The organism is Anabaena sp. CCY 0017, from assembly GCF_963920885.1.
Classification (GTDB): domain Bacteria; phylum Cyanobacteriota; class Cyanobacteriia; order Cyanobacteriales; family Nostocaceae; genus Nodularia.
Genome location: NZ_CAWUDG010000014.1, coordinates 1 through 57671, shown reverse-complemented (window position 1 = coordinate 57671; position 57671 = coordinate 1). Strand labels below are relative to the sequence as shown.

The following is a 57671-nucleotide window of genomic DNA, read 5'->3' as shown; positions in this document are numbered from 1 at the left end:
TTTGATCAGATGCATGACCACTAAACTCCCGCAATCGGATATAACCAACGCGACGATTTCCTTCTTGCTTCAAATCATAACGCACTGTTGGGACTTCAATCGTAGCCCGTGTCAGCTTCACTTCAACAGCACTTTGCCCCTTTTTTCCTAATTGCAGCGTTATGGGAGTACCAGGTTTACCACGAATTAACCCAGAGGCCTCTTCTATTGGCATTTTTTGAGTAGATTTACCATCAATTGCCAAAATCTCATCGCCTGCTTTGATTCCAGCCTTCAGCGCCGGAGAATTTTCGATAGCTTCCAAGACAGTTAGGCGCTTGGTTTGCTCATTCACTTCCATGCGAATCCCGATCCCGGAAACTTCGCCGGATGTTTGGCTGGTGAGAGATTGAAATTGTTGGGGGTCTAGAAATCGTGTGTAAGGATCACCCAGTCTTTGCAAAGCTTCGCGAATTGCTACATAAGCCTGTTCATTAGAAGTATATTCTTTACTTAACAAGCTTTGTCTAGTGGCTAGCCAATCTTGTTGATTAAAACTGCCATCAACATACTCACGATTTACCAATTGCCATACTTGGTCAACTAACGCTTTCGGACTATCTTGTAAGGCAGCAAGGACGCAGCGAGTCCAAGCAGAGCCAAATACGGAGACAGTGGCGGTTGTGGCAATCGCTCCACCAATCAAGACTGCTTGGAGAGGCGAGTAACGTTTCGCAGATTGGTTCATGTATATTAGTGGAATATAGTTGGTTGACAGTTTAGCAATCAGGCATTTGGGAAATTTTTCAATTTTTATACTTAATCTTCACTTATTTTCCCCGCATCATTTTCTCCTGATAATTTTCTGATAGTGGATTAAGGATGATTGCTGTGACGGTTAGATTTTTTAGTAGTCTAATATGTCACGATGAAGATACAGTAACGCTACTGTGACTTTATTGTGACAATTTTATAGATATTAGCTTTACACCCTATATTATTTTTATAAGATAGCACTTCGCTGACCTAATTGTAGGCTTTATCGATATTATTTAACCAAGCTTTTATTACATATCTCATGAGACATAAATTTACAAAAAATTCGTCAATTTCTCCCTTGCGAAAATTCCGAAAACAGTGGCAATGGCTACAAAAAATCGTTGGTGGCTTATGCTTGATATTTGGGGGTTGGCTAATTTTGACTACTATAACTCTAGTTTGGGCATCATCTGGGCCAGTCGATGCCTTTTTTGTGCTAGGTGGTAGTATTCGCCGAGAAATTTATGTTACCCAAATAACACAAAAATATCCACAAATTCCAGTTTTAATTTCTAGTGGTTCCCAACCACCCTGCATAAAGCTAATTTTTCAGAGGGAAGCAGCAGAGTTACAAAACGTTTGGTTAGAAAATTGTGCGACTTCGACTTTTGAGAATTTTTACTACGGAATTCCCATTTTGCGGCAGTGGGGAGTACATAAGGTGAAACTGATTACTTCACCCACTCACCTACCCAGAGCTAAATGGATGGCACAAATTCTCTTTGGCGCTCATGGCATTTGGGTTGAGCCGGATATCGTCGAAGAGCAAGGCATTCCAGGGAATTATGAATCTGGGTGGAAAACTGGGCTAGATGTCACACGCAGCTTATTTTGGGCAGTACTTAGTTACATTATGCAGCCACAATGCTCAAATGTCACCAGACTAGCTGAGGTAAATATGCAAGATTGGCAAAGCCGAGGTTTTCAGTGTGAACACCAGGGAGGTATAAGAGGAGAGGGGGCAGGGGGGAAGTAGAGGCAGGGGATTGTCTTAAAATTTAGTATAATTATACAGGTTTATTCGCGATCGCCATAATTGTCCCTAAAGGCACATCGGCAAAATAATTTTGCTGAAATTGTTCTTCGCGGATGGCTGCTAAAAATCTTTCTAAAGCTGCATCGTTAACCCCTTCTGAGTTCATGCTGGGATTCCAACTAATTTGCAAATCACGGTCTTGTCTTGTGACTGTAAACCCCAAAAATTTTAAAGCTTCGATTCCCCAAAATAAAGTTTGGTCACGAATGCCGAGTTTTTCTACAAGTTGGAAGCGGGTAACTGATTGATTTGTGCGACTCAGGTATTTAGCAATACCAACCAAAGTTAGCCAAATTTCCTGGGGTGGTTGATGATTGGGTTTAGACCAAGCGATCGCCAATTGTTGATTATTATAGAGACATCGCTTTAACGATGCACGTAAATCATCCCAGTTCGTTGGACAATTTTCCATCAAAACTGCTGAATGCTGATTTCTCAGTTCTGAGTATTCTTGATTTCGCCAATCTAATATCATCTGACTAGAAATGCCATTTATCGCGTCTGAATTCTCCACAGAACGCACGGCAATTAATCTAATTTCATAGCGTTTTTTAAAGGTATTGTAATCTAGTTCAGCAATGCAATCACACTTACCTAAAGGTAATTCATCTTTATAGTGTCCCCACCAAATCCCAGGAAATCGGCTTTTAGTAGACTCATCCCGAATATCAAAATCGGTTTTAATGTACTGCACCTTTTTGCCTTTCCAATCTTGCTGATTACGATGCCAAGAATTTTCAAACCAGCAGTTTTTAATTAACAATTTTGGTACAGGGTTTCCCATTCCACAAGGTTCCAGAAGTTTGAGTTCTAAAAATAACTCTTTGCCTAAATCGGCAACAGTTACTGTTAAATCTGCTTGTACTGTGGGCGTGAGAGTTGTTCCACCTAAAGATTGCCGTAACTGCTGATTAATAGCCTCTGTAAATAAAGGGATATTTTCTACTAATAAACTCAAACCTGCGGCAAAGGGATGTCCACCAAAACTATTTAACAGATGTTCCTGCTGTTTAACTAATTGGTATAAATCCACCGAATTAACAGAACGAGCAGAACCACGGGCTAAGGAGGGCGTAGGGGTAATATTTTCCCTTCTTTCTTCTGTACTTAATAAAATAGTGGGACGGCCTGTTTCTTGGGCTATTTGTCCAGCGACTAAACCTAATACTCCCGCTGGCCATTGGGTATCTTCTAAGACAATAACACTGGTAGTTGATAAGTCTAGCTGGGCAAGTTTTTGTGTTACTTGTGCTTGAACATCTTTTTGTAAAGACTTGCGGCGAGTGTTAGCGAGTTCTGTAACTTCGGCTAGTTGATGACAATGTTTAAGATTCCGGCTAGTTAATAACTCGACGCAAAAACGAGCATCGCCTTGAATGCGACTCACAGCGTTAATGCGTGGCCCTAAACCGAAGGAAATATCTGTGGGGCGATCGCCATTTCTCTGACATAATTCTAATAATCGCCCTACCCCTGGCCGTCGTCGGGCTGTAGGTGGTTGCTTTGAGTCAGCTTGCAGTCTTTGAATACCTAATTGCGCTAAATACCGACAGTCTCCACTTAACTGCACTAAATCGGCAATTAATCCCACTGCAACTAAATCGAATAAATCTGATAAGGGATTTTGGGGAATATTAGGTAAGGTTAAATAGAGAGCTTCAATTAACTTAAAAGCTACAGCCACGCCAGAAAGATGAAATAACTGATGTTCACTGGGTAAATAGCGGGGGTTGATAATTGCTGCAACTGGTGGGCGTTGTTCTGGTAATGTATGGTGGTCTGTAACTATGACATCTATACCTAACTGTTTAGCGTAAATAATTTCATTAATATTTGTGCTACCTGTGTCGCAAGTTACTATTAATTTACAACCTTGTTTTTTTAAATTATCAATTCCTGGACAATTGAGTCCGTGAGATTCTTTAAGACGATTGGGGATGTAGTAAGTTAACTGGGAATCTTGGTTAAAAAATTGTCCTAAACCATCCCATAAAACAGCAGTGGCGGTAATTCCATCAGCGTCAAAGTCTCCCCAAATGGCAATTTTATCATTGTTATTTCTTGCCTGTTGCAGTCTTTCTATAGCTAGCTGCATTTCTTCGCCAAATTCAAAGGGGCTGGCTGGTTGATACGTTTTATAGTTAGTAAAGGCTGCTAATTGTTGTTCGTCTTTAATTCCTCTTTGCCACAATAATTGTGCTGCATACAATCCGCTTGATGCTGGTGTATACTGTTTGACTATTTGGATGAACCAGTCTGGTGGTTGTTCAGGTGTCGCTATAATCCACTGCATTGAATTTATTAGAAATTAGATATTTAGTAAATTGAATAAAATCAATCAAACTATGTTAACTCGCATAAAATAATTGAAATTAATTCGTGTGATTTAGATAATTACCCTCAAATTTAGAGAGATACTTCTTGAATATCGACAAGATTTGGTAAATAGTTATTTTGATGTTCTGCGCTGGCTGGTGTGCGGTCGCAACGTGTGGCAAAATGACAATAATTACAGTGGTTACTATTTTTCGGTACTTGGGTAAATGGTTGATTTCTTTGGTAGTCTGCTAACCAATTTGTTAATTTCTTCAATAATTGATTAAGTTTTTTTGCTGTTTTTTGATGCTGGATATCATCGTAATTAAATGTAATATTTTGCGGTTGACCTTCAGACTGGACAAACCAGTAAGTCATAGAAATATTTTTGGGCAAATAGTTGCTTGTCTCAGCTAATACATACAAATAAAGACGTGTTTGCCAATTGTTTTCTAACTTGCGTTGATTTGGTGGTTTAGGATAGGTTTTCCAGTCGATAATTTGGGCTTTTTGACTATCTGCTATGAATAAATCATAAACAACCGTCAGCAAATAATTTTGAGTTTGCAGAATGCGGTAATGTTCGCTTTCACGGAAAGTTTGGGAGTCAGTTGGTGCTAAAATTTCTGGTGCTGCATTGGTAAAACCTGACATCCAGCTTTTTAGTTGAGTATCAGCTTCCAGGAAACTATCAATTGGTAAACCCATTTCTCGCTGTTGCATCAGCAAGTGGAACTGACTACCCAAAGTCTGGTGTTCTTCGTGTTCGGGATTTAAGGGCGTGTTGAGTTGTTCTAAGTAAGTGTGTTGGAATTTACGCGGACAAGTTTCTAGTAGGTTGAGATGTCCTTGAGATAGGCGTAATAGTGGAGATGTTTCTGACAGCATTCTTTTATTTTAGATGTAGAGACGTTCCAGGAAACATATCTACAGGGTTTTGACTACTTGGTGTCTTCGTGGTGCAAATTTACATCTGTGGTCAGGGCGCAAGACCTTGCGCCCCTACCGCATGGTCTATTTACCTGAAAATAGCTTTAGCGTCTGCTGTGCGCTGGGCTACCTGAATCAAAAAAATAAAAGGTGGAAGGATGAATTTTGCCTTTTCTTTCATCCCTCTACCTTTTTATGTACCTGATGCTTATTTAATGTTAGCCCGTGCGTCCCTGACTGCGGCAAAGAAAAAGAATCCGGTGAGGGGAATGCTCAATCCGAGGATAATTGCAGTTACCTGAACACCCAAATCTGGTTGTCCAGAGGTAAGTTCAAACACTGAACCGACGGCGGCGATCGCTGTTATGCAAGAACCACCCAGAAATAAACCGCTTTTTGGAGTTAAATACACTATATGTCCCCTATGCTACTGGTTTCACGGCTTGATAAGAGAAGCCATTTTTAGATAACTCCTGAGCCAAAGTCAAGGAATTATCCACACGATCTACAAATACCACGCCTTTGAGGTGATCCATTTCGTGCTGAATGCAGCGTGAGAGTAAGTCCGTAGCTTTGAGGGTTTTGGGACGGCCGTATTCATCTTTATAAGCAATTTCTACGGCTTCGGGACGCTTGACATCTAAATAAACGTTAGGAATGCTTAAACACCCTTCTTGGGCAACGCAGACTTCTTTGCTCATCTGTTTGATTGTGGGGTTAATCAATACCAGTGGCGGATGATCTGGGTTATCTGGTTCACAATCGATGACAATCAGTTGTTTATGAATTCCCACTTGAGGTGCAGCCAAACCAATGCCATCGCTACTGTACATAGTTTGCAGCATTTCGCGCACCAATTGACGAATTTCATCGTCTATTTTAGTAATTCGCTTGGCATCTTGACGCAGCACGCGATCGCCTAGATAGTGAAGTGTCAAGGGCGGATTTTTTAACTTTTTTTTCTCGACAGCAATTTCAGAGGGCATGATGATCAATGACTAAGTTGTGAAAATTCCTACTATCTCAATTCTATCAATCTCCCATAACCCCCTGTTGAGATGCAAAAATTCACCTGAAATAAAGATTATCAACGCAATTTAGATTTTGGGGTGCTGTGTGTTTAAATTTCTGACAAAACTTGACTATTTGCTCAAAGAGACTTTTCTCGGTTTGCTGCGGGGTGGTTGGATGAATTGGGCGGCTATCAGCACCGTCACAGTGTTACTATTTCTATTCGGCTTGAGTCTACAAACTTCTTGGCAAGTTGAAAAACTCCTGAATCAGTTTGGTAGCCAGTTAGAAGTTTCAGTTTATCTCGATCCAGATACACCAGCCCGCAGCATTGAGCCATTTATCGCCCAAATCCCCGATGTAGTCGGGATGCAAACCATTACGAAAGAAGAAGCTTGGACGAAGTTAGTTCAAGAATTAGGCATTTCCAATATTGATGGTGCTACCCAAGAGTTAGGGGATAATCCTCTAGTTGATGAGATTAAGGTAAAAGCTCGTAATTCTGAGGTTGTCCCAGATTTAGCCACTGAACTGGCTAAGTTACGGGGTGTGGAAACTGTGCAGTATATAGATGAAGCCGTCAAACGCGTTGCCCAGTTGCACCGGGGTTTAAATTGGATTACTTTGACTATTACAGTGATTCTGACTTTAACTGCGATCGCAGTCACTACTACCACCATTCGCCTGATTGTCATGGCGCGACGGCGAGAAATTGAAATTATGCAACTGGTAGGGGCGACATCTGCTTGGATTTATCTACCGTTTATTTTACAGGGAATTACATTCGGTTTAGTTGGTGGTGCGATCGCTTGGAGTTTCATTTCTTTAATCCAACAGTTTATCAGTAGGACTTTAGCGAATCAACCAGATTTTATCCAATTTATTACCAACGGTTTGCAACTTAGTCCCGCACAGGTTTTACTATTACCTTTAATTCTGTTAAGTTTCGGTGCAGTGGTAGGATTAATGGGCAGCTTGTTTGCTGTGCGGCGGTTTGCGAAGAATTAAAATTACAGCAATCAGGACTAAATTTATGGCAACTCAGTGGGAATCTTTACTGCAAAATCTCGGTGAATGGCAAGGTTCATTTACCCGATTCTCACCCCAAGGCGAACTTTTAGAAGATATCAAAAGTGTGGTGTCTTTGTCAGGATTAAATAATAACCAGACTATCCGCCAGATTGTCAGCCGCCAAGGACAAGAAGATTTAGTTTTAGAATACAGTTCTGTGGCTAAGAGTACGTTGTTTTTTGCCAATGGTGCTTTTTCCCAAGGTTCAATTCAGTTAGCACCATTTACAGAATTTGGGGCGGAACTTGGTTTAATTCATGAAAATCGCCGCTTACGTCTGGTGCAAATTTTTGATAAAACTGGACAGTTAGATAAAATAACTCTAATTCGCGAACATTTAGCTGGGACTGACGCAGTAGAACGCCCATCGTTACAAATAGATGACTTATTGGGAGAATGGCAAGGTGAAGCTGTCACCATATATCCAGATTGGTCTTCTCCAGATAATTACTCTACCAATTTAAAATTACAATTAGATGATACTGGGCGATTAATTCAAAGTTTAACTTTTGGCGATCGCACTATTACTTCCACTGGTACTATCCAAGGTTCAATTATTAACTTTGATAAAAATCCCCAAAAGCAGGTTCAAGTATTACTCCTCCCTGATGGTGCGTCTGTCACATCTCCGTTACAGGTGCAGTTGCGTCAACCTTTATTTTTAGAAGTTGGTTGGTTAATTCAGCCTAACTTGCGCCAGCGCATGGTTCGCAGCTACAACGATAAAGGCGAATGGGTGAGTTTAACATTAGTTACAGAAAAGAAAGAAGGAATAAATAAATAAATAAATAGCTAAATTAGACCCTTCCCCAATTGCTCCAAAAGCTGACGCACTGACAACACAGGTATTTTAGTATCAATTAAAACTCTCACTCAAGACGCTTCTCTACCCGACGTTCTTCTAGCATTGCTTTTACTTGTTCATCAGTTGGTGCTGGCTGATTTGTCTTCAACAAACCTTTCATTTGCTTGATAATGCGGTTCCGTTCAGGTTGTTGACTGGGGATATCTTGCAAATAATGGCGCAATGCAGTAACTACATTCTCTGCTGACTGGGGTTGAAATCTGTCTGCATGGAAATCAGCCAAACTTTGTTGAGCATCAGCAGCAATTTCTGCCCGACGACTTTCATGGTGGCGGTTTTGCAGAATTTTGATCAGCATTTCTTGCTGTTCGTAGGGTAATTGTAGAGCAATTTCTAGCACTTGGTCGAGGGTATTCATGGGATGCAATTATTGTCTCTATTATCCAAATCCAGCAGTGATTTTCAGTTTTATAGAATATTTAGGTGGAATCACCTCTAAATTACCTACTATTCTTGATTGTCTACCAGAACTTACTAAATCAAGAAAATCTTCGCAAGAACAACCTACACCTTTCATCATTAAATCGAATACAAAAAACCATGATAACGAACTTTGATAGACGTTGATAGCATCAACAAGCGCACCTAAATTAAACTCATACAGACTTTTTTGAGTTCTACTATCCCTTCCTGCTTGTATAGCAAGTACGTGTACATCCTCAATAGAAGCAAAGAGACACCCCAAACTAAGAATAGAAGCTTTATCACTTTCAATAAGTTCTTTGTATCTATGTAGACCCAAAGTGCAGTATAATTGCGATGTTATTGCATCTCTCACCATTTCTTTGTGTAGAATTTTCTGCTGTTCATTTTTCGGGATTATTTCTAAGGGTGGATTGTACATTAAGTATTTTACGCACTCACTACCACACCCCTTTTCTACATAAATTTGATTCAACTTTTCGAGGCGCTCGTGTTGCTCTGAATCAAAAGACTCGTACTTTGAATTAAAGTTGTAGTCACTATTTTGAGAGGGAAATAATTTTTTAGCCTGAATCAAGACACCTCTACTAAAACTATAGTCACGTTCTATGTAGTCTTTATATTCAAGTACAATTCCAAGATCAGATTGTGTGAAGTGCCTCTCTTGATATTTATTATAATCACTTGTTGAAATTGAAACATCAGCTTGTAAAAGTCCACAGTTTTGCTTTAAGTCATTATTCAAATCTGAAAGACTGTAGGTAAGATGATGTAACTGCGATCCATCCTCATCAAGTAGCTCACATAGAATTGAGGTTAGATGCTCTTCATCTGATAAAAAGCCAAGAGATAATCTCTTTGCCAAAAGCATATCCACACATTTAAAATACTTTGAAAAACATTGTGCTTCGTAAGGACGAAGAACTGGAATTTGAGGGAAGTGCATCTGAAGCTAACCTAGAATTTTGCTAGTTTAAATAAACTGATAAATTTTGTTATCTCTCAGTGAAATAGTATCTAATACTGAGTATGTCACATAAAATCTCACAGTTCACAATAAATCACAATTACGTTGCAACGCTTCCTTAAGTAAAGCCTGATACTCATCATCCCTAATACCGTAAGCCCCAAATCTTTCTAAATGGGGATTCATCATTTGGGCATCAAATAGTACAAATTGCTTTTGGCGTAACCGTTCCACCAACTTAACCATAGCCACCTTTGAGCCTTCAGTAATGCGGAAAAACATCGACTCACCAATGAACGCACCGCCAATTACCAGCCCTAAAATACCCCCAGCCAGTTCATCACCTTGCCAAGTTTCAAAACTATAAGCGTAACCATTCTGGTAAAGTAACCAGTAAATCTCTTGTAATTCTCGTGAAATCCAAGTAGTTTCGCGATTAGCACATCCAGCTACCACACCCTGAAAGTCACGGTTAATCGCCACAGTAAAACGTTCTTGATTGAGAACACGCTGTAACGACTTCGGGTAGCGAAACCGCTCATCCAAAGGAATCAAAGTGCGATCGCGACTTCCATACCATCCCAGGCCTGTATGATCATCAGCCATGAGAAAATAACCTTGAGCATAACCCCGAATAATAGCAGCGACATCATATTGCATAATTAAGCAAACAAGCAAAAAACCCCACAAAAAAACCCTCAGCGTACCTTTGCGTTTCCCTCAGCGTTCCTTTGCGTTTAAAAAAAGATGACTGAAGCAATTCCACCCATCACCTTACCACCCTCTAACAACCCCGATCTAGAAGGACAATGGTTGCAAGATTCCTTATTGAGGTGGCTAGACACAGAATTTTTACCAGAAATAGTCAATCAAAAAATCGCCCAACGTGCGGCGCAAATCTTTGTCCGTCAACGCATGGAAGGAGAAAACGACCTGGGATCTCTAGTTATAGCCATTGTCACAGAGATGCAGGCATTTGATTTTTCCAAAAGTTTTTATGGAGAGTTTGCGATCGCCAACGCCGTCAGCGATCTACTCTTAGACAGTCTAGGTATAGACCGTTGTTGTGGAGAATAGCTTGGCTGTGGTCATTAGTTCTTTGTCCAAACTAATGACCAACCACTACCAGCTAGACTTGACCACACCAGGTAAAAGACCTTGATGCGCCCATTCCCGTAGCACGTTCCGAGATAGCCCAAAGTCACTGTAGACACCTCTAGGACGACCAGTTACCCAGCAGCGATTGCGGTGACGAGTCGGCGCACTATTCCGGGGTAGCTGTTGAATTTTCCGGTGAACTTCCAACTTATCCAAAGGAGATACAGCGCTTTTGAACTCTTCTAATAACGCTTCTCGCTTGTCAGCGTACTTTTCTACCAACTTGGCGCGTTTTTTTTCGCGCTCAATCATACTCTTTTTTGCCATAAATTCTCTAACAGATTTAAAGACAGCATTTTCTATCTTACCGTGTCCCCATTAATTATAGGGATATTTTATTTTCCTTGTCCTGCAACTAATGTTTTACCAGCACTGGGGCATAAATCACTTAACTCACAAGCCTCACAGACAGGAGAACGGGCTTTACAAACAGCACGACCGTGATAAATTAACCGAATTGACCAATTTTCCCAATCTGGCTGGGGTAACAACTTCATTAAATCTTTCTCAATCCGGATTGGATCAGGAAATTTAGTTAAACCCAAGCGTTGGCTTAAACGCTTCACGTGAGTATCTACAGTCACCCCAGCATTAATACCATAAGCATGAGCTAGAACGACATTGCCAGTTTTGCGCGCCACACCTGGAAGCTGCAATAATTGCTCCATTTGGTTAGGAACTACAGAGTCAAACTCGCTGACAATTTTCCGACAAGCCCCTTGAATATTCTTCGCCTTATTGCGATAAAAACCCGTAGAACGCACCAAATTTTCTAACTCTTCTAAATCAGCATTAGCTAAACTAGCCGCATCAGGAAAGCGTGCAAATAAAGCTGGTGTAACTTTATTGACTCGCTCATCTGTACACTGGGCGGAGAGAATAGTTGCTACTAGCAGTTGGACAGGCGTGGAATAATTCAAGGAACAAGTTGCATCTGGATAGAGATGCTGCAAGCGGGCGAGAATTTCTAACGCCCGTTGCTTTTGGGATGGGGATTTCCGGCTCACACTCACTGGAATAACTTTTGTACCCAATCTAACTGAGAAGTTAACTGACTGGTTTCTTTGACGATCAGAAAAATACCTAGTCCTAAAAGTAGCACTAAACCAGTTTGCATCACACCTTCTTGAATCCGGTTAGGTAATGGCTTACCACGTACACCTTCAATCAGCAAAAATGCCAGTTGTCCGCCATCTAAAGCGGGTAAAGGCAAAATGTTGATAATTGCCAAGTTAATGCTGATTAAAGCGCCAAAGAAGAACAGACCACCTGTATCATTTTGGGCAATATTGGAACCAATTTGCACAATTTTAATCGGTCCGGCTACCTGACTCGCAGTTTCGCCGAAGTTAGTGATTAATTGCCCAAATCCTTGCACTGTCAGGGTGACAAGGCGCTGAAATTCGCTAGCACCAATGTTTAAAGCTTGTCCCACATTCTTGACAGGACGGCGGACAACTTCACCATTGGGAGCTAGTCCGATGCCTATACTACCTCCGGCTGGCTTATCTTCAGGAACTACATTCACCGACAGTTTTTGGTCGCCACGGGCAATTTCTAGTTGTACAGACTGACCAGGACTATTTTTAATGATGTCTCTGAAAGCTTCAATGTCTTTTAGCTCTGTGCCAAATTCTGTTTGGTCAGCTGCTAAGATGACATCTCCTGGTTGAATTCCGGCTGCTGTGGCTACAGAACTGACTTCTGGTGCTAGTTGTTGAATTAAAACTCCTGGGGCGCTGGCTTGTCCGACACCGATGAGGCTGACTTGAGTTACCAAGAGGAAATAGGCAAAGATTAAATTGGCGATGACTCCGGCGCTGATGACGATCGCCCGGTCGAAAATGGGACGGTTACGCAGCAAATTCGGGTCATTGGGGGGAATATCGCTATCTGGGTCATCGTCGGGAAAGCCGACAAAACCGCCCAAGGGAAACAGACGGATAGCATATTCGGTTTGTGGTCCTTGGTACTTCCAAAGAACGGGGCCGAATCCTAAAGAAAAGCGGTTAACGAGAATACCTTGAGAACGAGCTGCGGTAAAGTGTCCCAACTCGTGTACCAAGATCAGAACAGCCAAGACTGCGATCGCTGCTAAAACTGACATAGAGTAATTTAGTCAAAAAATTCGGATATTATTCTTATTGTAATAGTTAAGGAATGGCTAAAGAGTCTTAACCCATCCGCCGGGATCAGTGAAGGGCTGGGTTTAGTGAAGGGATGTCTACGACTACGCAATTGCAAATGTAATATGGAAAAATAGAGTTATACCTACGTTAAGGTACAATAAGGCACTATTTCATTAAATGAGTTTCAAGTTCAAGATATTTAGAGAACAAGCCATCAACACTGGCTAATTTTGCTTGATATTCCAGTGCTGTAGCGATAATCAAGCGGTCAAATGGATCTTTATGGATTGGAGATAACTCTACAGCACGGCACGCAATTTCCGCACTCAAGGGAAACAATGTAATATCTGTGGGTTTCAATGCCTCCTGAAACCATTCATTCATTAGCCGCACAGGGTAATTCCAGTCTTCCTCGCTGTTGTGCCAATGCAATTTCGTAGCAAGAAACTACCGAAACACCAACCTGTCCAGCCGTTTCGATAGCTTCTCTCCACCGAGTTGGAAATCGTGCAAAATCTTGAGTAACAAACCAGAACCAGATATGGGTATCGAGGACTATTACTTCAGACATTCCCACTCTTCTTCGTTAACAATAGGACTGATAATATCTCCCAAAGTTTTTCCCTTACCAGCAATAGAGGCGGGGGGAGTGCGCCTTTTTGTCGATGGGAAAGTTTCTTCTAGAATAGTGACAATCACACGAGCAGCATTAACTTGGGGCTGTTCCGATACCCATGTTACTTGACCGTTTTCATAAATAGCTTCGTAACTTTTTAGCATGGTAATCCAGGTGTCATTTACCTTTGCGCTCTCTTATTATAGTTTTATAGTTTGGCAGGAGTAACAAGTTACCACTGGTGCGATCGCTACGACGAGCAACACCTAAGCACTAACGCATTACTCGAATTTCTATTCCCACGCTCAGGCTACCCCATAAGCGATCAGTGGTGAGAACAGGTTGGTTAAGAAAAATACCTAATGCCAGACAGGCGCGATCGCCAAATGAAAGTCCGATTGATTTAGTCGCTGGACGCATCATTCCAGCCTTCAATGCGTGTTCTTCATTAAAAGGAATAACTTCAAGATTGAGATTGCCAAGAATTTGCCTAATATCTTCTGCCGGGATTCCTGCTTCTGATAACTTTGCTATAATCTCGGATAAGTTGACAGCACTAATGGCGGCATTGCCAATAAACTGCGAAATTTCTTCGCTACCAGTTTCTTGATTGAGCAAAGCTAAAACGGCTGAGGCATCCACCACAACTTCACTCACTCAAAGCCTCCAATCTTCGCTCCTGAATCAACTCTTCAGAAAGTTTTTTATTAGCAGGAATATATTGCCTGAAAAGATTTTGAGCATTTTTGACAGATGTTTGAACTCGCTCATCGATTGGTTTTTCATCTAGCACAAGCACAGCATTATACTCACCCACTGGCATATCTACGGGATAATTAACTAACAATGTTCCATCGCTGGTTATAGTGACAATTATTTCTAATGTTTTCATATTTAATTTATCTAGTTAGTCAGCCTCATAATTATATAAAAAATATAATGTCGCCTCAAGTTTTGTGCCTTAGCGATCGTACTATACCAGAGCAAATCCTAACTCACCACTCTAACTCCAGTTCACACTCCTCAATCGGCGTTGCTAGTCCTTCTCGAATCAATTCCCTCATCCCTGGTACGGACAGAAGATATAAAGTTTCTTGTACAGATGTCCAGTCAGTTTCAGACAATAACACTGCATTGCTACTTTGTCCTGCAATCACAATGGGTTGATGGGATTGATTTACGGAATCAATTAAATCCTGTAACTGCTGTTGAGCTTCATTGATGGGAATCATAAACCTCCATCTGTCTAAATCTCGTAATTTTTTAACATGGTAATCCATGTGTCATTTACCTTTGCGCTCTCTCATTATAGTTTGGCAGGAGTAACAAGTTAGCACGGGTGCGATCGCGCTGAGAATTTGAAAATTTACTCAGACTTAAATCACTATATCAACCAATATCTTTACGGGGAAAATTATCATGGATTACTTGCAACTGGCAAGGCATTCTCCCCTGGCTTAAAGGAGATACTCTTTAGTTGTTCGTTGAATTCTACATTCAAACCAAGATCATTCCCTAAGTAAAATATAAAAATTTGTAGCGATTTTCCCAAAACAAGTATCTGCTCATAATCTAATTGACTACAATTGGCTTGATGTGCCACTAGATGGCGTTTTCTTATCAATGATTCAATATTATCACAATGTTCTTTTCCTTTTTCTTCTGCGAATTTTTTTACAGATATATTTATCAAATCAAGAAATTTTTCTACTTCATCAAGAGAATTGAAATTCATATCTTGATATAGAAAACATCTTACTTCTTCTTCAATAAGTGACTCGATATTATGTGGGCGTTTATCTACTAGTTCTAACAAAGAAACCTTTATATTCCTGCTATTAAGCCTAGGATATCTTTTGAGGACAATTTTCAGAGATTCATCAGCTAACAAAAACCACTGTTTAAGAGCTATACACCGTAGAAATTCTTCTAAAGTAGCGTGTAAGAAAACAACACCACAGCCTAACAAATCATTACGTATTTCATCAGCTTCAATTTTTTTTGAAAGTTCGATAAGCCGTTTTGCTCTCCACAAATTATCTAATGTGTAAATAAATTCTTCTTTCACTGGGCAAATGCCTTATATTTTATAAATTGAATATGTATTAGGTAAATCTCTGTAGAGACGCAATATAAAACGCCTCTACTTTTGCATCAAAGCAGGAAATTACAAAACCTCCCGTCCTAAAAATGGTTGCAACACCTCCGGTACTTTAATCGTCCCATCTGGCTGCTGATAATTCTCCAAAATCGCTGCCATAGTTCTACCCACAGCTAAACCAGAACCGTTTAAAGTATGAACAAACTGCGTCCCCTTCTTACCAGCTTCTTTAAAGCGAATATCTGCCCTTCTTGCTTGGAAATCTACACAATTAGAACAACTGGAAATTTCTCGATACTTCCCAGAAGAAGGCAACCATACTTCTAAATCATAAGTTTTTGTTGCCCCAAAACCTAAATCAGCAGTACATAAATTAATTACCCGATAAGGTAATTTTAAAGCTTGTAAAATTGCTTCGGCATTTACTACCAGTTTTTCTAATTCATCAAAAGAAGAACTGGGATGAACAACTTTTACTAACTCAACTTTATTGAATTGATGCAGACGAATTAAACCCCGCATATCTCGCCCATAACTTCCCGCTTCTCGACGAAAACAGGGCGTATAAGCACAGTGATAAATTGGTAACTCTTCCGCAGCTAAAATTTCTCCCCGGTAAAGGTTGGTAACGGGAACTTCTGCTGTGGGTATCAACCACAATTCATCATCAGCACATTTAAAACTTTCTTCCGCAAACTTTGGTAACTGACCGGTTCCGGTTAAAGCATCAGTATTGACTAATAACGGCGGACTAACTTCTACATAGCCGGCTTCTGTTTGCGTCTTCAGCATAAACTGAATTAATGCCCGTTCCAAAGCCGCACCCGCACCAACGAGAGTGACAAACCGACTTTGGGCAACTTTTACAGCTCGCTCAAAGTTGAGAATACCCATTTTTTCGCCGATTTCCCAATGGGGAATAATCTTCGGGTTTTCAGGTAGATATTCATCACCCCAGCGCCGCACTTCTTGATTATCATCTTCACTTGTGCCTAGAGGCGTGAACTCACTGGGTAAATTAGGGAGTGCTAACACCAGTTGCTCAATTTCGGCTTTGAGAGCTTTTTCTTGGGGTTCTAGTTCACTTAATTGGGCTTTAAGGTCGTTACCTTCGTCCCGCAAGGCTTGAATTTCTGGAGATTTAGGATCAGTACCAGATTTAATTTTCTGTCCTACAAGCTTACCAATTTCGTTACTGCGGGCTTGAAGTTTACTGCGTGTCCCTTCCAGTTCCCGTTGTTGCTTGTCTAACTGTAAAATCGGTTCGATGTCGTATTTACCACTACGACTGTTCAAACGTTCTTGGATTAATTGGGGATTTTCCCGTATTTGCTTAATATCCAGCACAGATTTTTCTCGGTTTTTTGCCTAGGGTCTTCTTGCCAAAACATCAGCATATCCTGATTTTGGCTTGGTAGGGCAGGAATTGCCAATCTAACAATTTCGCTCTGCTAATCTTGCTCAAGCTAAAAAATTCTATATTAATTCTGATTTTGACTAAAGCTTTCAAGTCCGGGTAATGCGATTAAGCAGCCAAATCGACACTGCAAGCCCTGCAAAGTGGGCTGAGACGGTGTTGATATTTGCCTGGACTACCAGCATATCTAAACCGCTAATAATCCGCGTAGGGTCAAATAATTGAGTCGTTGCGGCTTGGGGAGATATTGACCTGGCTACCAATGTCCCCACGATCGCTTGTGAACCCAATAATGTCACTAGCATTCCGACTAAATTAATCCACAGTCCCAGGCGTAATACTTGCAAGCTTTCACTTTTTCGAGGGCGGTTACTGGGATTTGAGGATTGCAATTTATTACCAATTCTGGTGTAGCGAAAAGCTATATAAATACCGCCACCTAAAATCAGAATTCCGCAAACTGCTAAAAATACACCAAACCCAGTTCCCGGATTATTGCCTGTGGCATTTCGTTGCTGACTAAATATTGCAAATAGCAGCACAATAATTGCAGAAACAACGCCTAGGACTAATTGAATCCAAAAGCTAATCCAACCAGTCAGGCGAAAGGTTTGGGCGATCGCGCGGAGATTAGACGAAGACGATGGAGTGTCGGGGTTTTCTGACATACTGATCACTAATGCGCTAAGGACTTGTTAAATTTAATATCACAATTACCAGATAAAATGTCAGTGTTGAATGCTTATTTGATTGTGTATACCAGTATCTAGGTTTTATCCCGACATTTTACATAGCTGATTTTCTCAGGTTTTGTACTGGGATAATCACTGTAAAACAAAGTGTTTATTAACTTTTGCAGACAAAACGGCATTTTGCTTGTAAAATTTCTTCGATGGCATTTTATGCTTAGGCAGTTCTCACCAGTTTGGCATCACTTGACACCTGGAAGCTGTCTAGGCGATCGCTTTGATTGCTCCTCTCCACAACACCTATAACTTGGGTAGGAACGTAGTATTTTGCGCTCCTAAAACTTGCAAATTCGTCCCGCGACTCTAGGCGCGTGGGGAAGCCTTGTAATGTTTACCCTGGGAAAACCCTGCCAAAGTAGCCAGATATAACTGCTTATTTTGTAGTAGCACTATATACTGTCTACCAGGATTGTAGATACCACTATTACCAGGCATTTATTAGCCATTCACTAAACCATGAAACTTGAGGATATATATCAATTTTTTGAGAATCCTCCGCCAACTTATCTCTGTCAGGAACTAGCTATTTGCTACATTTTGTATAATTTATTACAAGGTGAGTCCTACGGAACTGAGTTGATCCAGCGATTGGAAACTGAATACCCTACCTATCGACTTTCGGATACAGTACTTTATAGTGCGATTAAATTTCTCGAAGACGAAAGGGCGATTAATGGGTATTGGAAGAAGCTCGAAGGGCGAGGTCGCCCCAGACGGATGTACCAAGTTTCTCCAGAATGGCAAGAAAGATCACAACATTTGGCGCAACTTTGGCAAGATTACACAAAGGGGAGAGCAAATTAATGAATAATTGATCATAAATAAGTCTACTCCTATGAAAACAATAACAATTTAGTTATGGATACTGCAATTGTGCCATCTACGTTGCTGCTCACCTTGTTGTTATCAGTTGGTCTGTTTTTCTTTATTCGGGCTTCCACCAAAGACCGGATCACAAAAGCACAACTGGTATCTGAACAAGATGAGGCTGCTTTAATGCCGAAAGTTAAGGAGTATTTTCGCTCCCGTGCTTACCAAGTAGCAGCAATAGACCGAGAAAAAAATCAAGTCACCTTTGAAGGCTTTGTTCAACCTAGCTGGTTTTTAGCTGTGTTTTTAACACTGCTGGCCTTTGGGGGTATGGCCTGTCTAGCGTTGGTTTTAGCGATGCTTTTTCCTGATTTCGGTACTTTGTTTATCGGATTGGTAATACTGTCACCTTTGAGTGGTCTGTTTTATTGGAAAAAATCCGGAAGATTTGAGAAGGTATCTTTCCAAATAGAGTCCCCAAACCAGGGTGAATTAAGCTCTGCAAGTAAAATTACCGTAATTGCCCATAGAGATGAACTCATGGAGTTACAGAAAGCTTTACAGTTGAAATCTGCTGATTGAGATGAGGGAGGAGGACAAAATTGGCGAATACATAAGTTTTCCCTACGACATGGCATCGTAGGGAAAAGATTATATTTGCTTACAGAGCCTCTTGGGCAATCCATTGGAGGAGAGCGCAACTCAACTCTCACTTGCGGATGCATTTTGCTCTATCTGACTCCCCTCTGCATCATTTGACTAGAAATCAATTCATACAAACCAACGTGGTTTGAGAAGAAGCTGACTTTTTCATGAAGTCCAATTAACTGGGCTTGATATATTGGCAAATCATTCACAAACTTAAAAAAAACGAAAACTTTGCATAAACTGAGCAACTTTACCAGTTAAATGATTGTCAGAAGCCATATTCGATCACCATTTAGATTCATCGGCTAGCCACAGCCAATGGTTCTAAACCTGCTGGAGATTCTAATGTCCGCAGGCTGGGAAACAAGAAATGGTTTTCTTCTACGTATTGAGCGCCAAACAAACCCTTCTCTGCCCAGAAATAACGGTCTGTAGTGTGTTCATTTCGCTTTACAAGTAGCAATGCTGGTGGCGCAATCCCTTCAGCTTGAATGAATTTTCTCGCTGCTGTCACAGGTTTTTCTTCGCCACTTTCGATGCTATATTGAGGCACATGCTCTAGAATGCGTCGTCCTTCTTGGCGACGGCGACTTTTCCGCTTACGTCTTCTTGCCAACCTATTTTCCTCCTCTTTCAAGCTATAGATTGTAGTTATAGCTACAAAATCCGTCGCAATTATATAAGTTCTAGTTCAAAATATCAATAGTTCTTAAACTTTTGATACAGAAAAATAATATTGGAAATTTGTAAAGCATATAATCCCCCGGTGCAAACCATTACTGCAAAGATTTAGTTAAGCTTTATTCAAAGAGTGAGCAAAAATAAAGCGACTTTCTTCTATCTTCCCTTAAATTCTGTGATCCTGAGCAAAAGCTAAAAAATGTTAATGTCTGCCAGTTCAGATTTTGTGGCTCTATGCCGAGAGCAAATAGCACTGCTAACCCAAGGACTGGGAGCATCTTTAAGTGTCGTTTACTTAACACAAGAGTTGGTGGATGCTCCTGCTGGTGAGGCCAAACTAATTCCTGTGGTCGTTTATCCCGAAACAGCAGTATTACGACCAGGGGAAGATATCACAGAAGCAACAGTTGGGGATGTTTTGGTTTTACCTCAGCAACAGAGTAAGTTATTGACAGCCGGGACGGAATCACCGATTTCATCACAGGACACCAGAAAAACAGATGCTGAACAACCAGATTTCCCGGAGGAATCTCGGCTCAGTGGCAACCAAATTGTGCTACCTCTGATTCATGAAGGTGTGATGATGGGGCTATTGGTGACAGGTAGAGAGGACAGGGCATGGAATGAAAAAGAGCAAAGCGAAATTCAAAAGATAGCCCAGACTTTGGCGATTGCCTGTATTCTAGATCAACGTCGAGCTTGGTTACAGCATCAGCTACATCAACAACAAATTATCCAAGAACAGCAGCGAGATTTGCTCGATAACCTTCTGCACCAATTTCGTAACCCCCTGACAGCAATTAGAACCTTTGGCAAACTGCTATTAAAACGACTGCGAGCAGGTGATCAGAATCGAGATGTGGGAGCGAATATTGTCCGGGAAAGCGATCGCCTCGAAGAATTGCTGCAACAGTTTGATCAAGTCATTGACTGGACAGAGGCTGATTTAGCGCCTTTGACATTGCCTGAAAATGAAGTATTTGTAGAAGCAACTGTAGAAAAAGCACCCAAACCAGCCCTATTGTTGCCGGGAACGGGCGATAAAGAAACGGATTGCTTTGTCATTGATTTATTAACACCATTATTAGTGTCAGCTCAAGCCATAGCACAGGAACGTCATCTTAAACTCGAAACAGAAATCCCTCGGAATTTGCCTCTTGTACAAGCCAATATCAAAGCTTTGCAAGAAGTATTCAGCAATATTATTGATAATGCCTTAAAGTACACTCCTCCAGGCGGCAAAATTTTTATTCAGGTAGGGCAACAAAAAGCTCATTTTCAAGGAATTGCCATTAGTAATACTGGATCGGGAATTCCCCCAGAAGATTTAGCACATTTGGGAGAACGCCATTATCGAGGAGTACAAGCGCAAACTGAAATTCCTGGTAGTGGTTTGGGGCTAGCGATCGCTAAACAATTAATACAACAAATGCAGGGCGAAATTGAAATTTTCAGCCCTGCAATTAATTCAAATATGTCTTCAGCCGATGCACCGGGAACTACTTTTATAATTTGGTTGCCTATGAAGAGGCAATAGGGATGAAGGATTGGTTCGTAGGGGCGGGTTGAGCAATATCCTCGTTGATATTGAATCATATCTATAAACCCGCCCTAGCCAATACCCAATACCCAATGACCAACGACTATTTCACTGAAACCAGCAAGTTTTGGTTGATTGTCATTTGTAAATCGGTATCAGGTGCGATTGTGATTAAGTCAACGCTGTTTCTACCAAAGAACAGACCAATTAAACTACCGATAGCTGCACCACCGAGGACTTCTTCTGTAGCGATAGCGCGATCGCCTGTGACAGCAGATACCGCAGCCGCCGCACCAGCACCTAATACAGTATTCCGGATAATTGTACTGGTGCTAGTACCCTTTCTAATAGTTTCCGTTTTCGTAATCACTTCGGAAGAAGCGTTAATCTGATACTCTTCACCTGTAGTCAAAAGTAGTTTTTCAGCAACGAATTGAGAACCACCTTGAGCAGGTTGGAGTTTACCAATAACTTGACTACCAGCCGGAATGACTACTCTTCCTTCTTGAGTAACTACATTTTGGTCTACTGTCAGAGTCAAAGGTGCTGTTTCATCTTTCGTTACCAGAATTTTTTCTGCCTGATCATACTTCACAGGAATAGCAGTTCCTTGGGGAATGGTTACAGATACAGGTGTGGGTGTAGTCGGTTGCAGGGCGACGATATAAGGCGAACTAATGGCTGAAGCTTGATTAGAACTCACCAACGCCTGATAGATAAACGCAGCTACCTGTGCGCGTGTAGCTGTTGCTGTGGGATTCAAGAACTGAACGTTAGGATAGTTCACCACAATTCGCCGTTCAGCCGCCGCAGCGATGGGACTACGCGCCCAGTCAGCAATATTAAAGCTATCACTGAAAGCTTGCAGAGTAGTTTGGGTATTAGCCGTGGGAGAATAATTTAAACCGTTGGCTAAAGAAACCAAAACCTGTTGACGGGGAATATTCTGGTTAGGCTCGAAGCGATTACCGGGATATCCTGATAAGAAACCAATGGTATAAGATTGTCGAATCGCATTAGATGCCCAAAAATTACTAGGGACATCTACAAAATTGATTGCTTGCCGTTGCGATGATTTTTGGAAAGCATTATTAATCATCGCCGCAAATTGAGCGCGGGTTACTGCCTCTTCCGGGCGGAACCTACCATCAGGAAAACCAGCAATCACTCCTCGCTGTGACAATTGTTGAATGAACTGTGCTGCCCAATAGTTAGATGGAACATCAGAAAATGTGGTTTGAGCTAAAGATGGTGAAGCATTAACAAAGGGTGCTATAGCACCTATTGTGAAGCTCAAAGTCATAAGTGCAGCAGTTCTAGATTGTCCACGACTTAAATTAAACATTGTTTTTTACTCCAATTAATTTATTTTTTTCTCTTACTTACTCAGACAATTTACACAATTAAAAGTTCCTAAAATGTTTCTTTTTAATTCAGTGATTTTGTCATGTTTAGTAATTTGGACATTTGATATTTATACGGTTAAAAATTCATAATTCCATGATTACTAGCAACAGCAAGCGAAAACGAACCTATATATTTACGGAGACGCTATAGCAATAAAAATAGTTGCAATAGAATGAAATATTTTTTACTCTTTCTTTATGAGTATTCAACTAGCTGAGATATGTGTCCTTGGGTATAGACAGGGATAGAAACTCAAAAACTGTAATTTTCACCTTTAATGCTTGTTTTTTTCTCCCAAAGGGAGACGCTGCGCGAACAGTCCGCAGAGTGTTAAAAATGGCTAGAAAAGATGAAGCGATCGCCTACTATAGTTACAGTGGCGATCGCTCATGGGAGATAATTAAAGTCACGGCGGTAATATAGTGAAGCTTAGAAGCGATCTCGATCTATAACTAAATTAGAATTAAGTGCCAGTCTCAAATCCTGTTCTGGTCTTAAAACGAAGACTTCAACTTCTTTTTTCCGTAGCAGTACACTGGCTAAAGCACCAGCAGCTGCACCACCAAGAGGTTCTAAAATTTCAATTCTGCGATTACCTGTAATTAATGAAATTGCCGTAGCAGCACCAGCAGTAATAGCCGCATCTGTTAAAATTCTGCTGCTATCATTTTTACTAATTTTTTCAGTTCTGGTGACAGTCTGAGAAGAAGCATTAATTGATTGGCGACGGCCAGAGGAAAAAATTAATTCCCGTGCCACGAAGCGTACACCTCTGACATTGTTATTATCTCTGTTTCCGTCGTTGAAATATACAGGTTCTAGCTGTCCTAAAACTTCTGTATTTCTGGGAATTAAAATATTTCTCTGATTATCGGTGATGTCGTTAGATATTTTCAATGTCAAATCTAAGGTTTCCCCACGACTAACAACAACTTTATCTTTGTCGTGTGTCACAGGAAAACTGACATTAGCGTTAGCAGGAATAGTTACTGTGCGCGATCGCGATTGGTTAATATTATACTGAGCGTGAGCAGGAGCAAAGACAATCATCGGAGCCACAGCAGTAGTAGTAATTGCCATTGCCATGAGTGCGGCGGTTCTAGATTTCCATTGGTAAAGAGTAGTCATGATGAAACTTGCACTTTATGTCTGTAGTGTATGATCTGACGGGAATTTACAGTGATTGTTTCTGATTATTAGCAAACGTGACTATAGTCATAGCAACGCAAGGCAAAAGTCAAAAAGCCTATAAAAACCCATTTTAGAAATTTAGGTTAGTTTTTGGGCAAACATTCAAGTCAACGCCTCAAACTGCTGCCAGCAAAGATATAATGCACGAGGTACATGAAAACAGCCTTTCCATTTACCACCTTTGAGATTTAATAACACTTCCCCACGCCGATTTAGGTAGCCGAACCATTCGCCATATTCTGGGTCTACAAAATGCGACCAAGTATAATTGTGCATCTTTTCATACCATTCCCAACACACATCACGCCCCGTCAGACGATAGGCCATCGCTAATGCTACCAAAGACTCTAAATGCACCCACCATAACTTTTGATCCCATTCCAGTTGCTGTGGCGGATGACCATCTGCATCCATAAAGTAATATAACCCGCCGTACTCAGCATCCCAAGCAAAATTGAGGATATTTAGCACCACATCAACCGCTTGATTAATAGTCTTAATATCCTTTGTCCGGTTGGCGATATCCATAATAAACCACATGGCTTCGATACCGTGGCCAGGATTAATTAACCGCCCTTCAAATGAATCAATGTGGGAACCATCAGGGGCAACATTTTCGGACATCAGACCCCGTTTCTGGTCGAGAAAATCCGTCATCACTTCTTGAACAGTCCTAGCCAGAACATTTTCCAGGGTTTCACTGGGTAGCAACCATTCCATTTCTAGAGTCAGATTGGCTAAAATCATTGGTACAGCCAAGGATTTCATCGGGCGTGTACCGGGATAAGTTTTATTATATTTACCTTTAGGATTATCCTGACGACGCAATACATTATTGTAAGCTTGCATTGCCACATCCTTAGCCCAATCTTCTCCAGAAGCCAAGGCATATTTGCTAAATGCCATCGCGGCAAAGCAATCAGAAAATATATTGTAGGGTTCGACCAGTGGCTGACCTTCACGCGTTAAGGCAAAATACCAATTACCGTCACCATCTCTGCCATGTTGGGCGAGAAAATCAGCCCCATTTTTCGCAATTTTTAACCATTTTTCGCGCTTTTCTACCTGGCTATACATCTGAGAGAAAGTCCAGATTTGGCGATTTTGCAACCAGATAAATTTATCGGTGTCGTAGACCTGACCCTCTTGATTAAGACAGGTAAAATAGCCGCCTTGCTGCCAGTCGAGAGAATTTTTTTCCCAAAATGGAAGTACGTCATTGAGGAGCGTGTTTTTATAAAGTTCAGTCAGTGTTTTAAAGTCGTACCCCATAATTTTCTGCCAAAACCAACAACTTAATTATCATTTTATTGTCTATGTAGCGGTTATATCTGGCGAAAATTTAGAGTGGTGCGCTAGTCTGCTGCCTAACACACCCTACTGGCGTGACAAGCCTAAAACAGTGCATGATGTTTCTCTTGTGGAACAGGCATCTTGACTGTTATGGGGGAACCGGTAGCCCACCCCACAATATTTATGCTTATACACAAAATTAGCTGTGTCACACCGTACAAACTATAAACTCTTAAACCTTAGTTGAATTTAAGACTGACCGAAAACTACTGTAAGGAATTCCCCGCTTGACACAGCATTTCTCCTAGTCGCTGCACCTTTGAGGCCACATCACCAGTAGCGTTAGCAGCTGCACTTTGAGTGTCTTCGCCCAAATCAACCAGCATTTCTGCAATGGATTCAGCATCCCCACTGAGAAGTGCTTCTTTCAGTTCTGCCAAGTCTTCAGACAGGTCAGTTCCTGAAAGTTGTTGTTGCCAAGTATTGATAATAGCCATCGCCTGGTCGGTAGGGATGGAACTGAGGTCTCTTTGTAAAGCAGAGATGGTGGTATCTATGTCAACGTTTTGAATTGCATCAGCCATAAGAAACTCCTATGTTGAGTGGATCTCGATAATCCACAATGGATTACTACCTGACCTCATTCTTCTCAAAATGAAGACTTAAGTCCTCAGCCTAGAGTTATGTTCTCAAAGTTAGAGAATCGTCAAAACTTCACTTTATATTAAGTCAACTGAGCGAATTAATTAGTCTGAGAAGACAATTAGTTGATATGCAGACTGCTAAGAAGAATCAATACACGCTTGTGTACACCATAGCTCCTTGCGGGGAGGTTTGAATATGGGTTGCAATCAAGTCCTGACTACGAACTAACTTAGTTTTTGGTAAGCAGCCAAAATACTTTTTTCGGTTTCATCCCAACTGATGCATTTATCGGTGACAGAAACACCATACTTTAATTCTTCTCGCTTACCAGACATCGGTTGATTGCCTTCATACAAATTTGATTCCAGCATGACACCGACTATTGATGTATTACCATCAACTATTTGTTGAATGACATTTTCTAATACAGTTGGTTGTAGCGTATAATCTTTATTGGTATTTCCGTGACTACAGTCAATCACAATTCTCGGTGGTAAATTAGCCTCTTTTAATTTTTCTTCTACAAGTTGGACATTTACTGCTTCAAAGTTAGGCTGACTACCACCCCGGAGGATCACGTGACCATAGGGATTTCCCTTAGTTTCAAACACACTCACTTGTCCCTTATGATTAATACCGAGGAAATTGTGAGAGCTTTTAGCTGATTGTAAAGCATTTAAAGCTACTTGAATATTACCATCAGTCCCATTCTTAAAACCAACCGGCATGGAAAGACCACTAGCCATTTCACGATGGGTTTGTGATTCCGTAGTGCGTGCGCCAATGGCAGACCATGTAATCAATTCACTAAGATATTGAGGTATAATTGGGTCTAGTGCTTCTGTACCAGCAGGTAAACCCAACTCTGCTATTTTGATCAGTAGGTTACGTGCAGTTAATAAACCTTTTTCTACATGGAAAGAATCATCCATATCTGGATCATTAATCAATCCTTTCCATCCTACAGTAGTTCTGGGTTTTTCAAAGTACACCCTCATAATTAGTAGCAGTTTATCCTTTACCCGTTCAGCCAGAACTTTCAACCTCTGGGAATATTCCAGCGCTGCGTGTGTATCATGAATTGAGCATGGACCAACCACAATAAATTTTCTGCTATCTTGAAAATCTAGGATATTTTTGATTTCCTGTCTATGTTGCAAAACAGTATGTTCAGCCTCTTTAGTTAAAGGCAACTTTGATTTTACTTCATTGGGTGTTAATAATACGTGAGAGTTCTTGATGTTAGTATTAAATAATTTATTGTGCATAAAGCCGAATTTGTGATTTTTGCTATTCCACTGAGGAATGAGGTTAATATACTATTTTAAATCATAAGTACAACACAAACTTATAGATTTTTTGAATGCAACCATTTCAATAACGGTGGATATCCAATTGTTGTGTTTTCATAACTTAAAAAGGGGACAATATGCCCCCTTTCCTGTATTATAGCGATTTCCAGTACAATAGGTACTACAAGAATTATTCAACCACTGGTAAATAGAGTTACTGTAATACTTAGTAGCTTACGAAACCCAAACGACAAATTTGATTACTGCCAGACAAACACTTTAGCTTCGTATGGTCCTAAGTCAGTAATCATCCCATCATCATTAGCCTCAACTTGATAATTGCCTGTCCATTCATGCCATGTACCACCACAGGGGAAATTAGGGATGTGATAACTACTCAGGAAGTTTTCTGAAAAATTGGCTACAACAACAACACGAGAACCTTCTTCGTTCCAGCGACTATAAGCTAGTACCTTCGCTTCTAGGTTTTCGTGAATAAAATCAATATTTTCTGTGTAGAGGGCGTGACTATTTTTACGCAGATGAATCAACCCCTTGTAGTATTCAAATAAGTGATGATTTAGATCATTACCTAGCAGCGACCATTCGATTTTGGATGATTCAGGTTGTTTGGGTTTGTATTCACCAAACTCTTCTCCCATCCAAATTAAAGGTACACCAACAGATGTCATGAGAATAGCTGCTGCTAATTTAGCTCTGTTAAAGCCTTCTTCCTCAAAAATCTGCCGATTAGCCAGTTCCAGCATAGTCCGTTCATGGTCGTGGTTAGTCAGATAATTCACCACATTGGTTGTACCCATAAAGCCTTGACGTTTACCATCAATTACATCTTTGAGGCTTTCTAAATCAAAAGTATCGCCACAAATATGCACTGTAATTGTATGACGGAAGCTGTCGTGCCAACAACCATCCATTGGTCCATCTATATTGGTGATACTGGTAGTTTCGGGGATGTGTTCGGCAATGTTATAAAAACTTCTACTACCAGCAGTATTTTTGGCTTCTTCCACAATCCAATGCATGAAATCATAGTTAGCAATCTGTCTGGCTGCATCGTAGCGAATACCATCTATATGATATTCTGTAATCCAAAAACGAATTGTATCACCAATAAACTTTCGGGCTGGGTAAGTGTCTAAAATTTCGTCGTAATGTTCGTAATTAAATTCAGGCCCCCAATTATTTTCAGGGTCACGTGGAGAATGGTGATACCAGTAATCATGATCAATTTGAGTTAATGGACTGGAAGCTTCTGAGTGGTTATATATACCATCCATAATTACCCGAATGCCTCTACCATGACATTCATCAATTAACTGCTTTAACTCAATAGTAGAACCATAACTAGATTCGGTCGCAAAGAAATAACAAGGATTATAACCCCAGCTATAATTTCCCGGATATTCTTTGATTGGCATCAACTCAACGGCGTTGATTCCTAATTCACACAAATAATCTAACTTTTCAATGACGTGTTTATATTTTCCTCTCGCGTGTCGGTCATCTTCACCACCGGAAAAATCACCAACGTGCAGTTCATAAATTACTAATTCATGATCAGCCGGTAGAGGTTTATCATCATGTTTCCAAACGTAAGTATCAACAATTCTTTCTCCATCTTTTATTCTGACAATTCCGTGATTTTCACCACTTTCTCCATTAATATCAGTGGCGTAAGGATCTATCACATCAACCCATTGTTCCGGTTCAAAAAACCATGAATTTGACTGAATTCTGAATTTATATTCATAGATGCCATCTTCTAGTTCAACAGTTGTCCGAAAATAGCCATCCTCGCCCCTTTTCATGGAGATTTCCTGCCCATCAGAAAAGGAGCCAATTAATGCGGCTCCTTTGTTGTAAGGTGCAAATAAATTAAATTCAATGGGTGCTGTCATACAATTGTGTTGATTAAAAAATGTAGATGTGAATATCTTCTAAATTATTAATCAATTTGCAAACCAGTCTTTAGAGATATTTATATAACTGCTTCATCTATCTGAAGTTAGATTCTCTTAGATAAAAATGGGTTGTTTATCGAGTATTAACTGCTAAGATGACTCATGATTAAATTATATAGCAATTCGATTTAATTCTTCTAGGACTTACGCATAATCTACGTTTTCTTGGCGTTCTTGGCGGCTTGGCGGTTCGATAAATCAAGATTTTTGGCAATTGTTGCGTAAGTCCTGTCTTCAAATAAGTTGTATAGGTAGAAAATAGGTGCCAGCCAAGCAGTAATCCAGGACTACTGAGTTTTGTTGAAATAAACTAGGAGTCCTATGCTATACTGTTAACTGTCATTGGGAATAAAGATTTAAAATCAGTTTTTCTTTTACCTGCCAAATTTACTCAATTTTGCCAGTAGTTTCCTGCAAATAACTTAATAACCAATTTGCGGCTGTGGCTCTACGAGTTTGTCGCGGTCCAAACTCACCAATTTTATAACCTTTAAAACCTAATTTTTCTTTCGCTATTTGTTTATTTTCTTTAGGAATAGAACGAGTTAATTTGACTGTTGCTGGGCGACTATCAATAAAATCAGGTGGTTCTGGATACTCATCTCGCCATTCTGATGAAACTTCGCTATTATCCCATTTGCCCGTTGAAGAGTCATAGCAATAGCCTAAATAGTGCCATACTAATTGATTGACTGTGGCATCATCAATTTGCTCATTAAAAATTGCCCAGATTGTTTCTGTATTCAGTGGTGGTAAGTTAGACATAAGCAATTAAACTTTTACAAGTTACAAAAAAATAAATTGGATATTGGTAAGCTGTTGATCTGACTGTGGTCAACTTTTACAGATAAGGATGATTTTATCTCTTTCTACAACTACTGAAAAATTTATCCGCCAAAACTAAAAGTGTTTGAGTAAAAAATTCGGTTGTGCGTCCACAAAACAGGTAGACTGGAAATTGTAAAGCATTGACAATCTATGCAGAATCCTACATCACTGCCCAAGATAGTCCGCGCCCATGTATTGATTTCCGGTCGAGTACAAGGGGTAGGCTATCGCTATGCGACTGTCGATACAGCTAGCCAGTTGGGATTAACTGGTTGGGTGCGGAATCTCCCTGATAACAGTGTGGAGGCAGTTTTTGAAGGGGCGCGGGTGGTTGTCGAAGAGATGGTTCGCTGGTGTCATAGTGGCCCACCTGCTGCGGTGGTGAAAGATGTTGTGGTTGAGTATGAAAAGCCTGAAGGTTTGCGGGGGTTTGAAGTTAAACGCTTTGAATAGCCATTTTCTGTTTCGCTTTGCTTCTAGATAAGGGTGCAAAATGACTACCCCACAAGATTTCTGATATTTACAGCTATTTTCAGGTAAATAGACTACGTGGTAAGGTCTTGCGCCCTTACACCCTGACTACAGATGTGGTTTAAATACATGAAAGATGTTATTGCAAGGTGCTGTATATTCAGGCACGTTTGCAAAACTGGCAATCAATCAATATTTACCAAATTTAAATATGCGTCGTCGTAAACCCTTGTAGAGATGTTACATACAACATTTCTGCATTTTTTGTTGCTAGATGTAACATATCATGTCCGTTTAATTAGTTACGATTACCACAATCATGTCACCTCAACCCGCAAGCGAGGAGGGGAGATAAAGCAAAGATTTGGCAGGTTTTCGCGTTTCGTAAGTATTCAACCGGACTTGATATCATGCTACTAATTAAAATCCTTGCCGTAAAACTATAGCAAGATGCCCACCCCGCAAGGTTTACGCATCACGAATCGTAATAGGGAAATTACTAATTACTCCTCAATATTCACCTATTCACAGGGATACATAGATAAATATACTTAGAAGTTAAGTTTTTAATATTACGTTGATTGAGCTAAAAAAAAGGATCAGCACAGCCTTTTAACTTTTTTTGTAAATAATGTTGACAGTTTGTAACAAAGTTGTTAGAATTGTTTACATAAGTTAGCAAATACCTCAAACACCTAAGTAAATCACTATTAAAAAAGTTGCCCTGGACTTGAGATAAAATTTTCGCTTCTTTGTATTGTTGTATCTAAATCGTCATTTTTACTTCTCCTAATCAGAGACCTCAGTTGCCAAGCTGAGGTTTTTTTGTTTTTTTAGTTCTTTGGTTTTTGAAATATTTCGGCGAAAAACTGCTTGAGAGCTTGCCAAGAGCGTTTTTCTACAACTGGATTATAAAGCGATCGCGGCGCACTATTAGCTTCTGGATTTGTGAAGCTATGGACTGCACCACCGTAGGAGATTAATTGCCAATCGACATTTGCTTCGCGCATTTCGGTGGCGAATGCTTCCACTTGTTCGTCTGGCACAATGGGGTCATCAGCACCATGTAACACTAATACTTTGGCTTGGATGTTTTTGGCATCATTGGGGTTGGGAGTATCGAGGTTGCCATGAAAACTTGCTACTCCGGCAATATTTGCCCCACTCCGCGCTAGTTCTAGGACTGTTCCGCCGCCGAAGCAGTAACCAATGGCGGCGATGCGTTGAATATCAGTGAGGGGATTTTGTCGTAAAACTTTTAATCCGGCGGTGGTGCGATCGCGCAATAATTGTCTATCCTGACGATAAATTGAGGCTTGTTTTCCTGACTCTTCAGGGTTGTTTGGTCTAATGCCTTTACCGTAAATATCAGCAGCAAATGCAACATAACCAAGTTTAGCTAATTCCTCGGTGCGTTCTTTGACAAACGACTGTAAACCGTTCCACTCATGCACTACTAAAACACCAGGACGCTTACCTGGGATAGAATCGTCGAAAGCTAGATAACCTTCTAAAACAGTATTACCGTGTTTATACTCAATTGTTCTGGTTTGAATGGCTGCTAACACTGGTGTAGAAGATAACGACATCAGCACAGGTGCAACGAAAGCAGGAATCAGTAATTTCATGGGGTGATTAATTTGGACTTTATAAACATTTTGCCATTTTGGCACTGCTAAATCACGCAGCGATCGCTACATTAGAAGATACAGCAAGATATTATTTATAGGCGACTCACACAAAAACATGAGTGCAAATGTCACTATTTCTCAAAATCCTTTACTTAAAGGTTCTGGCTTACCTCCCTTCGGTGAAATTCAACCAGAGCAAATAGTCCCAGCTTTTACCGAACTATTGGCAGAACTTGACCAAAAGCTGACCACCTTAGAAGCTAATATCCAGCCTACTTGGAGCGGCTTAGTAGAACCACTCGAAAAGCTCACAGAACGGTTGAACTGGAGTTGGGGCATAGTGAGCCATTTAATGGGTGTGAAAAATAGCCCTGAATTGCGCGCAGCTTATGAAACTGTACAACCACAAGTAGTACAATTCATCAACAAGCTTGGTCAAAGCCAACCAGTTTATCATGCTTTCAAGGAACTCCGCGCCAGTGATAACTGGGCAACTTTAGAATCAGCCCAGCAGCGAATTGTTGAAGCTGCCATCAGAGATGCTGAACTTTCCGGTGTAGGCTTAGAAGGAGATGCACGGGAACGTTTCAACGCCATCCAAATGGAGTTAGCAGAACTTTCTACCAAGTTCTCAAACCATGTCCTCGATGCCACAACAGCCTTTAGCTTAACCCTGACTACCAAAGCCGAAATTGACGGCTTACCCGATAGCTTAGTTAGTCTATCTGCACAGCTGGCGCGTGATGCGGGAGATGAAAACGCCACCCCAGAAAATGGCCCTTGGCGGATTACTTTAGACTTTCCCAGCTATGGCCCATTCATGCAGCACAGCACCCGCAGGGATTTGCGGGAAAAACTTTATAAAGCTTATATAACTCGTGCTTCATCAGGTGAATTTGATAATCAGCCCCTAATTGAGCGCATTTTAGAATTGCGGCAAGAATTAGCAAGTTTACTCGGCTTTGAAAATTATGCCGAATTGAGTCTAGCCAGTAAAATGGCTCCTAATGTGGCAGCAGTGGAAGCATTATTAGAAGAACTACGTCAAGCCAGTTATGATGCTGCTGTCAAAGACTTAGAAGCACTCAAAGCCTTTGCAGCTACCAAAAAAGCACCAGAAGCCGAAAACTTACAACACTGGGATACCAGCTTTTGGGCAGAACGCCAACGGGAAGAAAAATTTGCCTTCACCGCCGAAGAATTACGTCCTTACTTTCCCCTACCTCAAGTTTTAGATGGCTTATTTGGACTGGTGAAGCGGCTGTTTGGTGTTACCGTCACCCCTGCCGATGGTCAAGCCCCAGTCTGGCATGAAAATGTGCGTTATTTTCAAATTGCTGATGAAACTGGTAGTCCTCTAGCTTACTTCTACTTAGACCCTTACAGCCGTCCATCGGAAAAGCGCGGTGGTGCTTGGATGGATATATGTATTAATCGCAGCAAAATTACTGAAAATGATGTAACGGCGATTCGTTTACCTGTGGCATATTTGGTATGCAACCAAAGTCCCCCAGTCGATGGTAAGCCAAGTTTGATGACTTTCTATGAAGTAGAAACTTTATTTCATGAATTTGGTCATGGTTTGCATCACATGATGACCAAAGTAGACTACACAGGAGCCGCAGGGATTAACAATGTCGAATGGGATGCCGTAGAACTACCCAGTCAATTCATGGAAAACTGGTGCTATGAGCGACCTACTTTGTTTGGTATGGCGAAGCATTATCAAACTGGTGAACCCTTACCGGAGCATTATTACCAAAAGCTCTTAGCAGCACGTAACTATATGAGTGGTAGTGTGATGTTGCGGCAAGTTCACTTTAGTAGTGTGGATTTAGAACTACACTATCGTTATCGTCCTGGTAGTGGTGAAACTGCCGCAGATATGCGTCAAAAGATTGCCAAAACTACTACAGTTTTACCACCTCTACCAGAAGACGCTTTTTTATGCGCTTTTGGACACATTTTTGCTGGGGGTTATGCCGCAGGTTATTACAGCTACAAGTGGGCTGAAGTTCTGAGTGCTGATGCGTTTGCTGCTTTTGAAGAAGCTGGTTTAGAAGATGAACAGGCGATAAAAGCTACAGGTAAGCGTTACCGGGAAACAGTCCTAGCTCTCGGTGGTAGTCAACATCCCATGAATGTGTTTGCATCTTTCCGAGGTCGTGAACCTAGTACGACTTCGTTACTCAAGCATACTGGTTTATTAGCGACTGTAAATTAACGATTGTCCAGTAGGGTGTGTTATGCCGTAGGCTAACGCACCTTAACTTGTTGATGCTGCTGTCTGATCAGAATTCAGCATTTTCCTCAATTAAAATGGTGCGTAGCGCTACTCAACCCTGCCCGTGTTATCGCACTGAAATATTATCTATGGAATACCGCAGAGCTAAGGTAGAAGCAGGAACTTTCTTTTTTACTCAAGTTACTTACAACCGTCGTCAATTTCTGTGTGAGCAAGAAAATATTTTCCTGCTACGAAAAGTGTTTAGAGAAGTTATCCAGAGGCATTCATTTACTGTAGATGCAATTGTTATTTTACCCAACCATTTACATTGTATTTGGACTTTGCCACCAGGAGATGATGATTTTTCTCGGCGGTGGCGGTTAATTAAGAGCAATTTTACTCGTCTTTGTCATCCACGATATAAGGGGAAAATATCTGCATCTCGTCAACTCAAGAAAGAGCAAGCTGTTTGGCAACGCCGTTTTTGGGAACACCAAATTCGTGATGAGTTTGATTTTAAGCAACACGTTGATTATATTCATTATAATCCGGTGCGACATGGTTATGTAACGACACCCAAGGATTGGCAATATTCAAGTTTTCATCGTTATGTCACGCAGGGTCTATATACAATTGATTGGGGTGCTGGTGTGAAGTTAGAATTTCCAGACGATGTGGGAAGTGAGTAATATTAAAATATTGTGTTAGTTTAAAGCGAATATCTATAATGTAGAAATATTTGTATGGCTAATTTATAGTGGTCAATTATTTTAGATATCGTTAATGTTGGGTTTCGTTCCTCAACCCAACCTACGAGGAATTGCGATCGCACTATTTAATGTCAAGTATATTGAAAATATAATGGATATGATTTCTTTGCTAATATTCCTACGGAAGTTCAGGAAAAAATTGAAGGACGATCTATTGAGGGGATTATAGAAAAACTCAATGCTATCAAGCCTATTATTGAACCTGTTCCCTTACTTGCTGATGGATTTCCACTCTCCGAAATAGGGTCCGCTTTGGACAGTGCCATCGGGCATGATAGTATCCCAGATTACATTCATGGCTCGACATATAGCGTCGTGGGCAATGGAAGCATCTCGGAAATCAGCACGAATGAAAACGTTATGCTCACCACCATACAAAAATCTAGCTTTACGGAAAATAGCACCGATGGCACTAGCCTGATATAAGTGACTTCCAACCAAATCAGCACCAGTCAAACTACACCTAAACAAATTAACACATTCCAAATTAGCATCCCTGATAATCGCACCATCCAACCGAGCTTCTATCAAGGAAGCACCAAAGAGATCGGCTCCAGTCAGATCGGCTTCACTCAAACAAGCGAAACTCAGATCGGCTCCACGCAAGTTAATATCCCGCAAGACAGCACCTTCGAGGTCAATATAGTTGCGCCCACATTCGCTTTTTCTAACTACCACAGCCCCAGCGAAGTTTCGCTTACCGGAAGCATATTTTTTCAACAACTCTTCAGTGGTAATTTCCCAAACCATGATTTAACCCACATTCCGCACCCTCAGTTTATAAACATAAATATAAAAGTCTCATTTTTATATAAAATTCTTTGCAATACTTAACTTGTATCTAATTAAAAAAAATTAATATAGATTAAAAATAATAACTAACATCATAATTTATGAAGTTTATTACGCTAAATTGAGAGTATGCTTAATCCTTGAAGCCTAGTTCCAAGTTTATGTAACTTAGTACAATAAAACTCAACATTAATTAACTATTTGTCACAACTTTTAGTGCTAATAGCTAATGATTAAAAGTTTGTTTGTGCTGACTTACTTACTAGGTTGTTGGGCAAGGCGTTGAAACTTTCAACTGAGCCAAGTAAATAAGAGCAAACACCAAAGCAATTTTAAGGGCGAGAAGTAACAATGATTGATAAAATTTTGCTAGCGGTTTCTGGCTTGGGCCATGCAGAAGAAATGCTCAAAACCTTAAAGGAGATGCCATCAATCGAATCTGCAAAGGTTACAGTTCTGCACGTTGTACCGCCCCAAAGTACATCTGAGGCGATGACAGATAAATGGGAAGAGGGTGGCAAAATCTTAGCTAATGCTATTCAGTTTCTGAATTTAGATCCTAGTCAGGTGTCTTCAATTTTACGTCAAGGTGATCCCAAGGATGTAGTTTGCCAAGTAGCAGATGAAATGGATGCTGACTTAATTATTATGGGTTCCAGGGGACTCAAGCGATTGCAATCAATTTTATCTAACTCCGTGAGTCAGTATGTTTTCCAGCTATCTTCTCGCCCCATGTTGCTGGTAAAGGATGACATTTACGTGAAGCGAATTAAGCGTGTTATGGTGGCGATGGATAACTCCGATTCTGCCAAAAACTGCTTAGGTTTGGCGCTGTTTCTGTTGCAAGGTATTCAGGGTAGTCAATTAATTTTAACTAATGTGACTACAGATTTGCGTGGTAAAACATCTGAAGTTAAGGAAATTAACCCAGAAAAGAATTCAGTTTTAGCACAAGCAATTGCCGAAGCGCAAAAATACGGTGTGCAAACTCGTTGTGTTACTAGTAGCGGCAAACCTGGGGAAGAAATTTGTCGTCTCGCAGAAGAGTTAAATACAGACTTATTATTGATCGGATCTCCAGATCGACGGCCATCGGTGGCTAAGAGTTTTGTGGATATAGACAGACTGATTGGTGCTTCTTTGTCTGACTATGTTCGAGTTAATGCTACTTGTCCTGTGTTGTTGGCGCGGACTATGGCTTAATGTAGCAAAGTGCTGAGTGGGTAGGGGTGGGTTTACAGATATGCTCAATTACTAATAATAACTTTAATAAACCCGCCCCTACATCAAGGCTTTCAGTCATCAATAACGTCCTAACCTCCTTGGCGGTTGCTATATCACAATACGGTTCAGTTAAGAAAATTGTAGGTTGGGTAGAACGAAGTGAAACCCAACAAAGTCATGCAAGCGTTGGGTTTCGTTCCTCAACCCAACCTACGTAGTCGTAGACTTTTAGGCTTAACTGAACTGTATTGTGCTATATCAGGCTCAATTTAGCGGTTGGTCAACAAAAAACCCCTGCACCAATGGTGTTGGGGTTCTTTATCTTATGCACAAATGTCAAGAATCTTTTCCACCTTCACGGCTAGCAGTTTGGATGTAAAGAACTATTAAAAACACTGCGGGAACTAGAACGAACAGAATGCTCGCTACAAACCCTAGTTCATTCACTTGCATAGCAAGAAAGCCTCTCTTTAATTTCAGTTTCTATTCAACAACTTTAGAATAGCATTATCGATGCCAGTGTTAGCTGAAATTTTTGATAAGTTAGATATTAGGGTTTTGTGACTACACTAACTGGACCATTTACCAGAGTTTGACAGGCGAGGCGATAATTATCCGGCTTTTTCTTAAACTTTTGGTTCTCTACATTGGTGCGTGGGGAGAGGTTTTCCATTCCTTCGACTATCTCGACAATGCAAGTACCGCATTGACCAGCGCCACCGCAATTCGTCATTTTGCCAATGAATTTATAGATGTCAATGCCATTTTCCATAGCTTTGAGTCGAAGATTAGCCCCATCTGCTGCTATTACTTCCTTATTTTCTTTGACAAATTTGATGTTACCCATAACTGATTGATACCTTTTTGACTGTAGGCGTGGCTGGAAAAGCTGATTTTTACACAGTTTCTATAAACTATCCTACTTAATTTATGGTAGCTTATTACAAATTATTAAGAAATATCAAGTTTGAAAAAGTAAAAATTGCCAAATAAATAGGACAGGTATATTACCTGTCCCAATCATCGGTCATAGGTTAGCTTACCTGAATCCAACAGCTGCTTGCCATACAAAAGCCAGCAACAAGAAAAATACGGGAATAATTGGCAGAACATCTACCAAAGGATCGAAAATTTGGTAAGCTTCAGGCAATTTTGCTAATAACAATGCTGCTTCCATGTTTGTTTAAATCCACCTATCTAACACAGGTTCATAATTGAGATGTATCTTAACATGATTTAGTCGGTCATGAATCCTGAGTTAAGTTAGATTATTAATCTCAACACTCAACACTATCTTCTTTCAGCCAGTGGGCAAATTCGGTGGCAAAGCGATCGCTTAATATTGCTTCACGAATCTTTTGCGTAAACCGAATTAATTCGGTAATGTTGTGAATACTCAATAATGTGTATCCTAAAATTTCCTGCGATCGCACTAAATGAGAGATGTAAGCTCGGCTAAAATTTTGACAAGCATAACAAGGGCAAGTTTCATCTAATGGCGTATAATCTTCACGAAACTTAGCATTCTTTAAATTCCAGCGTTCGCCTTGGACAATTGCCGTACCATGTCTAGCCCAACGGGTGGGAATCACACAATCAAATAAATCTACACCAGAAGCGATCGCAATTGCCATTTCCCGATAAGTCCCCACCCCCATCAAATACCGAGGCTTCTCTCGTGGTAACAAAGGCGCTGTAGTTCGCACAATATCAGCCATGAGTTCGGGAGGTTCGCCCACACTCACACCACCAATAGCATATCCAGGCAAATCCAACTTAGCTAACTCCTGAGCTGCTTGGGCGCGTAAATCCAGGTACACCCCTCCTTGAACAATACCAAACAAAGCTTGATCACTACGTTGATGAAAAGTCATACAACGTTCAAGCCAGCGATAAGTCCTCCCAGTTGCAGCTTCTACATCTTCGCGACTAGCTGGGTAGGGGGGACATTCATCAAAGGCCATGATCACATCAGCCCCTAAAGTATTTTGGATCTCTATGGAGCGTTCTGGCGTTAAGTGGATAATTTGCCCATCGTGGGGTGAGCGAAAAGTTACACCATCTTCAGTAATCTTCCGCATTTCGCTCAAGCTGAACACCTGAAAACCACCGGAATCGGTGAGCATTGGTCCATCCCAGCCCATAAATTTGTGTAATCCACCACCACCCGCCACAATCCTCTCCCCTGGTTGCAGGTGCAAATGATAGGTATTGGATAAGACCATTTGCGCCCCAGTGCTTTTCAGTTGGTCTGGGGTGACGGTTTTGACATTTGCCAGGGTTCCCACAGGCATAAATCTTGGGGTTTCCACAGGGCCATGAGGAGTGTGAAATACCCCAGCCCTAGCTTTAGTCTGGCTACATTCAGCCAAGGATTGAAAAGAAAAATTGGCACTCAAGGTAAAATTAATGCGATCGCGCTAAATATGGACAAAAAATATAAAAACTGGCAATTGATTTGTTGTGAACACTTCAGTACTAACGACTAACCTATTACCAACTTTTTGAGTATATGCTTTATCTGGTAATTAATTAAAATGAGTCAGAACAGTCATCGTCAATTTCTGCATCCCATTTGGCGGAGAATACTTGCTCCATCATCGCTTCTATAGCATTGACATTCAAGTTACGCTCTTTTCGTTCTTGGGAGGGAGTCGAAAGCGGAATCAGCCGTAAACACATCCCTTCTTGCAATAAATCAAAGTAGGTTTCTTGTTGCGGTGATTGTTTTAGTTCTAGATAGTCGAAACTATAAACATTCAAGTATAGCGCAGAGTTAGCAACTAGGGTAGACCTTTGAGGATTTACAAAGACTTCCATCACATCTCCTTCACCCTCACTGTGTAATTTGCCTTCTTGGGTGTAGATGTAGTGGACTCGACCTAAATCAGACAGCAATCGCCGAATGTCGAGCTTATTCACAATTATTCCCGTGTTAACAATACACGGAGCTGGTATCCTGGTGTCGGGTAGATGGTGACTCATAGGAAAATAGGAGATAAGCAAAGGTGAGGTACAACACAGCTAAAAGGTGAATTTCACAGCCTGTTGGCCTCCTACATTAAAAAAAATCAACTTTGGAGGGCTATCGTCTCATTAAGTCTAAGGTAAGTTATTAATTGAAGAATGCAAAATCCACTTATTTCTTGTACTATTATTCTGCCAACTTTACTGAGATTCAGTTGCAATCAGCACTTGAAAAATATATTACTGAGAACAGCATAACAAAATTTTTCCCAACAGTCTCTAATTAAAGGCGATCTTATTTAAACCTTTAAAATCTCTGATTGCTGCTACTGCTGGATTTGTGGACAACATCTGTCAACCATGTCAAGTATATTAAATAACATAATGAATTAGCCCCAGTGGTGAAAAAATTAGGTTTAGATTTATTCGCTAGCATCATATTTTATACATCCATTCCTCTGCCCTATATAAACGGACTAGACTTCCAACGAGTGGCGTATTTTGCCCCCCTAGTCGGGCTAATGATTGGCGGAATTTTAGGGCTATGTGATGCAGTCATGAATCATCTGGGCATACCAGTGTTAACTCGTAGTGCGTTGGTAGTGAGTATTTGGATTGCGATTACGGGAGGATTGCATTTAGATGGCGTAATGGATACTGCTGATGGTTTGGCGGTGGGTAATCCCGAAAAACGCTTAGAGGTGATGACGGATAGTGCTACAGGTGCATTTGGCGCAATGGCAGCGATCGCCTTAATATTACTCAAAACTACAGCTTTAATCGAGATTGCTGATCACCGTTGGTTAGTGCTGATAGCGGCTTGTGGATGGGGACGTTGGGGACAACAACTAGCGATCGCCTGCTATCCTTATTTAAAACCCACTGGTAAAGGTGCATTTCACAAAGCAGCCATTCGTTCATACAAAGATTTATTACCGGGACTATTTTTGCTATTCAGTCTCAGTACTTTTCCGGTTCTCATACATAGAGAACATCTATTTTTAGCACTCAATATGATATGGGTGGGAAGTGCGATCGCCACCCTGACCGGGTTATGGTTTCATCACAAATTAGGCGGACATACAGGAGACACCTACGGCGCAGTAGTTGAATGGACAGAAGCCCTATTCCTCTGTATCCTCACCATTTTTTAATTACGAATTACGAATTACGAATTACTTAACTGCTTGCAATTTTGTCACCTTCAGTTTAAACGGCCCCACCCCAGTTTCCCCAAAAGACCGGACACGGATAATATAGTTTCCTGTTTCCTGAATGCGGGTAAATAGTAAGGAATTGCTAGTACCATCAGGGCCATCATCATTTTCAGCCACTGTCGCGCCATTGGGTGCTAACAGTGTAACGATGGTGTCAAAACTTTCAGAAGTCAAATCAATTACTAACTTATCACCCTTGTTCAGCTTGACGATATAATCACGGCCAAAGCCACCCTGTCCCGTGGGAATGTCTTTTACTGAAAGTGTATCAGAAAGTTCTGTACTGGGAGTTAAAGGAATTGGACTATACAATTTATTTTGGGCAAATCCTACCCTGGGATTTATGCCAATTACCAACAAAGTGACAGGAATAATTATTAATTGTTTTAAACCCATCACAAAAGCTTTACTCATAAATAAATAGTGTTCCCACGAAAACAGGTTAATCGGATAACTAGTCTAGATACTTTTAGCGTATTTGTCTTTAACTGAAGTAGTAACAGCTACTAAACCTAAGACGGTAATACCATGCTGATTAAGTATTTTTACAGCAGACCTAGTTGTAGCACCAGTGGTATAAATATCGTCAACTAACAACACTGGGACGTTGAGACGGCGACGGCGTAATTCTTCCCCAACAGCAAATGCTTCAGCTAAGTTAGCTTCTCGTTCAGATGCTGATAAGCCAAATTGTGCTTCAGTTTCTTGAACTCTTTTCAAACCATTCACCTGCAATTTTAATCCAGTTGTTTGACAGAAACTTTCAGCTATTAGTGCAGCCTGGTTATAACCGCGTGTTTTTTGTTTCTGGGGATGGAGTGGTATGGGGACTACTAAGGGAGGCGTTTGTGGGGATTTTGACACCTTTGATAACAACCATGCTTCTCCTAGCCATTGACCCAACGGGCGGGCAATTTGAGGTTGATTTTCATATTTCATCACAGCGATCGCGCGTTTGACAATCCCGCCATACATTCCCCAGCCAAATACAGGTATTGGTTGTCCCCACAAAGCCGCAGGATTTTTGTGCTGACAGTTTTGCAGTTGCTTAATACAGTAAGGACAAAATTCACCAGGTGTCGGTCTTTGGCATAAAGGACAATCAGATTGGAGAAACAGGTTAAGAAAGTTGTTAAAACTGTGCTTCCAGGTTGGCATTTACAGACAGGGAATGGCTATAGGGTAAGCTTTTAATATTGTGCAGCAATTTCATATATAGCAACCACCAGGCCCCTACCCACTCAGCACTCTTGTACGGGCGGGTTTACTAAGGATTTCAATGAACCACGGACTGACTCTTGAACCCGCCCCTACCCACTCAGCCCTCAGCCCTCAGCACTTTCATATATACGCGATCGCAGCGTGGTGTTTCTACTCCCGTAGCTGGTTGATAACCATTACTTTCATACAACTTGACTGCTTCTACTAAAACACCGGCGGTTTCAATCCAAATTTCCTGAAAACCACGAGAGGCGATCGCTGCTTCTAGCTGTTGTAACAAATATTTTCCCAGTCCTAAACCCCTGACACTGGATAAAAGATACATTTTGCGGATTTCTACAGCTTTTTGACCACGTTTGATCGGGTAGTATGCCCCCGTACCAACTAGCTGATTTTGGTGTTCGATTACCCAAAATTCACCGCCAGCTTCTAAGTAAAATTCTTCTACTTGCAGCACATCTTTGTCTGCACCCTTGGGTTCCCAACCCAAACCATATTCTGATAACACATAACTTACAACAGAAGCGGCTCTGGTGCGATCGCCTATCTCCCAGTTACGAATCAAAAAATCTTGATAATAGTTTTTCATTACTATTTAGGGGGTCAGGTTTGCACAGAAAATTTTTCTGAATCTATATTCCAATGTACTCAGTCAATAGCTTCTGTGGGAAACTTGCTCTTGGTGAGTGGGGAGACTGCTTAGTATAAAGCCTTGAGGGGCGGGTTTATTCAAATTATTATTAGTAATTGAGCATATCTGTGAAAGACTTGGAGAGTGCCATACCCGCCCCTACCCACTCAGGACTTTGCTATAACTGGCTGGATAGGGACAAGCTATCCTACACTAAAGAAAGACTTCGGAGTATTTGTACTCAATTAAAGTTTAACAAGATGTAATAAATTTTTAATCCAATGACACAAAGGTAAATTACGTAGGCTTAATTCTTATATATAAACCGCAAAAATACTCCTTATCCTCAAAGAACCCTTTGAAATTGGGATATTAACCAGATAGCATTCAAATACATCTCCACAGACTCATCAGGATTAAAAGGTTAGTAAGCATCAATGTCGCAGTTTTATTTTGATACAAACAATAACGGTCATAAATCTTTTGAATTACCAGGCGCTAAACCGCACTACAACCCCGACCGTCCTGGACAAGTAGAGCATATTTTCCTCGATCTGTGCTTGGATATTCCTCGCCAAAGTTACCACGGGACTTGCAGCATCCGCCTGTTACCGATCCGAAATGGCATTGACCGTTTGACTTTGGATGCTGTCAACTTAAATATCCAGTCTGTAAAAGTAGACGATATAGCCCAGGATTTTGACTACAACGGCGAACAGCTAACTATTCAACTTTCGCAACCAACACAAATTGGTAAACATCTGTTGATTGCGATCGCCTACTCAGTGGAAAAGCCCCAACGCGGTATATACTTTATTCAACCAGACCAACACTACCCCAACAAACCCACCCAAGTTTGGACTCAAGGCGAAGACGAAGACTCTCGTTTCTGGTTTCCCTGCTTCGACTATCCCGGACAACTTTCTACTTCCGAAATTCGGGTACGGGTTCCTAAAGATTTAATTGCTATTTCCAACGGCGAACTCATCGACACCCAAAAAGATGGAGATGAAAAAATCTACCATTGGTCACAACAGCAGATTCATCCTACCTACTTAATGACCTTAGCAGTAGGCGACTTTGCCGAAATTCGGGACGAATGGCAAGGTAAACCCGTTACCTACTACGTAGAAAAGGGTAGAAAAGACGATGCTAAACGCAGCATGGGCAAAACTCCCCGCATGATGGAGTTTTTAAGCGAAAAGTATGGTTATGCTTATGCTTTTCCTAAATATGCCCAAGTTTGTGTAGATGATTTCATCTTTGGCGGGATGGAAAATACTTCCACAACCCTATTAACAGATAGATGTTTAATCGATGAACGCGCCGCTTTAGATAATCGTGGCACAGAAAGTTTAGTTGTTCACGAATTAGCACACCAGTGGTTTGGGGATTTACTGGTAATTAAACATTGGTCTCATGCTTGGATTAAGGAAGGGATGGCTTCCTACTCGGAAGTGATGTGGACAGAACATGAATATGGCGACCAAGAAGCCGCATACTATCGATTATTAGAAGCCAGAAGTTACTTAAGCGAAGATAGTCACCGCTACCGCCGCCCAATGGTAACTCATGTTTACCGGGAAGCCATCGAACTTTATGACCGCCATATCTACGAAAAAGGATCTTGTGTTTATCACATGATTCGGGCGGAATTAGGAGAAGAATTATTTTGGCCAGCAATTCACACCTTTGTCCAAGATCATGCCCATAAAACTGTCGAAACAGTAGACTTACTCCGCGCCATTGAAAAGGCGACTGGGCGGAATTTGGCATACCTCTTCGATCAATACGTTTATCGTGGTGGTCATCCTGATTTTAAAGTAGCTTACTCTTGGGATGGAGATGCTAATTTAGCCAAAGTCACAGTCACTCAAACCCAAGCCGACAAAAATGATAGTAAAGATTTGTTTGACCTAAAAATACCCATTGGCTTTGGTTACACTCAACCAAGTAAAACTGCACAACTTAACACTTTCACTGTGCGGGTCAATGAACGGGAACAAAGCTTTTACTTCCCTTTAGCAGAAAAACCCCAATTTGTCAGCTTTGATGTGGGCAATAATTTCCTCAAAACTGTGACTTTAGAATATGCAGTTCCAGAGTTGAAAGCCCAGCTAGAATTTGACCCTAACCCCATTTCTCGGATCTATGCAGCCGAGGCTTTAGCTAAAAAAGGTGGATTAGAAGCTACCAATGCTTTGTCAGATGCACTCAAACATGATTCATTTTGGGGTGTGCAGGTCGAAATAGCTAAACAACTAGCCGAAATTAAGTTAGATCAAGCCTTTGATGGGTTAGTTCCCGGATTGCAAGACCAAAATGCTTTTGTCCGGCGTGCGGTGGTGGAAGCACTGGCGACCATCAAAACCCATGACAGTTACAAAGCTGTGAAAAAGTTGGTTAAAAATGGTGATCCTAGTTACTACGTCGAAGCAGCAGCTAGTCGGGCTGTGGGGTCAATCGCAGCTGTGAATTTGGCAGATAAACCCAAAGAAGAAAAGGTAATTAAGCTGCTGCAATCCGTTTTAGAATCAAGGGCGGGCTGGAATGAAGTTGTGCGGAGTGGTGCAATTGGCGGTTTAGCTGAACTCAAAACTTCAGAAGCTGCTTTAAATGTGCTGCTAGAATACACAAAACTTGGTACACCACAACCATTGCGTTTAGCCACAATTCGAGCTTTAGGCAAGATTTCTGTGGGTCAAAGTCCGATGAATTTAGAACGGATTTTAGAAAAGTTAGCAGAACTAGCCAAAGAAACCTTCTTTTTAACCCAAGTGGCTGTAGTCACGGCCTTGGGACAAATGGAAACTCGCAAAGCTATGGGGATTTTGCGATCGCTAGCCGACCAAACAGCCGACGGGCGTGTGCGTCGCTATGCTGAAGAGGAAATTTCCAAGGTGCAAAAAAATGTGGGAACAGATAAAGCATTGCGCCAAATGCGGGAGGAACTAGACCAACTCAAGCAACAAAACCAAGAACTCAAAAGTCGCTTAGAAGGTTTGGAAGCAAAATCTAAATAGTCATTGGTCATTGGTCATTGGTCATGAGGATAACTCTTTCTTAGTCACCAATCTCCGTAGGGGCGGGTTTAGTAATATCGTCATTCATATTGAAGAATATCTGTAAACCCGCCCCTACAAGCCTCCCAAGTCCCCACTCCCCAACGCAATATTTGTACTTTTATAAAGTATAATTAAGGAAAAGATAAAAACATCTGGAGAGTCATCTAGGCTAAAACGGTCAAGATTATTACCCGGAAACAATTTAAATTCCTAGTTTTTGATACAAAACTACACAAAACCCCGACTTACAATTAATTTGTACGTGGGGACATAAAAAACGAAAGTATATAATTCCCAGTTGAAGAGGTATGTAAAGGCGTGGGTCACAATCAGCCCGGTCAGCTAAGACGCTACAATTCAGACGCGATCGCTCGTCACTATCGTTACCGTCCCTGGCTTGCTTGGGGACGAATGTTACAAGTTATCGGGTCATTTGCTGTATTTATTTTGAGTCTCAAGTGGGACGAATGGCAAAATAAAGTTGAGCAAAACAAAGGTAAACGCGCTACACAGTTACGAGAACTACTCACTAGACTTGGCCCGACATTTATTAAAGTAGGTCAGGCCCTATCCACTCGTCCAGATTTGGTACGTAAAGATTTCCTAGAGGAACTGATTAAACTACAAGATCAGTTACCACCTTTTGATAATGCGATCGCTTATCAAATAATCGAAACCGAGTTAGACAGACCCATTTCTGACGTTTACAGCGAATTGTCAGCTAGTCCAGTGGCTGCCGCTAGTTTAGGGCAAGTTTATCGTGGTCGTCTACTAACTGGCGAAGAAGTAGCTGTAAAAGTGCAGCGCCCCAACTTACGCCCAGTCATCACCCTCGACCTTTATCTGATGCGCTGGATAGCTGGTTGGTTAGCGCCTTGGCTACCCCTAAATCTCGGTCACGATCTGACTTTAATTGTGGACGAATTCGGCATCAAGTTATTTGAAGAAATTGATTACATCAATGAAGGTCGTAACGCCGAAAAATTTGCCAGCAATTTTCGCAGCGATCCGCGAGTTAAAATCCCGGATATTTACTGGAGTTATACCAACACTCACGTTTTAACTCTGGAATGGATTAATGGCTTCAAACTCACCGATACTACCAGAATTAAAGCAGCAGGTTTAGACCCAGAGGAAATTATTCAAATTGGGGTAACTTCCGGACTGCAACAGCTATTGGAACACGGTTTTTTCCATGCTGACCCCCACCCAGGAAATTTGTTTGCTATGCCTGATGGACGCATGGCTTACATTGATTTCGGCATGATGGATCAGCTAGAGGAACCCACCAAAGAAACTTTAGTAGATGCGCTAGTACATCTGGTAAACAAAGACTACGCCGATTTAGCCGCAGATTTTGTTGCATTAGGTTTTCTGACACCAGACACGAATATTTGCCCCATTATCCCGGCATTAGAATCAGTATTGGGAAATGCCATTGGCAAAAATGTCAAGGAATTTAACTTCAGAACCATAACTGACGAGTTCTCGGAACTGATGTATGAATATCCGTTTCGAGTTCCGGCCAAGTTCGCCTTGATTATTCGTTCTCTGGTGACTCAAGAAGGTATTGCCCTCAGTCTTAACCCAAACTTCAAAATTGTAGAAGTGGGTTATCCCTACATAGCACGACGCTTACTAACTGGGGAATCCCCTGAATTAAGGCGACGACTACTGAACGTGTTATTTAAAGATGGTAAATTCCAGTGGGAACGCTTAGAGAATTTAATCGAAATTGCGCGGACTGATGGCAGCTTTGATGTCTTACCGACAGCGCGAATGGGATTACAATATCTCATGTCTGAGGAAGGTAAATTTCTCCGTCGAGAGTTTGTCTTAGCACTCACCGAAGATGACCGTCTACATACAGAAGAAGTTCAACGCCTGTGGGATTTGGTGAAAGATGACATTAAACCGAATCGTTTATTAGACGTAGCCATCGGTATGTTGACAGAGTTATCAAGAGAAAGCGTAGCTGCGGTGATTCCTAAATCTGGTTTCTTCGCTGCTTTTAGTGCTGTGCAACCAAACAGTAAAAAATAAACAGACTAAAATTTTTACTGCATAACTTTTTAATATCAATTTGGAGTTTTCATGTACTATTTCCCGGAACAACCACCTTATTTTCTGTTAATTATTGGTTTTTTAATTGCATTGACTTCTGGTCTAGCCTTATCTGGCACACTCAAAGTAATAGTGCAGCAATGGCCAGAAGATAATGCCAAAAGTTCTAAATCTGCTTCCTCATTAAAACAGTTATTTGTGCCATTTCTGGGAATTACTGTCGGTGTTTCTGTATTCCTCTCATCCGGTTTAGAGATATTTGGTTTTCCGTCCCCCTTGGCTTTAGGAATTGGTTTACCAGTAAGTCTTCTGACTTGTTTACTGGTTTGGCTGCAATTGGGAAGTCTGCTCACTTTTGCCAAACGTGAAGGAATGCAAGCTCTAGATTTAGATTCTTGATCTGATAAATATTAATAATTAATAATCAGTGCTGAATAACTGATAATTTTGTGATTCAGCACTTTTTTGTCAGTAATTGACTTTAATTATAGTAGAATTTAGCATTCTTCAAAGCCATAAGTCTAGCTAAATTTAAGCGGTAGTGATAGCCAATTTTTCGTTGCCATTTTTCCCATAAAGTCTTCGGCTTGTTACTATAGGAAGCATCTATATGATGAATGACATTTTTAATTTCTTGCCAGTTATCTTGGGAAATCGTCCAGCCTACCTTAGTCGCAGCTATTCCCATTGCATTACCTTCACCAGAATGAATCCCTCTTAATTCCAAATACCTGCCAATCATTGCCCAGGATTTTAAGTAATCTACTTCTCTGCCATTGTCTCTAGCAATCATAAATAAAGATTCTCCCACATAAGTTACAGTTTCTAAATCTATGTTGAAATGCGAAGCAACCTTCTGGAGAGGTTGCAATCTTTCAGGAGTATACCGGTTGACGTGTTCTACCAAGTTTTCATAGTGTCCTACTGTAATTCCTGGTTTCCACTGTAAATTATCTGGTATGGGAGCTAATATTCTTGTATCTGCATCAATGTGAATTGCAGCCGGAAATTTTGATAAAGCTGTTTCCATGAGGATGCTTTTGTCATTATAACAATGCAAAATCCCCTGTTGGCGATGTTTAAAAGCTAAAACGTTATAATTTTCTTTAAAACAACTTGGCTCGTCTGTTAATACTAATAATGTAGTGCCAGGAGCATATTTTTCTAAATCACTCGCCAATTGTTGAGCTAGCAGGCGATATTTATTTCTTAAGGCTAAGGTACAAAAGCAGAAATCTTTTTGTTCGTGATTCATAAACTGCTTACTAGTTGTATTTTATCTTAATTTTCAGTGGAGGTAAAAGAAGAAACCAAAAATTTCTATAATTAATTATACATGAAACAAATAATTAGGGTAATTTTTTTTACCCATTTAGAATTTAGATCAGTATTTTTTGTCAGTTTTATTATGTAAGTAAAATAAATAGCCATAAATATGAGATTATTTTTGGATTAGATTATTTTTGTTATAAATAGATTAATTTAGCTATCTTCTCTCTGTCTGCCGCCTGAGTTGTGAGATACTAGATTTTTTATACAAAGTAGGTTGTTAGCTCAATAATTTTAGCGTTGGGAACTTGGGAGGGGTCAGAGAGTGGCGGATGATAAAAGTGCAGTAATCCCAGAACAGATTGACCAGCAGGATTTTTCCTGGCCTTTCTGGTTTACATTGCCACTCTACCCTTATGGCAAGCGGCGGACAATCCGTAAAGAAGTAGTTAAAGACACCATCTGGACTTTTGACCAAATGCAGGGAATTTTCTACGTTGTTGTGCCAATTCGCATGACCGTAGTTAAGCTTGAACAAGGTGGTCTTCTTGTATACGCTCCCGTTGCGCCTACCCCTGAATGTATCCGTCTTGTGAAAGAGTTGGTAGCAGAACACGGGGATGTTAAGTATATTATTTTGCCAACTATCTCAGGGCTAGAACACAAAGTTTTCGTTGGTCCCTTTGCCAGATGCTTTCCTAGTTCAGAGGTTTTTGTGGCTCCTCATCAATGGAGTTTTCCGTTAAATCTTCCCCTGAGTTGGCTGGGTTTACCTGCTAAACGGATTCATATATTACCTGAAGATAGTAGCAAAACCCCATTTGCTGATCAGTTTGACTATGCGATTCTTGGCCCGATAGAGTTGGGGCCAGGGAAGTTCTCTGAGGTTGTATTTTTCCACAAGCGATCGCATACTTTATTAGTCACAGATTCAGTGGTATCTGTATCAGCAGATCCGCCAGCGATTGTACAATTAGATTCATATCCCTTGCTATTCCACGCTAAAGACAAGGCATTTGATTTGATTGCAGATACTCCAGCCAATCGCCGTAAAGGATGGCAACGGGTTTCGTTATTTGCTTTGTATTTTCGTCCCAGTATGCTAGAAGTGGTCGGCTTGGGTAAAGTATTGCGCGAGGCAATTCAAGCCCCCAATCGTTCACAAAAAGCCTATTTTGGCTTATATCCCTTTAAATGGCATTCAGATTGGCAGCACTCATTCGATAGACTCAGAGGTGACGGTCGTTTGTTTGTCGCACCAATTTTGCAAACACTCATTTTGAATCGCGCACCAAAAGAAACCATTGACTGGGCGCAGAAGGTCGCGAGTTGGGACTTTCAGTGGATTATTCCTTGTCACTTCGATGCACCGATTCCAGCAAAGCCGTCTCAATTTCGTCAAGCATTCTCCTTTCTAGAAAAGCATCCGACTACCAGTGCAGGTTTGTTAAGTAGTAATAGTTATCCCTTACCAGAGGAGGATTTTCAACTACTGAGAGATATTGATCAAGGTTTAAAAAAAACTGGTATTGTGCCACCACCAAAGGATAAAGTCTAGGCTAGAATTTGAAAAATAGGCGACACGAGGCTGTGAATCAAAGCTCTTAAAAGTAGTGATTGCTGCTGAAAATTTGAGCAGCATTAAGCTAGAAATTCAATATATAGCAAAGTGCTGAGTAGAAACCAAGTTAAGTTAAGGCTTCCGCACTCAGCTATACATTTGAGAATTTCGCCTCTACATAAAGTATCGCTTGTTGAAAATATGCAAAATATCCAAAACATTATATTGTTACAAAGAATTTATGGAGAAATAGTTATATAAATAAAAAACAGACAATTAAAAAATTAAAATAACAAATAAAATTAGAATAATATAAGACCTCAGCAGATGAGGAAACGCTATCACCAGATTAACTTTTAAGCAAAACGTAGTTTTATTATGCCCAGTTCTAAAATATTCACTACATCTTTTGACTTTCAAGAAGTTTACCCCTGTCCTGTTTGTCGCGTAGGTAAAATTTCTCGAATGCCAATGATGGAAACGATGGCTTGTGATTTCTGTTACGAGATTTTTACTGTTAACCTAGAACAACAAGAAATCAAAATGCCTTCTCGTCAACCTCCCCTGATTTGGCGATGGAATGGCTTTAACTGGACAGAAGCCCAGTTAGAGGGTATTGAATTGGGTTGGGGTTATGGGCTAGTAGCTATTGCTTTTGTCGTGCTACCCACAAGTTTAATTGGTATAGTTGCTTACTACTTTCCGCCAATATCTCATGATCCCATTACTTGGCTCCCATATATCTGGACAATACTAACTTTTTTGTTACATTTATCAATTATTTTGTGGATTGTAGTCGAGATTTATCAAATTCCTGTTGTCGCTTATTTGAGAGCCATAAATCGGTGGCGAAATGGGATGATGGGTAGAGAATAAATGGAACGTTAATGATCAATGATATCTGTGATAGCTGACTTGGACTAGCCATACCCTCCCATACCTATTCGGTATCTTCGTGATAAAAATGTTTTATGGTCAATATCTAGATGAAGTGGGAAAATAGGTATAAGGCTAATTACAAATAACTACATCGATACAAAACTACACGTTTAACTAGGCGATCGCAGTAGAGTTTCGTTGTATACAAAGAAGATAGAGTATTTTCAACTTTGCCTCCCAAAAAGGTTATTTATGAACTGAGTTATCTAATACACTCCTGTATAATATTTAAATCTCAGTATTCAATTTAGAGCAAATAAGGAGAAGCTCTTCTTTAATTTATACCTGTGAACAAGAAACCGCCAACGGGCTTGGTCAAAACAGGAATTAAAACCGATTCGCGTCTTATGAGTAGATTTGAGTAGGTTTTATCTGGCGGCTGCATCACTCATACGTAATTTGATTGTTGACAAAAATATCATAATGAGCGAGATGGAGCAGTATTATAGAGTTTTAGAAATAGAACCTGGAGCAACACTTGAGGAAGTTAACCAAGCTTATAAAGACTTGGTTTTCATTTGGCATCCTGATCGGATTCCTCAAGATAATCACCGCTTACAGAAGAAAGCCCAAGACAAACTGAAAGCTATTAATGAAGCTCGTGATCAATTGCGCTCTTTACATAATAAGCATAAAAATGTTGATTATTCTTCAGCATCTCAAGTCAAGAAACCACCTGAAAGTACCTACAAACCACCTAAAACAAACCCTGATTTAAGTGGTAAAGACTTCAGTGGCTCTAACTTAAGCAACAAAGATTTATCTGGCAGAAACTTGAGTTACGCTGATTTGAGTGGGGCTGATCTCAGCGATACTTTTATGCACAAAGTTATTCTCAGAGGAGCAAATTTATCTTCAGCAAATTTGTTTAGGGCTAACTTACTTTTAGCCGACATGAGAGAAGCCAACTTGCGCTCCACTAACTTGATTGGTGCGGACTTGAGTGGAGCTGACTTGCGCGGAGCCGACTTGACAGGAGCGCGGATTCGTTCAGGCGATCGCCTACTGGTAAAATTGATTGGTGCTAACTTAGCTGGGGCAATTATGCCTGATGGTGTCATCCATAGTTAACATCAGCACACAAAAAAGGTATTGTTAACATAAAGAAGCATACTATTGATTCAAAACATTAGCTTTATTTATGAACATTGCCATTATTGGTTGTGGTTACGTTGGCTATGCAGTTGCTCAATTGTGGCAGCAGAAGATGACTTTTATGGTTACAGCTACCACAACTACCCCTGAGCGTGTCTCGACTCTACAAAGAGTAGCCCAAAAAGTTGTAGTCACCCAAGGCAATGACCGAGAACAACTAAAATCTGTATTGAAAAATCAAGATATTGTGTTGTTGAGTATTGGCGCAAAGGGAGCAAATTTATATGAACATACTTATCTCAATACTGCCAAAACTCTAGTTGAAGTTTTACAGGATACTCCTAGTGTTAAGCAATTAATATATACTGGAAGTTATTCAGTTTATGGCGACCATAATGGTGCTGGGGTAGATGAAGAAACCCTAGCTCAACCAATCCATGATAATGGAAAAATTCTCAAAGCAACTGAAGATGTATTACTCGGAGCATCTAGTGAAAAGCTCCATGTTTGTATCTTAAGATTAGGAGGTATCTATGGACCAAATAGGGAACTGATCAAAATATTTAGTAGAGTTCCTGGTACAACCCGTCCCGGTAATGGTGAAGATGCCGCTAATTGGATTCACTTGGATGATATTGTTGGGGCAATAGAATTTGTGCGTTTAAATCATTTGCAAGGTATTTACAATCTGGTAGATGATGCCGATTTAACCAGCCGAGAGTTGCTGGACAGCTTAATGGAAAAACACAATTTAACCAAAGTAGAATGGGATAATAGTAGCAAAACTAACCGTCCATATAATGCTAAAGTATCCAATCAAAAAATCAAAGCTGCTGGCTATAAATTAATTCATCCCTATATAATCTTTTAATCCTATGGTCAATACATTGAATATTACAATATCTCCTACCCAGTTTTACACCTGGAAAAATTATCGTTGTGCCTACGACCTACATCAACCAGCTAATTCCAGCAGTGAGGGTTTACCTTTACTTCTAATTCATCCCATTGGTGTGGGATTATCACGAAAATTTTGGCAAAGATTTCGCACTCAATGGTATAGAAAAGGTCAGAAAAATCTGATTTACAATCCTGACTTACTAGGATGTGGTCAGAGTGATATGCCTCGTGTGGCTTATACTCCTAAAGATTGGGCAGAACAATTAGATTACTTTTTGCAAACAGTAGTAAAAAAACCTGTTGTAATTGTAGTACAAGGTGCTTTATTACCAGTTGCTATAGAATTAGTTCAAAAACAATCAAAATTAATTGCTGGTATGATTTTAGCTGGACCGCCTGCTTGGCCAGTAATTACAAAAAATTCATCAGCATTCCAGCATAAAATAGCGTGGAATATTTTTGATTCGCCTGTTGGTAATGGTTTTTATCGCTATGCGCGGACAGAAAAGTTTTTACGTTCTTTCTCAATTCGGAAACTTTTTGGTTCCGAAAATGCTGTAGATAAAGAATGGTTAGATATGTTAGTTGCGGGGGCGGAAAATCCTGAAAGTCGCCATGCGGTATTTTCGTTTTTAGCTGGATTTTGGCGACAGGATTACAGTGGTTATCTTGCTTGTATCAATCAGCCGACATTGGTAGTTTTGGGAGAAGCCGCATTGAGTATTAGTAAAGAAGGTAAACAAGAAACACCAGATGAACGTATGGCTGATTATCTCGGCTGTTTACCTCAAGCTAGTGGAATTAAATTACCGGGATGCAACGTTTTACCTTATGAATCAACAGTAAAATTTGTAGAAGCGATCGCACCATTCATTGCCAGATTATCTAATTCTACTGGAAAACCCACACCTTAACACTTTTTATACAGTTGGGATGCTCCCTAATGATTTTTGTGAAATATGTACTTTTAATAATCTGCAAAAGTAATTTAAATATTTGATTTTCCAGTACAAATTGAGCTTATAACTTGATAAGTCGATGGCAAAAATTAATTTTTAATCTCGAAAGTATTAAGACAACTTCGTAAGCAATGCTAAAATTCTTTTTGATGTTGGTGTTAACAAAGTACGGCGATAAGCATCTGCGGCTTTTTTAATCGCTTCTGCTTGAGTTGGGTAAGGATGAATCACGCCAGATAACCCATTTAAACCAATTTTATTGACAATTGCTGTAGTTATTTCACTAATGGTTTCTCCAGCATGACGGGAGACAATTGTTGCTCCTAAAATTTGGTCGGAACCTTTTTTGTGGATAATTTTCACAAATCCATCTTCTTCGCCATCTGTAATTGCTCGGTCTACACTACTAAAATGAATTTTGATTGTATTAATGTCAAAGCCCTTTTCTTGAGCCTCCTGCTCATACATTCCCACATGAGCAATCTCTGGGTCAGTATATGTTACCCAAGGCATCACTAAACTACTAAGTTTAGACTTGCCAAAGCCAAAGGGAGAAAACAGAGTATTCTTAATTACAATTCGCGCTGCTGCATCCGCCGCATGAGTAAACTTCCAGTTCATGCAGATATCGCCGGCTGCATAAATTTTGGGGTTCGTTGTCTGGAGATAATCATTAACTTTTACTCCTTGACGTTGGTCAAATTCCACCCCAACATCTGCTAAATTTAAACCTTCAACATTTGGTACGCGTCCCGCACCAACTAAAATTTCATCAACAACAATTGACCTTTGAGAACCATTGCTGAGAAAGTTAATCAGCTTTCCTTCTGGGGTTTGTTCTACACTTTGGATTTGGCTATTCAAAACCAAATGTATATTTTCCTGGATAAAACGATTTTGAATAATCTCTGCGGCTTCGCTATCTTCTTTATTTAAAATATGAGAATCCTTATGAAACAAGGTAACTTGAGAACCCAAGCGTTGGAAAGCTTGAGCCAATTCACAACCGATAGATCCACCACCAATTACAGCTAGACGTGGGGGGAGTTCGGTGAGGGAAAAGACTGTTTCATTAGTGAGAAATCCAGTTGCTTCCAGTCCCGAAATTGATGGTCGCACGGCTCTAGCACCAGTAGCAATCACAGCTTTTTTAAAGCGAAGTTTTTGTTCACCAACTTCAATGATATTATCACCTGCAAAACGACCACTCCCCAAGAAAATATCCACTCCCAAGTTTTGAAACCGATGAGCAGAATCATGATGGCTAATACCCGACCTTAAACGGCGCATCCGTTCCATTACTGCTGGGAAATCAACGTCTATTTTTTCTGGAGGATTAATTCCTAAAGCTTTCGCTTCCAACATTTCGCCGACAACGCGAGATGAACGAATAATACATTTTGAGGGAACACAACCGACATTTAAACAATCCCCACCCATCAAATGCTTTTCAATTAAAGCAACTTTTAATCCTACATCTAAACCTGCTGCACCTGCGGCTACAACTAATCCCGCCGTACCAGCACCAATGACTACTAAATCATAACAATCAACGGGTTGAGGATTAACCCAATCCTGTGGATGAACATGGGAAATTAATTTTTGGTTATACTCATCCATTGGTGGAAGAGTAACTTTTTGAGATGGAGAATTTGACATTACTAAACTCCTTCAACAATTAATAATTGATTTAGCAATCTACCTTGTACATATTTTTATCGCATTGTAATTTGAGATATAGTAATACGAATTACGAACTACGAATTAAAAACACAGCTTTAATTCAAATTAATTTGTTGATTTTCATCATTATCTGTAGATTCTAAAACTTCATTTTCTAAAGCCTTCCTAGCTACTTTAGTGACATAAACCGTCACCGCAACTGTAGCAATAAAACCAATGATACGAATTGCCCACTGTACACCGGGGTTATCGGGTTGAGCCTCAGTCCCGATTGTGGCAATGTTACCAGCTAAGGAGCCGATATAAACATACATAATTGTGCCGGGAATCATGCCAACGGAACCCAAAAAATAATCTTTGAGTGAAACGCCTGTCACACCATAAGCATAGTTCAATAAATTGAAGGGGAAAATAGGAGAGAGTCGCGTTAGCAGGACAATTTTCAATCCTTCCCTACCTACAGCTTCATCAATCGCCCGAAATTTATTATTTCCTGCAATTTTCTGAGCAACCCAACCCCTAGCCAAATAACGCCCGACGAGAAAAGCGGCGGTTGCTCCGATGGTTGCACCAATGAAGACATAAAGCGAACCCATAACCACGCCAAAAACAACACCTGCACCGAGTGTGAGGATTGACCCTGGTAAAAAGGCGACAGTAGCAACGATATACAGTAGGATAAATGCCAATGCTCCTACAGCACCAAGACCATCAATCCACTGCAAAGCATTTCGCAACCAGAGTTGGGGATTAAATCCTGAAACATTTTGAGCAGATTCTTGTCCCCAAGCTGGTTGGGCGGTAAATATTAAGGTAACACCAAATGCCATGAGCATCAGGAAAGTAAATTTTCCCAACTTTTGCGAATTCCTGGTTGAAATATCTGCAATAGTTGGCTTTTGACGTTGGGGAAAGAACAAATTAGTTAGCGTAAGTTTTAACATAAGTAATTACTCTCTATAGATTAGTTGTGTTTCAAGCTTTCTTGACTAAGTGTGCTAACTTGTCAATTGTTTGTAAGTTAGTATTGGGAGCAACGCGATTTTGTGAGTTTGGACAAAAAACAAGCGATCGCTAATAA

Annotated in this window: 61 protein-coding genes (1 of these 61 running past the window's edge); 20 read left to right on the top strand and 41 right to left on the bottom strand. The window is 40.6% G+C overall.

From position 1 onward, the window contains the following. On the bottom strand, window positions 1-727 hold the 5' portion of the coding sequence (gene ctpB / locus ACM0OW_RS16775) for a carboxyl-terminal processing protease CtpB (protein ID WP_414551299.1). 611 nt of this gene lie to the left of the window's left edge; 727 of the gene's 1338 nt are visible here — the first part of the coding sequence; it begins with the start codon at window positions 725-727; its stop codon lies beyond the left edge, outside the window. A 330-nt stretch (window positions 728-1057) separates the two neighbouring features. Between ctpB and ACM0OW_RS16770 the strand changes: the two genes are divergently transcribed. Further along, window positions 1058-1774: a YdcF family protein gene (locus tag ACM0OW_RS16770; protein ID WP_414551298.1), complete on the top strand. Its 717-nt coding sequence runs from the start codon at window positions 1058-1060 to the stop codon at window positions 1772-1774. 31 nt (window positions 1775-1805) lie between these two features. Here ACM0OW_RS16770 and recJ read toward each other — a convergent pair whose 3' ends face one another. The 4 genes from recJ to def form a co-directional block, all read right to left on the bottom strand. Continuing rightward, complete coding sequence (recJ, locus tag ACM0OW_RS16765; protein ID WP_414551297.1) at window positions 1806-4127, bottom strand: single-stranded-DNA-specific exonuclease RecJ; 2322 nt, start codon at window positions 4125-4127, stop codon at window positions 1806-1808. Between the two features lie 113 nt (window positions 4128-4240). Then, window positions 4241-5038, bottom strand: coding sequence for a PD-(D/E)XK nuclease family protein (locus ACM0OW_RS16760; protein WP_414551296.1), 798 nt, complete (start codon window positions 5036-5038; stop codon window positions 4241-4243). 250 nt (window positions 5039-5288) lie between these two features. Beyond that, complete coding sequence (locus tag ACM0OW_RS16755) at window positions 5289-5492, bottom strand: hypothetical protein (protein ID WP_323211666.1); 204 nt, start codon at window positions 5490-5492, stop codon at window positions 5289-5291. Window positions 5493-5502: 10 nt separating this feature from the next. Then, complete coding sequence (gene def / locus ACM0OW_RS16750; protein ID WP_414551295.1) at window positions 5503-6066, bottom strand: peptide deformylase; 564 nt, start codon at window positions 6064-6066, stop codon at window positions 5503-5505. Window positions 6067-6196: 130 nt separating this feature from the next. Here def and ACM0OW_RS16745 point away from each other — a divergent pair, with 130 nt between their 5' ends. Beyond that, a complete protein-coding gene (locus ACM0OW_RS16745; protein WP_414551294.1) occupies window positions 6197-7099 on the top strand; it encodes a cell division protein FtsX in 903 nt (300 codons plus the stop codon). A gap of 25 nt (window positions 7100-7124) precedes the next feature. After that, window positions 7125-7946, top strand: a complete 822-nt coding sequence (locus ACM0OW_RS16740; RefSeq protein ID WP_414551293.1) for a DUF3598 family protein — start codon at window positions 7125-7127, stop codon at window positions 7944-7946. Window positions 7947-8031: 85 nt separating this feature from the next. Here the strand turns inward: ACM0OW_RS16740 and ACM0OW_RS16735 are convergent, their stop codons facing one another. The 3 genes from ACM0OW_RS16735 to aat all read right to left on the bottom strand — a co-directional run bounded on the left by ACM0OW_RS16735 (window position 8032) and on the right by aat (window position 10077). Next, entirely contained in the window at window positions 8032-8385 is a 354-nt protein-coding gene (locus ACM0OW_RS16735; RefSeq protein WP_414551292.1) for a hypothetical protein, read from the bottom strand. 21 nt (window positions 8386-8406) lie between these two features. Continuing rightward, a complete protein-coding gene (locus tag ACM0OW_RS16730) occupies window positions 8407-9396 on the bottom strand; it encodes a hypothetical protein (protein WP_414551291.1) in 990 nt (329 codons plus the stop codon). A gap of 105 nt (window positions 9397-9501) precedes the next feature. Further along, complete coding sequence (aat, locus tag ACM0OW_RS16725; protein WP_414551290.1) at window positions 9502-10077, bottom strand: leucyl/phenylalanyl-tRNA--protein transferase; 576 nt, start codon at window positions 10075-10077, stop codon at window positions 9502-9504. An 87-nt stretch (window positions 10078-10164) separates the two neighbouring features. On the opposite strand from aat, the gene ACM0OW_RS16720 reads away from it, so the two are divergent. Next, window positions 10165-10494 carry a hypothetical protein gene (locus ACM0OW_RS16720; protein ID WP_414551289.1) on the top strand — a complete coding sequence of 110 codons (330 nt, stop codon included), beginning with the start codon at window positions 10165-10167 and terminating at the stop codon, window positions 10492-10494. A gap of 45 nt (window positions 10495-10539) precedes the next feature. Here the strand turns inward: ACM0OW_RS16720 and rpsN are convergent, their stop codons facing one another. The 12 genes from rpsN to ACM0OW_RS16660 form a co-directional block, all read right to left on the bottom strand. Further along, window positions 10540-10842 (bottom strand): 30S ribosomal protein S14, encoded by a 303-nt coding sequence (gene rpsN, locus ACM0OW_RS16715; protein WP_006195501.1) that lies wholly within the window; start codon window positions 10840-10842, stop codon window positions 10540-10542. A 68-nt stretch (window positions 10843-10910) separates the two neighbouring features. Continuing rightward, window positions 10911-11609: an endonuclease III gene (gene nth, locus ACM0OW_RS16710; protein WP_414551288.1), complete on the bottom strand. Its 699-nt coding sequence runs from the start codon at window positions 11607-11609 to the stop codon at window positions 10911-10913. Then, on the bottom strand, window positions 11585-12682 hold the full coding sequence (gene rseP / locus ACM0OW_RS16705; RefSeq protein ID WP_414551287.1) for an RIP metalloprotease RseP: 1098 nt from the start codon (window positions 12680-12682) through the stop codon (window positions 11585-11587). The genes nth and rseP overlap by 25 nt, the downstream gene beginning before the upstream one ends. 187 nt (window positions 12683-12869) lie before the next feature. Then, window positions 12870-13088, bottom strand: a complete 219-nt coding sequence (locus ACM0OW_RS16700) for a type II toxin-antitoxin system VapC family toxin (protein ID WP_414551286.1) — start codon at window positions 13086-13088, stop codon at window positions 12870-12872. Next, complete coding sequence (locus ACM0OW_RS16695) at window positions 13081-13275, bottom strand: type II toxin-antitoxin system VapC family toxin (RefSeq protein ID WP_414551285.1); 195 nt, start codon at window positions 13273-13275, stop codon at window positions 13081-13083. Before ACM0OW_RS16695 ends, ACM0OW_RS16700 begins: the two co-directional genes overlap by 8 nt. Then, window positions 13263-13484, bottom strand: coding sequence for a hypothetical protein (locus ACM0OW_RS16690; RefSeq protein ID WP_089091194.1), 222 nt, complete (start codon window positions 13482-13484; stop codon window positions 13263-13265). Before ACM0OW_RS16690 ends, ACM0OW_RS16695 begins: the two co-directional genes overlap by 13 nt. 109 nt (window positions 13485-13593) lie before the next feature. After that, window positions 13594-13977 carry a PIN domain-containing protein gene (locus ACM0OW_RS16685; protein WP_414551284.1) on the bottom strand — a complete coding sequence of 128 codons (384 nt, stop codon included), beginning with the start codon at window positions 13975-13977 and terminating at the stop codon, window positions 13594-13596. Continuing rightward, a complete protein-coding gene (locus tag ACM0OW_RS16680) occupies window positions 13970-14212 on the bottom strand; it encodes a hypothetical protein (protein WP_414551283.1) in 243 nt (80 codons plus the stop codon). Before ACM0OW_RS16680 ends, ACM0OW_RS16685 begins: the two co-directional genes overlap by 8 nt. A gap of 103 nt (window positions 14213-14315) precedes the next feature. Beyond that, entirely contained in the window at window positions 14316-14552 is a 237-nt protein-coding gene (locus ACM0OW_RS16675) for a type II toxin-antitoxin system Phd/YefM family antitoxin (RefSeq protein ID WP_414551367.1), read from the bottom strand. 185 nt (window positions 14553-14737) lie between these two features. Then, a complete protein-coding gene (locus tag ACM0OW_RS16670; protein WP_414551282.1) occupies window positions 14738-15388 on the bottom strand; it encodes a HEPN domain-containing protein in 651 nt (216 codons plus the stop codon). Between the two features lie 99 nt (window positions 15389-15487). Further along, complete coding sequence (gene serS, locus ACM0OW_RS16665; RefSeq protein ID WP_414551281.1) at window positions 15488-16768, bottom strand: serine--tRNA ligase; 1281 nt, start codon at window positions 16766-16768, stop codon at window positions 15488-15490. A gap of 159 nt (window positions 16769-16927) precedes the next feature. Further along, window positions 16928-17506 carry a DUF3611 family protein gene (locus ACM0OW_RS16660; protein WP_414551280.1) on the bottom strand — a complete coding sequence of 193 codons (579 nt, stop codon included), beginning with the start codon at window positions 17504-17506 and terminating at the stop codon, window positions 16928-16930. Between the two features lie 537 nt (window positions 17507-18043). Between ACM0OW_RS16660 and ACM0OW_RS16655 the strand changes: the two genes are divergently transcribed. Both ACM0OW_RS16655 and ACM0OW_RS16650 read left to right on the top strand, forming a co-directional pair. Beyond that, entirely contained in the window at window positions 18044-18391 is a 348-nt protein-coding gene (locus ACM0OW_RS16655) for a PadR family transcriptional regulator (RefSeq protein ID WP_414551279.1), read from the top strand. 54 nt (window positions 18392-18445) lie between these two features. Beyond that, a complete protein-coding gene (locus tag ACM0OW_RS16650; RefSeq protein ID WP_414551278.1) occupies window positions 18446-18979 on the top strand; it encodes a cofactor assembly of complex C subunit B in 534 nt (177 codons plus the stop codon). Between the two features lie 364 nt (window positions 18980-19343). Here ACM0OW_RS16650 and ACM0OW_RS16645 read toward each other — a convergent pair whose 3' ends face one another. Continuing rightward, entirely contained in the window at window positions 19344-19661 is a 318-nt protein-coding gene (locus tag ACM0OW_RS16645) for a DUF3155 domain-containing protein (protein WP_414551277.1), read from the bottom strand. Between the two features lie 264 nt (window positions 19662-19925). Here ACM0OW_RS16645 and ACM0OW_RS16640 point away from each other — a divergent pair, with 264 nt between their 5' ends. Next, window positions 19926-21263, top strand: coding sequence for an ATP-binding protein (locus tag ACM0OW_RS16640; RefSeq protein ID WP_414551276.1), 1338 nt, complete (start codon window positions 19926-19928; stop codon window positions 21261-21263). 106 nt (window positions 21264-21369) lie between these two features. On the opposite strand, the gene ACM0OW_RS16635 is transcribed toward ACM0OW_RS16640, so the two are convergent. From ACM0OW_RS16635 to ACM0OW_RS16605, 7 genes are all read right to left on the bottom strand, one after another. Further along, window positions 21370-22611, bottom strand: a complete 1242-nt coding sequence (locus ACM0OW_RS16635) for an S-layer homology domain-containing protein (protein WP_414551275.1) — start codon at window positions 22609-22611, stop codon at window positions 21370-21372. A gap of 491 nt (window positions 22612-23102) precedes the next feature. After that, complete coding sequence (locus ACM0OW_RS16630) at window positions 23103-23801, bottom strand: conjugal transfer protein TrbI (protein ID WP_414551274.1); 699 nt, start codon at window positions 23799-23801, stop codon at window positions 23103-23105. 165 nt (window positions 23802-23966) lie between these two features. Then, on the bottom strand, window positions 23967-25136 hold the full coding sequence (locus ACM0OW_RS16625) for an AGE family epimerase/isomerase (protein ID WP_414551273.1): 1170 nt from the start codon (window positions 25134-25136) through the stop codon (window positions 23967-23969). A 287-nt stretch (window positions 25137-25423) separates the two neighbouring features. Further along, window positions 25424-25741 carry a hypothetical protein gene (locus tag ACM0OW_RS16620; protein ID WP_414551272.1) on the bottom strand — a complete coding sequence of 106 codons (318 nt, stop codon included), beginning with the start codon at window positions 25739-25741 and terminating at the stop codon, window positions 25424-25426. A gap of 285 nt (window positions 25742-26026) precedes the next feature. After that, window positions 26027-27070: a 3-deoxy-7-phosphoheptulonate synthase gene (locus ACM0OW_RS16615; protein ID WP_414551271.1), complete on the bottom strand. Its 1044-nt coding sequence runs from the start codon at window positions 27068-27070 to the stop codon at window positions 26027-26029. 284 nt (window positions 27071-27354) lie between these two features. Continuing rightward, entirely contained in the window at window positions 27355-29013 is a 1659-nt protein-coding gene (locus tag ACM0OW_RS16610) for an alpha-amylase family glycosyl hydrolase (RefSeq protein ID WP_414551270.1), read from the bottom strand. Between the two features lie 450 nt (window positions 29014-29463). Next, on the bottom strand, window positions 29464-29841 hold the full coding sequence (locus ACM0OW_RS16605; protein ID WP_414551269.1) for a DUF1823 family protein: 378 nt from the start codon (window positions 29839-29841) through the stop codon (window positions 29464-29466). A 213-nt stretch (window positions 29842-30054) separates the two neighbouring features. Between ACM0OW_RS16605 and ACM0OW_RS16600 the strand changes: the two genes are divergently transcribed. After that, window positions 30055-30357 carry an acylphosphatase gene (locus ACM0OW_RS16600; protein WP_414551268.1) on the top strand — a complete coding sequence of 101 codons (303 nt, stop codon included), beginning with the start codon at window positions 30055-30057 and terminating at the stop codon, window positions 30355-30357. Window positions 30358-31208: 851 nt separating this feature from the next. Here ACM0OW_RS16600 and ACM0OW_RS16595 read toward each other — a convergent pair. After that, entirely contained in the window at window positions 31209-32003 is a 795-nt protein-coding gene (locus ACM0OW_RS16595) for a dienelactone hydrolase family protein (protein ID WP_414551366.1), read from the bottom strand. Between the two features lie 118 nt (window positions 32004-32121). Between ACM0OW_RS16595 and ACM0OW_RS16590 the strand changes: the two genes are divergently transcribed. Both ACM0OW_RS16590 and ACM0OW_RS16585 read left to right on the top strand, forming a co-directional pair. Continuing rightward, complete coding sequence (locus ACM0OW_RS16590) at window positions 32122-34230, top strand: M3 family metallopeptidase (protein WP_414551267.1); 2109 nt, start codon at window positions 32122-32124, stop codon at window positions 34228-34230. 149 nt (window positions 34231-34379) lie between these two features. After that, complete coding sequence (locus ACM0OW_RS16585; RefSeq protein WP_414551266.1) at window positions 34380-34922, top strand: REP-associated tyrosine transposase; 543 nt, start codon at window positions 34380-34382, stop codon at window positions 34920-34922. A gap of 291 nt (window positions 34923-35213) precedes the next feature. Here ACM0OW_RS16585 and ACM0OW_RS16580 read toward each other — a convergent pair whose 3' ends face one another. Beyond that, on the bottom strand, window positions 35214-35753 hold the full coding sequence (locus ACM0OW_RS16580) for a pentapeptide repeat-containing protein (protein ID WP_414551265.1): 540 nt from the start codon (window positions 35751-35753) through the stop codon (window positions 35214-35216). A gap of 393 nt (window positions 35754-36146) precedes the next feature. Between ACM0OW_RS16580 and ACM0OW_RS16575 the strand changes: the two genes are divergently transcribed. Next, window positions 36147-36998 carry a universal stress protein gene (locus tag ACM0OW_RS16575; RefSeq protein ID WP_414551264.1) on the top strand — a complete coding sequence of 284 codons (852 nt, stop codon included), beginning with the start codon at window positions 36147-36149 and terminating at the stop codon, window positions 36996-36998. Window positions 36999-37355: 357 nt separating this feature from the next. On the opposite strand, the gene psbM is transcribed toward ACM0OW_RS16575, so the two are convergent. The 5 genes from psbM to ACM0OW_RS16550 all read right to left on the bottom strand — a co-directional run bounded on the left by psbM (window position 37356) and on the right by ACM0OW_RS16550 (window position 40004). Beyond that, the gene (gene psbM / locus ACM0OW_RS16570) at window positions 37356-37472 is read right to left on the bottom strand and encodes a photosystem II reaction center protein PsbM (protein WP_006195024.1); all 117 of its coding nucleotides are present in this window, start codon (window positions 37470-37472) and stop codon (window positions 37356-37358) included. Window positions 37473-37569: 97 nt separating this feature from the next. After that, on the bottom strand, window positions 37570-37866 hold the full coding sequence (locus tag ACM0OW_RS16565) for a 2Fe-2S iron-sulfur cluster-binding protein (RefSeq protein ID WP_006195023.1): 297 nt from the start codon (window positions 37864-37866) through the stop codon (window positions 37570-37572). Between the two features lie 192 nt (window positions 37867-38058). Further along, window positions 38059-38196: a photosystem II reaction center protein K gene (locus tag ACM0OW_RS16560; protein WP_010995059.1), complete on the bottom strand. Its 138-nt coding sequence runs from the start codon at window positions 38194-38196 to the stop codon at window positions 38059-38061. 100 nt (window positions 38197-38296) lie between these two features. Continuing rightward, window positions 38297-39418: a tRNA guanosine(34) transglycosylase Tgt gene (tgt, locus tag ACM0OW_RS16555; RefSeq protein ID WP_414551263.1), complete on the bottom strand. Its 1122-nt coding sequence runs from the start codon at window positions 39416-39418 to the stop codon at window positions 38297-38299. Between the two features lie 133 nt (window positions 39419-39551). Beyond that, a complete protein-coding gene (locus ACM0OW_RS16550) occupies window positions 39552-40004 on the bottom strand; it encodes a hypothetical protein (protein ID WP_414551262.1) in 453 nt (150 codons plus the stop codon). 380 nt (window positions 40005-40384) lie between these two features. On the opposite strand from ACM0OW_RS16550, the gene cobS reads away from it, so the two are divergent. Further along, entirely contained in the window at window positions 40385-41140 is a 756-nt protein-coding gene (cobS, locus tag ACM0OW_RS16545) for an adenosylcobinamide-GDP ribazoletransferase (protein WP_414551261.1), read from the top strand. Between the two features lie 21 nt (window positions 41141-41161). On the opposite strand, the gene ACM0OW_RS16540 is transcribed toward cobS, so the two are convergent. The 3 genes from ACM0OW_RS16540 to ACM0OW_RS16530 all read right to left on the bottom strand — a co-directional run bounded on the left by ACM0OW_RS16540 (window position 41162) and on the right by ACM0OW_RS16530 (window position 43013). Then, entirely contained in the window at window positions 41162-41617 is a 456-nt protein-coding gene (locus tag ACM0OW_RS16540; protein WP_414551260.1) for a PPC domain-containing protein, read from the bottom strand. A gap of 45 nt (window positions 41618-41662) precedes the next feature. Then, entirely contained in the window at window positions 41663-42361 is a 699-nt protein-coding gene (locus ACM0OW_RS16535; RefSeq protein WP_414551259.1) for a ComF family protein, read from the bottom strand. 160 nt (window positions 42362-42521) lie between these two features. Next, on the bottom strand, window positions 42522-43013 hold the full coding sequence (locus ACM0OW_RS16530) for a GNAT family N-acetyltransferase (protein ID WP_414551258.1): 492 nt from the start codon (window positions 43011-43013) through the stop codon (window positions 42522-42524). A gap of 479 nt (window positions 43014-43492) precedes the next feature. Here ACM0OW_RS16530 and ACM0OW_RS16525 point away from each other — a divergent pair, with 479 nt between their 5' ends. From ACM0OW_RS16525 to ACM0OW_RS16515, 3 genes are all read left to right on the top strand, one after another. Further along, window positions 43493-46078: a M1 family aminopeptidase gene (locus ACM0OW_RS16525; protein ID WP_414551257.1), complete on the top strand. Its 2586-nt coding sequence runs from the start codon at window positions 43493-43495 to the stop codon at window positions 46076-46078. Between the two features lie 360 nt (window positions 46079-46438). Continuing rightward, complete coding sequence (locus tag ACM0OW_RS16520) at window positions 46439-48163, top strand: ABC1 kinase family protein (RefSeq protein ID WP_414551256.1); 1725 nt, start codon at window positions 46439-46441, stop codon at window positions 48161-48163. A 51-nt stretch (window positions 48164-48214) separates the two neighbouring features. Then, window positions 48215-48583, top strand: coding sequence for a hypothetical protein (locus tag ACM0OW_RS16515; protein WP_414551255.1), 369 nt, complete (start codon window positions 48215-48217; stop codon window positions 48581-48583). Window positions 48584-48665: 82 nt separating this feature from the next. Here the strand turns inward: ACM0OW_RS16515 and ACM0OW_RS16510 are convergent, their stop codons facing one another. Continuing rightward, complete coding sequence (locus ACM0OW_RS16510; protein WP_414551254.1) at window positions 48666-49439, bottom strand: hypothetical protein; 774 nt, start codon at window positions 49437-49439, stop codon at window positions 48666-48668. Between the two features lie 339 nt (window positions 49440-49778). Between ACM0OW_RS16510 and ACM0OW_RS16505 the strand changes: the two genes are divergently transcribed. The 5 genes from ACM0OW_RS16505 to ACM0OW_RS16485 all read left to right on the top strand — a co-directional run bounded on the left by ACM0OW_RS16505 (window position 49779) and on the right by ACM0OW_RS16485 (window position 54862). Continuing rightward, the gene (locus ACM0OW_RS16505) at window positions 49779-51011 is read left to right on the top strand and encodes a DUF4336 domain-containing protein (RefSeq protein WP_414551253.1); all 1233 of its coding nucleotides are present in this window, start codon (window positions 49779-49781) and stop codon (window positions 51009-51011) included. 381 nt (window positions 51012-51392) lie between these two features. Then, complete coding sequence (locus ACM0OW_RS16500; protein ID WP_414551252.1) at window positions 51393-51890, top strand: hypothetical protein; 498 nt, start codon at window positions 51393-51395, stop codon at window positions 51888-51890. 486 nt (window positions 51891-52376) lie between these two features. Continuing rightward, entirely contained in the window at window positions 52377-53024 is a 648-nt protein-coding gene (locus ACM0OW_RS16495) for a pentapeptide repeat-containing protein (protein ID WP_414551251.1), read from the top strand. Between the two features lie 70 nt (window positions 53025-53094). Next, window positions 53095-53919 (top strand): NAD-dependent epimerase/dehydratase family protein, encoded by an 825-nt coding sequence (locus ACM0OW_RS16490; RefSeq protein ID WP_414551250.1) that lies wholly within the window; start codon window positions 53095-53097, stop codon window positions 53917-53919. A gap of 4 nt (window positions 53920-53923) precedes the next feature. Then, the gene (locus ACM0OW_RS16485; protein ID WP_414551249.1) at window positions 53924-54862 is read left to right on the top strand and encodes an alpha/beta fold hydrolase; all 939 of its coding nucleotides are present in this window, start codon (window positions 53924-53926) and stop codon (window positions 54860-54862) included. Between the two features lie 156 nt (window positions 54863-55018). Here ACM0OW_RS16485 and ACM0OW_RS16480 read toward each other — a convergent pair whose 3' ends face one another. Both ACM0OW_RS16480 and ACM0OW_RS16475 read right to left on the bottom strand, forming a co-directional pair. After that, window positions 55019-56566 (bottom strand): mercuric reductase, encoded by a 1548-nt coding sequence (locus tag ACM0OW_RS16480; RefSeq protein WP_414551248.1) that lies wholly within the window; start codon window positions 56564-56566, stop codon window positions 55019-55021. Between the two features lie 119 nt (window positions 56567-56685). Continuing rightward, window positions 56686-57534 (bottom strand): TVP38/TMEM64 family protein, encoded by an 849-nt coding sequence (locus ACM0OW_RS16475; protein WP_414551247.1) that lies wholly within the window; start codon window positions 57532-57534, stop codon window positions 56686-56688. Between the last annotated feature and the right edge of the window lie 137 nt (window positions 57535-57671).

Coding starts and splice junctions, on each gene's coding strand:
- ACM0OW_RS16770 (WP_414551298.1), top strand. CDS start 1,058: ATGAGACATAAATTTACAAAAAATTCGTCAATTTCTCCCTTGCGAAAA.
- recJ (WP_414551297.1), bottom strand. CDS start 4,127: ATGCAGTGGATTATAGCGACACCTGAACAACCACCAGACTGGTTCATC.
- ACM0OW_RS16760 (WP_414551296.1), bottom strand. CDS start 5,038: ATGCTGTCAGAAACATCTCCACTATTACGCCTATCTCAAGGACATCTC.
- def (WP_414551295.1), bottom strand. CDS start 6,066: ATGCCCTCTGAAATTGCTGTCGAGAAAAAAAAGTTAAAAAATCCGCCC.
- ACM0OW_RS16740 (WP_414551293.1), top strand. CDS start 7,125: ATGGCAACTCAGTGGGAATCTTTACTGCAAAATCTCGGTGAATGGCAA.
- ACM0OW_RS16735 (WP_414551292.1), bottom strand. CDS start 8,385: ATGAATACCCTCGACCAAGTGCTAGAAATTGCTCTACAATTACCCTAC.
- ACM0OW_RS16730 (WP_414551291.1), bottom strand. CDS start 9,396: ATGCACTTCCCTCAAATTCCAGTTCTTCGTCCTTACGAAGCACAATGT.
- aat (WP_414551290.1), bottom strand. CDS start 10,077: ATGCAATATGATGTCGCTGCTATTATTCGGGGTTATGCTCAAGGTTAT.
- ACM0OW_RS16720 (WP_414551289.1), top strand. CDS start 10,165: ATGACTGAAGCAATTCCACCCATCACCTTACCACCCTCTAACAACCCC.
- rpsN (WP_006195501.1), bottom strand. CDS start 10,842: ATGGCAAAAAAGAGTATGATTGAGCGCGAAAAAAAACGCGCCAAGTTG.
- rseP (WP_414551287.1), bottom strand. CDS start 12,682: ATGTCAGTTTTAGCAGCGATCGCAGTCTTGGCTGTTCTGATCTTGGTA.
- ACM0OW_RS16700 (WP_414551286.1), bottom strand. CDS start 13,088: ATGAATGAATGGTTTCAGGAGGCATTGAAACCCACAGATATTACATTG.
- ACM0OW_RS16695 (WP_414551285.1), bottom strand. CDS start 13,275: ATGTCTGAAGTAATAGTCCTCGATACCCATATCTGGTTCTGGTTTGTT.
- ACM0OW_RS16690 (WP_089091194.1), bottom strand. CDS start 13,484: ATGCTAAAAAGTTACGAAGCTATTTATGAAAACGGTCAAGTAACATGG.
- ACM0OW_RS16680 (WP_414551283.1), bottom strand. CDS start 14,212: ATGAAAACATTAGAAATAATTGTCACTATAACCAGCGATGGAACATTG.
- ACM0OW_RS16675 (WP_414551367.1), bottom strand. CDS start 14,552: ATGATTCCCATCAATGAAGCTCAACAGCAGTTACAGGATTTAATTGAT.
- ACM0OW_RS16660 (WP_414551280.1), bottom strand. CDS start 17,506: ATGTCAGAAAACCCCGACACTCCATCGTCTTCGTCTAATCTCCGCGCG.
- ACM0OW_RS16655 (WP_414551279.1), top strand. CDS start 18,044: ATGAAACTTGAGGATATATATCAATTTTTTGAGAATCCTCCGCCAACT.
- ACM0OW_RS16650 (WP_414551278.1), top strand. CDS start 18,446: ATGGATACTGCAATTGTGCCATCTACGTTGCTGCTCACCTTGTTGTTA.
- ACM0OW_RS16640 (WP_414551276.1), top strand. CDS start 19,926: ATGTTAATGTCTGCCAGTTCAGATTTTGTGGCTCTATGCCGAGAGCAA.
- ACM0OW_RS16635 (WP_414551275.1), bottom strand. CDS start 22,611: ATGTTTAATTTAAGTCGTGGACAATCTAGAACTGCTGCACTTATGACT.
- ACM0OW_RS16630 (WP_414551274.1), bottom strand. CDS start 23,801: ATGACTACTCTTTACCAATGGAAATCTAGAACCGCCGCACTCATGGCA.
- ACM0OW_RS16625 (WP_414551273.1), bottom strand. CDS start 25,136: ATGGGGTACGACTTTAAAACACTGACTGAACTTTATAAAAACACGCTC.
- ACM0OW_RS16620 (WP_414551272.1), bottom strand. CDS start 25,741: ATGGCTGATGCAATTCAAAACGTTGACATAGATACCACCATCTCTGCT.
- ACM0OW_RS16615 (WP_414551271.1), bottom strand. CDS start 27,070: ATGCACAATAAATTATTTAATACTAACATCAAGAACTCTCACGTATTA.
- ACM0OW_RS16610 (WP_414551270.1), bottom strand. CDS start 29,013: ATGACAGCACCCATTGAATTTAATTTATTTGCACCTTACAACAAAGGA.
- ACM0OW_RS16605 (WP_414551269.1), bottom strand. CDS start 29,841: ATGTCTAACTTACCACCACTGAATACAGAAACAATCTGGGCAATTTTT.
- ACM0OW_RS16600 (WP_414551268.1), top strand. CDS start 30,055: ATGCAGAATCCTACATCACTGCCCAAGATAGTCCGCGCCCATGTATTG.
- ACM0OW_RS16595 (WP_414551366.1), bottom strand. CDS start 32,003: ATGAAATTACTGATTCCTGCTTTCGTTGCACCTGTGCTGATGTCGTTA.
- ACM0OW_RS16590 (WP_414551267.1), top strand. CDS start 32,122: ATGAGTGCAAATGTCACTATTTCTCAAAATCCTTTACTTAAAGGTTCT.
- ACM0OW_RS16585 (WP_414551266.1), top strand. CDS start 34,380: ATGGAATACCGCAGAGCTAAGGTAGAAGCAGGAACTTTCTTTTTTACT.
- ACM0OW_RS16580 (WP_414551265.1), bottom strand. CDS start 35,753: ATGGTTTGGGAAATTACCACTGAAGAGTTGTTGAAAAAATATGCTTCC.
- ACM0OW_RS16575 (WP_414551264.1), top strand. CDS start 36,147: ATGATTGATAAAATTTTGCTAGCGGTTTCTGGCTTGGGCCATGCAGAA.
- psbM (WP_006195024.1), bottom strand. CDS start 37,472: ATGCAAGTGAATGAACTAGGGTTTGTAGCGAGCATTCTGTTCGTTCTA.
- ACM0OW_RS16565 (WP_006195023.1), bottom strand. CDS start 37,866: ATGGGTAACATCAAATTTGTCAAAGAAAATAAGGAAGTAATAGCAGCA.
- ACM0OW_RS16560 (WP_010995059.1), bottom strand. CDS start 38,196: ATGGAAGCAGCATTGTTATTAGCAAAATTGCCTGAAGCTTACCAAATT.
- ACM0OW_RS16550 (WP_414551262.1), bottom strand. CDS start 40,004: ATGAGTCACCATCTACCCGACACCAGGATACCAGCTCCGTGTATTGTT.
- ACM0OW_RS16540 (WP_414551260.1), bottom strand. CDS start 41,617: ATGAGTAAAGCTTTTGTGATGGGTTTAAAACAATTAATAATTATTCCT.
- ACM0OW_RS16535 (WP_414551259.1), bottom strand. CDS start 42,361: ATGCCAACCTGGAAGCACAGTTTTAACAACTTTCTTAACCTGTTTCTC.
- ACM0OW_RS16530 (WP_414551258.1), bottom strand. CDS start 43,013: ATGAAAAACTATTATCAAGATTTTTTGATTCGTAACTGGGAGATAGGC.
- ACM0OW_RS16525 (WP_414551257.1), top strand. CDS start 43,493: ATGTCGCAGTTTTATTTTGATACAAACAATAACGGTCATAAATCTTTT.
- ACM0OW_RS16515 (WP_414551255.1), top strand. CDS start 48,215: ATGTACTATTTCCCGGAACAACCACCTTATTTTCTGTTAATTATTGGT.
- ACM0OW_RS16510 (WP_414551254.1), bottom strand. CDS start 49,439: ATGAATCACGAACAAAAAGATTTCTGCTTTTGTACCTTAGCCTTAAGA.
- ACM0OW_RS16500 (WP_414551252.1), top strand. CDS start 51,393: ATGCCCAGTTCTAAAATATTCACTACATCTTTTGACTTTCAAGAAGTT.
- ACM0OW_RS16495 (WP_414551251.1), top strand. CDS start 52,377: ATGAGCGAGATGGAGCAGTATTATAGAGTTTTAGAAATAGAACCTGGA.
- ACM0OW_RS16490 (WP_414551250.1), top strand. CDS start 53,095: ATGAACATTGCCATTATTGGTTGTGGTTACGTTGGCTATGCAGTTGCT.
- ACM0OW_RS16485 (WP_414551249.1), top strand. CDS start 53,924: ATGGTCAATACATTGAATATTACAATATCTCCTACCCAGTTTTACACC.
- ACM0OW_RS16480 (WP_414551248.1), bottom strand. CDS start 56,566: ATGTCAAATTCTCCATCTCAAAAAGTTACTCTTCCACCAATGGATGAG.
- ACM0OW_RS16475 (WP_414551247.1), bottom strand. CDS start 57,534: ATGTTAAAACTTACGCTAACTAATTTGTTCTTTCCCCAACGTCAAAAG.